The following is a 52,643-nucleotide window of genomic DNA, read 5'->3' as shown; positions in this document are numbered from 1 at the left end:
ACCTAGACAATCGGTATCTTCGCAGGTCAGCGGGCACTTCCCTCCTTCACGTCCAGACACCCCCATGAAATCTCCGGGCTAGTTAGCGCCGAGGTGATCGCGCTCGTACTGGCCGCGCTCCGGGTCTTCGGGGGGTGGGACGTAGACCTCGCAGGACTGATGGCGGCGATCATCGCGGCGGGTGGAGCGTGGGTGGCTGTGAAGCAGTTCTCACCGCTCGCAGCGGCTTACTCAATGGCCGCGATGGAACTCACAATCCAGGCAGACAAGTTGAGGACAATCCCCGAACACGACTGGCCGCTGGTCGCCGCTGATGCTGAGGAGGCGATCAGTCGGGAACACACGATGTGGCTCGCGTCCAGGACAGGAAAGCGCCCCAAGATCTAGGCGCCGGACTCTGCGATCTGGGGAGCGGCTACGGCTCGGCGGAGATCAGCACGCTCACCGAGACCGACGCCCGGGCGGCGCTCTTGCACCTCTACTCGCAGGCGATCTGAGCCCTGACGCGGCGAGAGCCGCTCTCCTGGGTGATGCCCGCCCGGAACGCCGGGGGAGCAGTCGCCAGTGGAGCGGCTCTCGCGCTGTCAGGATGCGCCCCGCTGCCCGCCGGGGGCAATAGTGAGAGGGGCGCCAGTTTGCTACGGAGTTTGGCAGGTGAATTTGCCGTTGAGCCGCATGCCCGCGACATCGATGGGGTCCGGCGTACTCAGAAACTCCATCTCCCCGGATGTCGCGCTGACCTCATCCGATTCGCCCGTTGCCTCGGTTCCATCAGAGCTGGTCACGGTGACCGTCGCGCCCTTGCCCCCAGACCCTGGCTGAATGACCGCCTTGTCCCCCTTCGGGCTCGCGAGGGTGACAGTGGGTGCGGAGGGATCGCCAGCACAAATCACCGTGACCTGGCCGGGCTGGCCATTCCACTGACCTACGTAGAAATCTTGGCCGGTGCCTTGGTACGGAAGGCTCTTACCCTGCCAGGTGTCTCCGCTGCCTCCGTCCGTCCCAGTCGCGTCGCTGGCGCCGGAGCATCCGGCCAGCGCTACCGCCAGCGCGACCCCAACCCCCGTGGCTGCTGTCCTTGTGATCCGCACGTGCCCCCCTTGGTCCTTGCTCGTCTAGGTGCTTCACTAGGATAGGGGGAAATATCCCACTGTGAAGTCTTTCCCACTACGTCAGCGTGGGGAGCGTGCCTGCTCCCGCTCCCGACCTCCGAGCCATGGGCGTCGAGATCGCGCGGCGACGCCGAGGGGCTGGGCTCTCCATAGAGCGCCTGGCCGAGGCTGCTGGTCTGGACCGGCGGACCATCATCGAGGTCGAGGCAGGGCGCGGCGGCGCCAGAGTCACGACGCTGCATGCGATCGCGCACGGCCTCGGCGTGCCGCTGGTTGAGATCATCGAGCCCCTCTGCGCGAGACACCCAAAATCCATGCATACGCCGATCAGAGTCGTGGACCTCTAGCGCTCCGCACCGCCGCTCCGTCATCCTGTTGCAACGCGAGAGGAGAAGGTTATGGCGGACGCACCTCGATTAGACAAGCCCGCAGAGTGGACCGGGCACTGGTGGCTCCCCGAAGACCCCCAGCGAGCGGTTCCCGGGGTGCTTCGGTATGAGCCGGGGGCCGGGCTCACGCTCTCATTGATCGGTGGCTTCGAGGACCGCATTCTCCAACCCCTGGAGGGCGGGTATGCAGTCATGGAGGGGAGCAGGTCCTGGCCGCTGGTGCTGGGGACTGCCGATAATAAGGAGATCACGCTGCTCGATTGCTACCCCCAGCACACGCAGTCCTACTGGCCCGGGCCGGATGGGCCGCATAAGCAGACCATCTCAGCCCTGACCGCACTCGTGGGAGTGCACCTGGAGGATGCCGAGCAGGAAGTCTTCACAGAGTCTCGCGTCTCGGTGGAGAACCTCACGCTGTGGGCCGCGTCCTCGGTCTTCACTCAGTCCCTCGGTCTCGATGGAGAGCGGCTGGACGGGCGGGGCACCCTCGCCGTAAAGCCCGTCGATGAGCCGTCCGTGGTCGTGGATGGAACAACAATCACGCTCGCCCACGAGCACACGCTGCCTCACTTCGATGACCAGCGCGGGGAGACCGTGGGGCGGATGCGAGACACCGTCTTTGTGCGCTTCAGGCCTGGGGCGCCTTACTCCCTCAGCGCGGCGAGGGAACAGGCGAAGGTGGTCCAGGACCTCGTGTCACTCGCCACTCATCGGGCCGCTGGGATGCTGTGGCTCCGGCTCCGGATGCCCCCTGAAGACCGCGACTATCCGGAGGGGTACCCCATCCAGGATCGCGATGTTGCCGTCTACTCCAATGTGACCGTGCTGGGCGATCCCGACGCAAAGGCCGTAGCGCACCACGAGGTGTTGTTCACCTGCCGAGACCTCCCGTTCGAGGAGGTCATGCCCCGCTGGATCGAGGTACGCCGGACTCACCAGGCCGCCGCGAACATGGTGCTCGGGCTTCGTTATGCCCCGGCACGCTATGTGGAGGGAAACCTGCTGACCGCAGTGGGGGCCGCCGAGGTGCTGCACCGGGCCCTACCCGTCGAGCAGATGCGCATGCCCAAGCAGGAGTTCGACGCCCTGCGGGCAACCCTGCTGGAGGCGGCACCGGAGGAGCATCGCTCATGGGTGAAGGGTGCCATCCGCAATGATCCGACGCTCCGTGAGCGCTTGCAGGCCCTCGCAGCGCTTCCTGACGGCGAGGCGATGGGGAGGCTGGTTCCTGACGTAGAGCAGTGGGCCAAGGTGGCTACTCAGGCTCGTAACGATCTCGCTCACACCGGCCAGACCTCGCGGCAGTCCATAGACGAGTTGATCGCGGTAGTGAAGGTGACCGCTGCGGTGGTGATGATGAACCTCCTTCACGCTCTCGGACTGCCTGGCGAGCGGCAGAAGGAGATCGTGAATGACCATCCCGAACTTCGCCAGACAGCCAAACAGGCTGGTGAGGTTCTCAACTCGCAACCAACAGACGACGGGGAGTCTGTCTGAGCCGGTCGGCAGCCTCCGCCGCTGTCTCTCGGAGAGGGAGGACTCAAACTCCAACATCCGCCTACACCCCGCAGACCTGCCTCAGTGGGGTTCCCGGAGCCCTCGGCAGACCCCCGCCAGCAGCCCTCCGCAGCCCTGACCCCGGCGGCAGCCACCCGGGTTCCTGGAGCCCAGGGACGACCTGGACTTCCTGGCCCGGCAGCAGCTTTGCTTGCCCTTGCGATGGCGGGGGTCTTGACTGCTTCATTTACCCTGGAGCCAGGGGCGGGCTGTAGCGAAGCGCTCGGAACGGGCTCCAGGGTAAATGCCTCTCAGTCGAATGCCCTCTCCGCTCGCACAGGGCTCGCAATGGCCGCCTCGGGCTCCAGGAACCCTTGGTATATGTCGTCTTCCTGGGGCTTCCCTGAACTCCCCGGTTTTGGGCTGCTCGCCCTTGGCCTTTTCGGGCTGGCTCTGGGGCCTCTGCTGGCGGGGTCTAGGCCGTCCTGGGGCTCTGGGGCTGCCCTGGATGACAGCAAGGCAGTCGGTGGGGTGGGGGCTACCCTCTACCCCGAAACCGGCTCAGTCATCCCCGAAGAAATCGAGCGGGTCAACTACGAATTCTGGCTCGGAGTCATCCTCGGTCTCGGGTTCGGATTCGTCCGGCTTCGGGGCTGGCTTCTCGCCGGGGTCCGGCTCGGGGACCTGATCGATTCCCGTTTCGGAATCATCGCGGGTCTGGCCTGGTCCCTTCACGGATTCGGCCTTCGGCTCCGACAACCTATCGGGCTTGGCCTTGCCACGACTCTCCGGCTCTTCCGTACGGTCAACTGGCGTCTGCTCGCGCGCGACCTTGGGCAGATAGCGGTCGAGGTCTGCGGCGTCGAGGTAGGCCACCTGCACCTCTGACTCCGGCCACGAATCGGTCATCATGACGGCTCGTCCGCGAGAGTTACCGCTCGGCGTTACGTCCGACATCCCGATCATGTTCCGAGCCGTCGCGCCTGCCGTGGCAGGCCTCATCAGCGCCCGGAACCGCAAGTTGTTCTGCAACGAACCCTTCACGACTTCCGCGTCCGCACGCTGGGCAAGAGGCAGGACATGTACGTCAGCGGCACGGGCGTACGCGGCGGTGTGCCGCGTTCCGGAACCGATGCCTGCGCGCAGCTCGTTCTCCGCCTTCGTCTCGTCGTCAAAGACGGGCTCCTTGCTCACCAACTCGAAGTACTCATCGATCACGGCGAGGATGGGACGGAACGGGTGGCGCAGTTCCGAATTCTTCTGCACGCCTTCGCGCTTCAGCGCCTCGTAGCGACGGTCCACCTCTGCACTCAGCGCTGCCATCGCCTGCGCCATTTCGGGGAGCGTGTCAGTCACTGACACGATGTTCTTGCGGCCCACAAATGGCGTCATCTCGACCCGCTTGGGATCGAGCAGCCACACCTCCCAGTTGGCCATGGCGAGGCTCGTCACGATTAGCCTGACGAGCACACTCTTGCCGCCGCCCGACGTTCCGACGATGATCCCCGAAGGGGTGTCGTCCAAGGACCAAACGAACGGCTGGACCTGGCCCAGCCGTCCTACGCCTGCGGCAGCAGCAGCGGGGCTGACACGGGCCAGCCCGAGGGTCACAAGGTGACCCTGTGCCGGGCGCCCGTCCCAGGGCAGGAAGTCGGGCAGCGGCTCGCCCTGCGTAGCCACAACGCGACGGCGGGAGTGATCCACTGCGGTGATCCATGGCGTCCCCCACTCGCTCAGCCGAGAGTTGACCTCGCTGCTCAGCGACTCTTCGCTCGCGCTCTTCCAGCCGGGAGGAAGAGGAGCGGTGATCCGCTGCGGAGTGACGTCCCCTTCGAAGTGCAATCGGATCGGAGCGCCCCGCTGCTCGGCTTCGTGGCCTTCCCATTCCACCCCGCCGGAGAGCACCCCGGCCATCGCCCGCTCGACTCCCGTACGGGTACGCTCCCGCCGGGCGCCCTGCGGCAGCCACCAGCGCGCTGGGGCGAGCACGAGCAAAGCGCCCAGGAGCCCCGCAGACGGTTCGCCTTGCCCTGCAAGCCATACGCCTAGCGCCAGGCCCGCAGCAGCGGCTAGGACACTCCAGGCTGCGCGTGCAGGCTGGCGCCACCCGAGATGGACAGCGCTCGTGACAACCTCCGCTGCGCTGGTCCATCCGATGGCCAGGCGACCGGCGCCCCGCAACAGGACCAGACCGACGATGATGACGAGGGCGAGGGTCACGGCGTAGGTGACCGGCGGCAGTGCCCTGGGCACCGTCGTCACTCCCAGCAGCATCCCGAGCCCGGCCATGGCCTGCCCGATGCTGACCAGCGGGCGCCTGGGCAGTCCATGCTCATCCCTGGTCTGCGCGACCATCCAGCCCCCGAGGGCCAGGACCGCGGCCACAGCGGGGCCAATGAGCGTATTGATCACGACGAAACTCCTTCACTTTCTGGTGCCCCCACCCGCTGCGGGGCGGGAGTGTGGTAGATGCGCCGCCAGAGCGAGGCTGGACCGATCCCTGTTCCCTCCAGCCGCTCCTCGCGGATCGACGCCCAGAGGGCCTTTCGGCGCGCGGGCTCGGACTTCCTCGTCTGGGCGCGGTGTGTGCGGTGGTCGTGCATGGCCTCGGCGCTCTCATGCCAGCGCTGGCCGGGGGTGACCCGCAGCGGCCACTCACGCGGCAGAACGCCACGCCGGATGGCACGCTGAAAGACCGACCGCTGGGCAGTCCGCCAGGCCAGCCGAAGCGGCCACAGCGACGCCCAGCCCCAGCGCAGCATGTTCGGACCCGCGAGCCACCAGAGGGCCACCGTCAGTGCCAGCCACCCCGTCACACCCCAGCCCCGCTCCCAGGGCCAGGAAGTGCCACCGGGAGCGCTCTGGGCGGGCTCCTGGGCCTCGACGGGCGCCGGAGCGGCGCTGGGCTTGGCAGGGGCTGCGCAGGGCGCCAGGCGCCCGCCCAGCACCTCGGTGACCTCGGCGGCGCTCGGGACCGCGCCGAGAGTGATCTTCACTGGGTCGCTGGAGCGACTGACGGAGGTAGTCGAGCCGGGGCTCCAGACGACTACGAGATCGCGACGCTCCTCGCCTCCCCAGCCGCCCTTAACGGGCTCGCGGCCTGCCTGGCGCAGGGCCTGCTCGACGGCCTCGCGCACTCCCTTGGGCGCGACCTGGGTGGAGACCGCCACGGCGACGGTGGCGGGCGGGCAGGGAAGCGCCGAGGGCGCCTGGTTGCTGTGCTGCGCCGTCCAAGCCGCGAATGCGAGGAAACCGCCGAGGGCGAGCCCGCCGAGTAGCACGATCATGAGACAGCCGGCTAAAAGTCGGCGGACGCCGCTTGGCCCGGCGGCAACGGCGGCGGTAGCGCCGACGATCTTGGGTGCGCGCTTCATGCTGCTTCTCCTTCGAGGTATGCGCTGACGGCCTCGCGCGCGAACTCTGCCGCCTCCCGGTCGCCGTGGGTCATCACGGCCACGCTGGCGGCGGCGAGGGCTGGGAGGCGGTCCAGCAGGTCCCAGGAGCCCGACTGCTGGATCGCGGCGCGAAGGGCGGGGACCAGCGCCTCCGGAGCCAGACCAGGGCTGAGGGCGGCGGCAGCGTTCGCGGCGGCCCTGACCTGCTCGGGCACGGGCGGGGCGGCAATGACGTGCGCGGCTCCGGCGATGGCCCAGGCCGAGCGTTGGTGCGAGCGATCCGAGCCGCCCGCGAGCCAGTTGGAAGGAGTGCGACCTCGCAGATTTTCGGGCGCCCCGGGCAGGGCATCCCAGCCACCTTCGCTGCCGCCGCGAGGCGGGACGAGGATGGTTTGAGGCCAAGTGCCAACCACCGCACCGAGCACCGTGGCGGCACCGGGCAAGTATTCGAGCACTCGCGGAGCCACCGCTGCCTGACGGCCTCGAACGGGGCGGGGGCTCGGAGGGACGAGGGTCTCGGCGGCATGGCGGAGACCACCGGGCGGGACGCCGCGCGCCTGGGCCTCGGCATTCAAGGCGTCACGGTTGCGGCGTGTGACTTCTCGACAGGTCTCGATGACAGCCATGGCGTAGCGGGACGGCTGCTCGTGCCCGTCCCCGCCGTAACGCACGTTGCGCTCGACGGTCACGGCCTCTAGCGCGTCGGTGCCGACACGGAGGCAGAGGCCGGTGCTTTGGCTGCCGGGATCGATGGCCAGGATTGGCGGCCAAGCCTGCGCGCTTGCAGCAGCCTGGGCCAGTTCAGGACTGGTGGTCATCCCGGCCTCCCCGCAGGTGCAAGGGCCCTTCGCCATTCCCCTAGCGGAATGGCGAAGGGGTCGACCTCACCGTCACTGGGACGGGCCTCAGGTAGCAGCCCGGCGGGTGAGGCGGGCGCGGGCCAGGCAAGGCCGAATCCCTGGATGCGGAAGAAGGGGTCGGCCTCTGCCGCCCCGCGCTCCTGGCGTGGCAGGAGCGCCATCTTGGCGCGGCAGCGACCCTCCTGGGCTGCCTCGGCGGGAGTCAGTGCGTTGGCGGGGTCGAGCAGGCAGCCGTGCTCGTACGCCATCGCCTCGCCCACCCGCTCGGCTGCATCCTCAGGCCATCGACCGCCCCGCTTCTCGTGCCAGTAGCCCAGTGCCATCAGCATCTCGTTTGGGCTGACGGTTGGCGCCACCTCGTCCAGGCTGCGAGCAAGTGCCTCGCGGGTTCGCTTGCTCAACGGGAGGCCAGTCTCGGCCACGAATCGAGCCACGGCCTGGGCGCCGGTTGCGGCCCCCACGCGGCGCGTGACTGGCTCGGGCGCTGGTCCGGTAGGGCAGACCTCCTCTAGCCAGTCGTTGAGGCTATCGAGGTCCCCGTCCCACTCTGGCTCCGGACCCCACTCCGGTTCAGGCTGTCTTTCACTCTGGTCCTCGACCCGCGCGGCAAGCACGAGCGCCGTAGATGGCGTTGAGGCTTGGGAATCACGCATGTGGGAATCACGCATGGGGGTGGGGGGCTCTTCTTCGCGCGCGATCTCAACGTGACCTACAAACTCAGCCACCCCCCGGATGTCCTCGCCCGTCTGTCCTCTCGCGGTCAAGCCCTCTTCGGTTGTCCTCTCCCAGTTACCCCTCTCGCCAGAGGGGTCGGTCCCCACTCGCGGGAGGGGAGGGGTCACCTCTGGCTGGAGGGGGGAGACCCCACTCACGGGAGGGGTCTCCCCCCACTCACGGGAGGGGTCCCCCTCACTCTCGTCGGTGGGGACCCCACTCACGGGAGGGGTCTCCTTGGGCAGAACGACCGCCACCCGTGAGTAGGCGTTGCGTCCCGCGCCCGGGTCTCCGAACCCAGCGGTGTAGCGGATGACCCCCGCCTCTTCTAGCGAGTTGAGTGCGCGCCGGACTGCTTCTCGGCCCACCCCTGCTTCGGTGGCAATGCGGCCATGGGTGAGCGCATCGCTGAGGCGCCCGTAACCGACCGTGTAGTTCGCGATCACTGTCCAGACTCGCAGCATCCCAATCGAGGGGTTGCTGGCCAGCACCGCCGCATCCAGCGCTCGGCGGGCCTGGAGTGCCGGGACAGGCGGGAGGTCCCGCTTGGCGGCGCTCATACTGCCCCGCCACCCCGGGCGGTCCGCTGAGCCTCGGCCTCGATCCATGCCATGAGGTCGGCTCGGTCGTAGTAGACCCGCCGTCCCAGGGTGAAGGATCGCGGCCCCTGGCCTGCGTGCCGCCACCACCTGAGCGTGCCGGGAGTACGTCGAAGGAGGGCGGCGGCTTCGTCCACAGTCAGGAGTGTGCGAGAGATGTGATCTGTGCTCATACAGCACACTCTATCATCGCGTGCTCTAACAGAACAGTGCTACGCTAACGAACATGAGCGTGTCGCATATCCCTCGTGTCAGCCGTGATCTCGCGCGGGAGTCAGCCCAGCGACTCCGCGAACTGGCGTCCGTCCTGGACGGACTGTTCGACGACGAGGAGACTGAGTGGGGCCTTCGCCTCGCGGACGTAGGGATCGAAGCGGTGGCTGCGGGGGAGGTCCTGGCGGACTCGGGGGTCGCCGTAGCGGCTCTCGAAGGGGCCTCACTACGCGCCATCGGCGACCGCCTTGGCATCGCGTTCTCGGCGCTCCCTAGGCGCATCGCAGGCACGCCTGAACTTGGTGACTACGCGGAGGCATCTGCATCCGGACACCCCCGAGTTACTCAGGGAGGCATCGAACGCGCGCGGTACGACCTGCGCCACGGCGCGTTCACAGTCGAGGGTGAGCCCGAGCGTGTACAGAAGCGCCGGAGGCGCGGCTGATGGCGAGCATCAAGAAGCGGCCCAACGGCTCTTGGAGGGCTCGCTACCGGGACGAGGCTGGCCGCCGCGAGCACGCGCGGCATTTTGAGCGAAAGGTGGACGCCCAGCGCTGGCTGGATGAAGTCACGGCCAGCGTGATTACGGGTCAATACGTGGACCCGCGCGCGGGCCGGATCACCTTTGATGCCTGGTGGAGGGTCTGGTCCGAGCGGCAGGTCTGGACGACCGGTACGAGGGAGTCTGCGGGTCAGGCAGCCGCCTCGGTCACCTTCGGTTCCGTGCCCCTGAAGGCCCTGCGGCCAAGCCACTTCCAGCACTGGGTCAAGGCCATGAGCCAACCGGGTGAGAAGCGGACAGGCGGGTTGGCCGCCAGCACCATCCGAACTCGCTGGAACTACGTGCACATGGCCGTGGTCGGCGCGATGCAAGATCGAATTATCGCAACCGACCCGACCCTCGGGGTGAGCCTGCCGCGAGGGCGAAGGTCCGAGGCCGCTATGACGATCCCGAGTGCAGAGCAGGTGCGCAAGGCGCTGGACGCTGCTCCCGAGCAGTTCCGCGTCTTCATCGCCCTTGCTGCCTTTGCTGGCCTCCGTCTGGGCGAGGCGTCGGGGCTCCAGGTCGGCGACATCGACTTCCTCCGGCGCACGGTCTCAGTGTGCCGCCAGGTGCAGGGGCAGACCAAGGCCACGATCGAGATCGTCCCGCCGAAGTACGGGAGCGAGCGCACCATCGCAGTTCCCGAGGCGCTGACCGACCTGCTGTCTTGGCACGTCCGGGAGGTTGGTGTCCACCGCGAGGAGCGGTGGCTTTTCGCCTCGGGCTCCGACCGCCTCAATCGCAACAGCGCGGGGAATCTGTGGCGCGCCACCCGGAAGGCCGCTGACATCCCCGAGCAGTACACGCTTCACGACCTCCGCCACTTTTACGCCTCGGCTCTGATCGCGGCGGGCTGCGATGTTGTCACCGTGCAGCGCGCCTTGGGTCATCAGTCCGCCCAGATCACCCTCGGCGTCTATGCCCATCTGTGGCCGACCGCCGAGGACCGCACCCGGTCCGCAGCAACAGACCTCATGCAGGAAGTTCTTGGCGGTTCTGCGGACTCTGTGCGGACCGGCACCCCCTGACAGGGCTCTGACCAGCCCAAACGCGGTTGACTACCGGTAGTTGGTGAACTGGACCGCGAAGTCGTAGTCCTGTGCCTTGACCAGCTGCTGCACGGCCTGCAGGTCATCGCGCTTCTTGGAGCTGACGCGCAGTTCCTCGCCCTGGATCTGGGTCTTGACGCCCTTGGGGCCCTCATCCCGGATCAGCTTGGAGATCTTCTTGGCGTTCTCCTGGCTGATGCCCTGCCTGGTGGTGCAGGTGATCTTCCAGACCTTGCCGCTCAGGCGCGGTTCGCCGGCGTCGAGCGCCTTGAGGTTGACGCCGCGCTTGACCAGCTTCGACTCGAAGACATCGAGCACGGCCTTGGCGCGCTCCTCGCCATTGCTCTCGATCTCGATGGCCTCGCCCGACCAGCGGATGGAGGAGTCGGTGTTCTTGAAGTCGAAGCGCTGGCTCACCTCTCGGGCGGCCTGGCCCAGTGCGTTGTCGACCTCTTGGCGATCCACCTTGCTGACGATGTCGAAGGAGCTGTCTGCTGCCATCTCTGCCTCCTGGGATGTGTGCTGCTCTGGTCTGGTGACCGAGTGACCCCATCCTGCCCCAGTTGCGCGGGGAACTCGATCCTGATGACTCATGTCAAGATGCCCGCGTAGTGCAGGTCGTTGACTCATCTCAAGATGCCCGCTTGTTGAGTTTGGTTCGTGACAGGTAGACGGCGTTGCGTTTGGCTTTGCGTTCGACTTGTCCGCGGCGTCTGGCCAGTTCGAGAAGGTTGGCCTGGATGAGTGCGATCTGTTGCCTGATCGCGACGGGATCGGCCGTGGTGAGGCGGTGCTCGAGGGCTCGTCTGTCGACCTCGTCGATGAGTGTCGGATGGTCTCGTAGCAGCCGCTGGTAGGGCGTAGTGGCGGTGTCGTAGCGTTTGGTGACCTTGGCGCCGACGCGGGTCTTGGACACCAGCTTTTGTTGGGGGATGAACATGTTGGTCATGGTGGATTCCAGTTCCCAGAGCTGGTTGAGCAGGGTGAGTTCCCGGGCGGTGTCGTAGCGGTGGTAGCCGACGCATCGTCGGACCATGGCCCAGTTCTTCTGCTCGACGTGGGCTTGGTCGTTGGAGCGGGCGGGTCTGCCTCGGGTGTAGGTGATCTGGTGCAGGGCGCACCACTTCTGCAGGTGGTGGTTGATGAACTCGCTGCCGTTATCGGAGTGGATGCCCATGATCGCGAAGGGGAAGCGGAGTTGGAGTTGTTCCAAACCGGCGCGGACGATGCGTTCGCCCTTGCTGTGGACGCTGATCGCTTCGGTCCAGCCGGTGGCGATGTCGGTCATGTCGAGGCTCCAGTGGAACTGGCCGTTGTTGTCGCCGCCTTCGTGGCCGACCAGGTCGATCTGGACGAAGCCGGGTTCAGTTTGGTCCCATTCGGCCCAGGTCTTCATCGGGATGCTGGCCTTGAGCATCGACCCGGGGCGGGTGTGGCTCATGCCCTTGGCGGCGACCAACCCGGCACGGTAGGGCTGCAGGCGGCGGTCGATGGTGGCCGGTGACATCCGCAGCAGCGCCTCGATGGTCTGCTCGGTGGCTTCGAGCCGGTTGTGGGCGCGCAGGGATTCCACCAGCTGTGGCAGGGCTGGCTGGAGGCGTTTGCCGGTGGGACCGTCCAACAGGACCCAGCAGCGCACCAGCACCTCGATCACTGCCTGGTCGTAGGTCAGGACTGGTTCACGTCTCTTGCGGGAGCCGGGCTGAACACCCGCGACCCGTTGACGGATCATCTTGCGGGCATGGTCACGGTGCCAGCCGGTGACGTGGCAGATCGCGTCCAGGATCTCGCTCTTCTCCTGCCGGGTCGCCTTGGGCCACCTGCTTACCTGCGACGCCAGGATCGCCTTACGCTGGGCCAACTCCAACTCCATCCACTCACCCTGAACCACGCGGGCACTTTGAGATGAGTCAACGAAGCACTCCACGCGGGCATCTTGGATGAGTCAACGCGTCGATTTGTCGGAGTCCCGCGAACGCTGCTAGGGTTTCTTTTCGCCGAGTGATCGGCATGGCAGATTGCCCGAGTGGCCAAAGGGAGCAGACTGTAAATCTGTCGGCGTACGCCTACCTAGGTTCGAACCCTAGATCTGCCACCAAGAGCCCCGAACTCAGGTTCGGGGCTCTCGTGCATTCCCGGGCCGTCTTGGGCCGGGCTGTCATGATGGGCACCGGTCCACCGTGCGAGCAAACCAGAGGAGGCAGACGTGGGGACGATTGGGGAGCCGCAGCAGTTGTTGCGTGAAGCGGGCCTGCGCGTCACCTCCATCCGGGTGGCCGCGCTCGAGGTGGTTGCGGCGCGGCCCCATGCCGATGCCGAGCGGATCCGTGCGGGCGTCGTCGAACGTCTCGGCTCGGTGTCGGTGCAGTCGGTCTACGACACCCTCAACGTGCTGCGCACGGCCGGTGTGCTGCGCAGGGTGGAGCCGGCGGGGCATCCAGCCCGCTACGAGCTCCACGAGCACGACAACCACCACCACCTGGCCTGCAGGCAGTGCGGCGCGATCGAGGACGTGCCCTGTCCCGTGGGCAGCCAGCCGTGCATGGACCCCGATGACACGCATGGCTTCATCATCGACGAGGCCGAGGTCATCTATTGGGGGCAGTGCCCCAACTGCGCCTGAGGTGTTCCACGGGTGTGCAGCGAAGTCGCTGCGAGGTGTCCCCGGCCACGGGGCGGGCGTCTTGCCTTCCGGGGGGCGGTCGCCTAGACTGAATCTAGAACGATTCCAGTGTTTGGAAAAGTTCCAAAGTTTGGTCACCGACGAAAGGATGCCCTCAATGTCCCTCATGAACACCAAGATCAAGCCCTTCACCACCCAGGCCTACAAGGACGGCCAGTTCGTCGAGGTCAGCGAGTCCGACGTCCTCGGCAAGTGGGGCGTGTTCTTCTTCTACCCGGCCGACTTCACCTTCGTCTGCCCGACCGAGCTGGGTGACATGGCCGACCACTACGAGGAGCTCCAGGGCCTCGACGTCGAGGTCTACGCGGTCTCCACCGACTCCCACTTCGTGCACAAGGCCTGGACCCAGGCTTCCGAGGAGGTCGGCAAGATCAAGTACTACATGCTTGGCGACACCACCTGGGAGATCACCAAGAACTTCGACAACCTGCGTGAGGACGAGGGCCGCGCCGACCGCGCCACCTTCCTCGTCGACCCGGACGGCGTGATCCAGTACATCGAGGTCACCGCCGAGGGCATCGGTCGTGAGGCCGGCCAGCTGATCCGCAAGATCAAGGCCGCCCAGTACGTGCGCAACCACCCGGGCGAGGTCTGCCCCGCCAAGTGGGAAGAGGGCGAGCAGACCCTGACCCCCGGAATCGACCTCGTGGGCAAGATCTGAGCCTGCCGGCCCGGATCCAATCTGTACGTGACAACCGAGAACTAAGTAGGAGCCATGGCTGTTCTTGATTCGAACCTCACCGCGCAGTTGTTGCAGGTGCTGACCAAGGTCGTCGAGCCGATCGAGCTGATCGCCAGCCTCGACGATCGCCCCAAGTCGACCGAGATGGTCGAACTGCTCAACGAGATCGCGGCGTTGTCGGACAAGATCAGCGTCCGCACCGATGGCGACGACGCGCGCAAGCCGTCGTTCGCCATCCTGCGGACCGGCACCGAGATCGGGGTGCGCTTCGCGGGTATCCCGATGGGTCACGAGTTCAGCTCGCTGGTCCTGGCCCTGGTGCAGGTCGGCGGCAACCCGGTCAAGGAGGATGCCGACCTGATCGGGCAGGTCAAGGATCTCGACGGGGACTACGAGTTCACCACCTACATGTCCCTGACCTGCCAGAACTGCCCCACCGTGGTCCAGGCGCTCAACGCGATGAGCGTGCTGAACCCCCGCATCAGGCACACCGCCGTCGAGGGGTCGCTCTTCCAGGACGAGGTCAAGGAGAAGAACATCCTGTCGGTGCCGCAGGTCTTCCTCAATGGGGAGCCCTTCGCGTCTGGCCGGATGGACATTGCCGACTTCGTTGCCAAGCTCGACTCCGGCGCCAGTAGCAGGGCCGCGAGCAAGCTCAACGAGCGCGATCCCTATGACGTGCTCGTCGTGGGCCAGGGGCCGGCTGGTGTCGCGGCCGCCATCTACACAGCCCGCAAGGGCTTCCGCACCGGTCTGGTGGGGGAGCGCTTCGGGGGCCAGGTGCTCGACACCATGTCCATCGAGAACTTCATCTCGGTCTCCCACACTGAGGGCCCCAAGTTCGCGGCTGCCCTTGAGCAGCACGTGGGCGACTACGAGATCGACGTGATCAAGAGCCAGTCGGCCACTGCGCTGGAGACCGCGACGAGCGAAGGTGGCTTCCACACCGTCAAGTTCGGGGACGAGGCCGGACTCAAGGCCCGCACCGTGATCGTCGCCACCGGCGCCAAGTGGCGATTGATGGGCGTGCCCGGCGAAGAGGAGTACCGCAACAAGGGCGTCACCTTCTGCCCCCACTGCGACGGCCCCCTGTTCAAGGGCAAGAGCATCGCCGTCGTGGGTGGCGGCAACTCCGGCGTCGAGGCGGCCATCGACCTGGCCGGCGTGGTGGACCACGTCACCGTCGTCGAGTTCCTCGACGAGATGAAGGCTGACGGAGTGCTGCAGGACAAGCTGCGTTCGATGCCCAATGTCGACATCGTCACCGGTGCGCAGACCACCGAGGTGGTCGGCGATGGCTCCCAGGTGACCGGACTGAAGTACAAGGTACGCGCCACCGGCGAGGAGAAGCAGCTCGACCTGGCGGGCGTCTTCGTCCAGATCGGCCTGCTGCCCACCACCCAGTGGCTGCAGGAGTCCGGCGTCGAGCTCACGGCGCGCGGCGAGGTCCAGGTGAACGAGCGTGGCGAGACCTCGGTGCCGGGCGTCTTCGCCGCGGGCGACTGCTCCACCGTGCCGTACAAGCAGATCGTGGTTGCCCAGGGCTCCGGCGCCACCGCGGCGCTGAGCGCCTTCGACCACATCATCCGCACCCAGCAGGGTGAGGCCGCCACGGCCTGATCCTGCCCCGCCATAGGCAGCTGCGGCCCGCCCTGTGAAGGGTGGGCCGCAGCTGCGCCGTGTTCCGGGGGTCAGGCCATGAGTCCTGCGACCGCGATCTCCAGGGCCGCTGCGAAGCGGGTCTCGCGCTCGGCGTGGTCCATGTCGCCGGCCCCGTTCTTGATGTGGTCGCTGACAGTCAGGACGCTGAGTGCCTCGGCACGCTCGGCCAGGGCGCAGGCGTAGAGTCCGGACGTCTCCATCTCCACGGCCAGGGTGCCCACTTTGTCGAGTCCCGCCGTCATCTCCGGCCGGTCCAGGTAGAAGAAGTCGCTGGAGTGGACGGCGCCCAGGTGCACGCGCGCCCCCTGTGGGGGAGTGCTGCGGGCCCGCTCAGCGGCGCCGCGCAGCATGTCGAAGCTCGCAGCCAAGGACAGGGTCACGTCGGGAACCGTGATCGTCGACACCGCAGAGTTGGTGTGGGCGGCCGTGGCGATGACGATGTCGCGCACGGCGACGTCGTCGCTGATCGCGCCGGCGGTGCCGACGCGGCAGATGCGGCGCACCCCGTAGAAGCGGTAGAGCTCCGTCGCGTAGAGGCTCATGGTGGGAATGCCCATGCCGGAGGCCATCACGCTCATCCTGTGTCCTTGGTGGGTGCCGGTGAAGACGGGATTACCCCGCACATCGCTCACCATGCGAGCGTCAGTGAGGAAGTCTTCGGCGATGCGGCGGGCTCGGTTCGGGTCGCCGGGCATGAGTACGAGCTCGGCGATCTCACCCTTGTCGGCGGAGATGTGGGGTGTGGCCATGGGATGTCCTTCAGGTCGACGAGCGTGTCTGCGTGAGCCAAGACTAGGCAGCTTGGGCTCGATTTGGAATTGGTGGCCGGTGTGTCCTAAGCTTCTGCGGGTCGCCTTCGAAGAGCAGAGTTGATCGAGGACGGCAGGCCGGGCAAGGATTTTGAAGAAGGCGAAACCTTCCGATAGAGTAAATCCTCGGCAAGCCCCTATAGCTCAGTAGGTAGAGCGTCTCCATGGTAAGGAGAAGGTCAGCAGTTCGATTCTGCTTGGGGGCTCTGATTGTTCACGGATGGCCGTTGACCCAGCGGCACGGGAGACCGAGCAGTCCGCGAGCATCTTGGCGGGGTAGCTCAGGGGTAGAGCAAGCGGCTCATAATCGCTGTGTCGCGGGTTCGATTCCCGCCTCCGCTACCAAGACAGACCACCTGCCAGACGGCAGTACCGCTCCCAGCACACGAAGGAATTACCATGGCCAAGAAGGGCGGGGACATTCGTCCCAAGATCACGCTTGCCTGCACCGAGTGCAAGGAGCGCAACTACATCACCAAGAAAAATCGTCGCAACAACCCCGATCGTCTTGAGCTGAAGAAGTTCTGCCCCAAGTGCACCTCTCACACCGCGCACCGCGAGACCCGCTGAGCGCAGCACAGCTTCACGATCCGGCCGTCACCTTCGGGTGGCGGCCGGTTCTGTCATGTCCAGGGATTCCCCCGGGGAATCGTCGTGACGACCGGGGGCGCGCGGTGAACGACCTCCGGGCGGCACCGGGCTAGCCTTGTGGGCATGCCGATCACCCCTGAACACGTCGGGCGCAACTACCCGCCCACCGAGCCCTACCGGATCAGTAGGGCCAAGATCGCCGAGTTCGCCGCTGCCCTGGGAGGATCCGAGGGCGGCGACCGGAACCCGGCCTATGCGGGGCAGGCGCCCGTCGCGCCGCCCACCTTTGCCATGGTGATCGGTGCCCGGGCCTGGCAGTCCCTGTTCGACGATCCCGAGCTCGACCTGGCCCTGATGCGCACCATGCACGCCGACCAGGCTTTCGAATGGTCTCGCCCGATGCGGGAGGGTGACGACGTGGTGGCACGGCTGTCCATCGAGAAGGTTCGCAATCGCGGCACCGTGGACATGGTGACCATCGCCGTCGAGATGACCACCATCGAGGGCGAACACCTGTGCACCGGCAGGAGTCAGTTGGTCCACACGCGCGCCGAGGAGGTCGCGGCATGAGCTTCGATCCCATCACCGTGGCCGTCGGCGACGAGCTGCCCAGGCTGGAGGTCCACGTCACGCGCGAGTCGGTCGTGCGCTACAGCGGCGCCTCGACCGACCTCAACCCGATCCACTTCAGTGATCGCCATGCGCAGCGCATCGGGCTCGACGGGGTCGTCGCCCACGGCATGTGGACCATGGGCACCGCGCTGCGCGTGGTCACCGACTGGTGCGAGGACCCCAGCAGGGTGCAGCACTACTTCGTCCGCTTCACTCGTCCCGTGCAAGTGCCTGACACCGACGAGGGGGTGCTGGTGAGCTTCGGGGGCCGGGTGACTGCCGTCGAGGACGGCATCGCGCAGGTGCAGCTCGAGGCCGCCTGCGGCCAGGACAAGGTGCTGGGCGCGGTCAAGGTGGAGGTGCGGCTGTGAACCTGCCCGAACTGCCCAACAGCTCCATCGTGGGGATCGGTTCCGACCTGGACCCCGGGTGCGAGGTGAACCACGTCGACTTCGGGGCGGTCTCCTCGCACGAGGCAAGTGCATCGCCCCGGCTGGCCGACCACACCACCTTCCGACTGGGGGGACCCGCCCGCAGGTTCGTGGAGGCCACCACTGACCGCGAACTCATCGACGCGGTCCTGGAGGCCGACCGGTCGGGGGAGAAGCTCCTGGTCCTGTCCGGTGGCTCCAACCTGGTGGTCGCCGACGAGGGCTTCGACGGCACGGTGGTCAAGGTGTCCACCAAGGGCATCAGTGCCGACGTCTCGGGCTGTGGCGGGGCCGTGGTGACCGTTGCTGCAGGCGAGGTCTGGGACGACTTCGTCGCCCACGCCATCTCCCAGGAGTGGCTCGGGATCGAGACCCTCTCGGGGATCCCGGGCCTGGTGGGCTCCACGCCCATCCAGAATGTCGGGGCCTACGGCAGTGATGTCTCCCAGACGATCTACCGGGTCCGCACCCTGGACCGGGCCACCGGCGAGTACCGGACCTTCTCGGCCGCGGAGTGCGAGTTCTCCTACCGTGACTCGGTCTTCAAGCGCACCCGGATGCCCGACGGCGGGCCGACGGGTCGCTATGTGGTGCTGGAGGTGACCTTCCAGCTGCTGCTGGGCACGCGTTCGGCCCCGGTGCGCTACCAGGAGCTGGCCAATCGCCTCGGGGTTGCCCTGGGCGAGCGGTCGTGGACGCCCCAGGTGCGAGAGGCCGTGCTGGAGCTGCGCCGCGGCAAGGGCATGGTCAGCGATCCCGAGGATTCCGACACCTGGAGTGCGGGCAGTTTCTTCACCAATCCGGTGCTCGACGAGTCCCTTGCCGAGCAGCTGCCGACCAATGCCCCGCGCTATCCGGCGGGTCATGGCCAGGTGAAGTCGTCGGCTGCGTGGCTGATCGACCATGCGGGTTTCGGAAAGGGCTTCAGCATCGGCGAGGGAGCCAGCCTGTCGACCAAGCACACGCTCGCGCTCACCAACCGGGGCACCGCCAGCACCGCTGACGTGATGCGGTTGGCGGCGACCGTCCGGGATGGTGTGGAGCAGCGCTTCGGGGTCCACCTGGTGCCCGAGCCGGTGCTGGTGGGGTGCTCCATTGGGTGAGGACCCGGCGCCGTGGCAGGGATAGTGACCGTCTCGCAGCATCGCAATCGAGCGTGCGAAGCGGATCCCAAGCCATGGATCTGCGGGGGCGGTTGCGGCGCACTCGACATGTCGACGGTGGGGCCGTCCGTGCCCAGTCGGTACTCCGGCAGGGGGAGCGCAGTGGCTGCAGCGTCAGGTCATGGAACCGTGCCAGCTGGATCGCCGCCATCGGGTGTATGACGCCCCCCGCGCCGTGCGCCTGCCGGCCGGACCGCGCTGGCCGGCATGTGCGGGGAGCTGTGATGGCTCGGTTCGACTCCAGCGGGGAAAGCGCCTATACTTTTCATCTTGGCGGGACCTTTACGGTGCCGTTGAAGGGCAATAGCTCAATTGGCAGAGCAGCGGTCTCCAAAACCGCAGGTTGGGGGTTCAAGTCCCTCTTGCCCTGCGAAGCAGGTTCCTCCTGCTGAACAGTCCAGGCTCGCAGGGGCGGGCATGCCGATCCGAAAGGGTCATAGCCATAGCCGAGAGGCGCCAACGCGAAGGAAGACCGTGACCGACGACCAGACGCGCAAGTCTTCAGAAGCCGCGGATGACCAGTCGGGCCTCTATCCCCGCATCGGTGAGGTGGCCGGGGAACGCTTGGCCCACCCGAACGGCACCGGAGACCAAACCACCATCGACGAGTCGCAGATCATCGACGACGAGGCCGAAGAGCTGAAGGGCGAGCCGGTTCCGGACGCCACGCCCGACAGGGCCGATCCCCAGGACATGGTGGTCGACGATCCCCAGCAGCTGGAGCAGGCCGAGCAGGTCGCTGCTCGTGCCCGTTCCTCTCGCCCCGTGCGTCGCTCGAAGCCCCAAGCCCAGCCCGGCGCGGCCTCCGCGTCCGAGGGCCATGAAGTGGCGGCTCGACCTGCGTTGGCACCGCGCCCGGTGCGTCGCCGGGCAGCGCCGAAGACCCCGGCCCAGGCCAACGCTCGGTCGGGTGCAGCGCAGAAGGGCTCCGGTCGGACGACGCCCGCGACCTTCGTCAGCCAGTCCGTCGACGAGCTCCGCAAGGTCATCTGGCCCACTGGTTCACAGCTCAGCCAGTACTTCGTCGTGGTCCTGCTCTTCGTCCTGTTCATCGTCGCCTATGTCGGCCTGCTCGATCCCGCCTTCGGCTGGGTCGTGCTCAAGCTGCTCGGCAACTGACCCAGTCCCAATCCACGGAGATCCTTGTGACCAACAATCCTGAGTTCGACGAACCCGCCGACGAGACCCCCGAGGTCGAGATCGACCTGGGCCAGTTCGACGACGCCGAGGAGGCGGATGCTCCCGAGCAGGAGCTGAACCTCGACTTCGGCGAGGACCTGGCCGAGGAGGCCGACGGCATCGAGCTGAATTTCGGCGACGATGAGCCTGAGGAGGACGAGTCCGAGGAGGGTGTACCCGTGGACGGCGACCCCGCCCTGGAGGCAGCCCTCGAGGAGCTGCGACAGGAGCTGCGCACCAAGTTCGGCGAGTGGTACGTCATCCACACCTACTCCGGCATGGAGAACCGTGTGAAGCAGAACCTCGATGCTCGCGTCCAGACGCTGAACATGGAGGACTACATCTTCGAGACGGTCGTGCCCACCGAGCAGGCCATCGAGATCCGCAATGGTGCCCGCAAGACCGTCACTCGCACGGTCCTGCCCGGCTACGTGCTGGTTCGCATGGACCTGACGGATGACTCCTGGGGCACCGTGCGCCACACCCCGTCGGTCACCGGTTTCGTCGGCAATGGCCAGACCCCGGTCCCGCTGAGCCTCGAAGAGGTCGAGCAGATGCTCACCCCGTCGGTGGCCGCGCGCGTGGCCTCCGAGCAGGCCACTCCGACTCCGAGCACCCGCAAGAAGATCGAGGTCGTCGACTTCTCCGTGGGTGACTCCGTCCAGGTGGTGGACGGCCCCTTCGCCGGGGTGCACGCCACCATCACCGAGATCAACGTGAACAGCCAGCGGCTGAAGGCCCTGGTCGAGATCCTGGGTCGTGAGACCCCGGTCGACCTGACCTTCCCGCAGATCGCCCGGATCTGATCCGCGGCCTTCGCGCGTTCACGTCAGGCCGATCCGCCAGGTCGGCCGTGCACCACCCGCGGTGACGCAAACCGCGTCACCCAGCCAAGAAAAGGACCCAAACATGCCTCCCAAGAAGAAGGTAGCGGCACTCGTCAAGGTCGCCCTGCAGGCGGGCGCTGCCACTCCTGCTCCTCCCGTCGGTACGGCCCTCGGCCCGCACGGCGTCAACATCATGGAGTTCTGCAAGGCGTACAACGCCAAGACGGAATCCCAGCGTGGCAACATCGTCCCCGTCGAGATCACCATCTACGAGGACCGCACGTTCACCTTCATCACGAAGACGCCGCCGGCTGCCGAGCTGATCAAGAAGGCCGCTGGCCTCAGCAAGGGCTCCGCCGTCCCGCACAAGGACAAGGTCGGCAAGCTCACCAAGGACCAGATCCGCGAGATCGCCACGACCAAGCTGCCCGACCTGAACGCGAATGATGTCGAGTCCGCGATGAAGATCGTGGAGGGCACCGCCCGTTCGATGGGCGTCGCGGTCGACTGACCGCCGATGCCCGCTTGCGGGCATCCCACTGGGAGGGCCGAGCGCGGCCCGTACCAGAACCTGGTGGACCGGCCCACGAGGCCGGCCGCACACGAGACACACGTTAGGAACCAGACAGATGAAGCGCAGCAAGGCCTACAGGGCCGCCGCCGAGAAGCGTGACGAGAACGAGCTGTACACGGCCGAGAAGGCCCTCGAGATCGTCAAGTCCGGAGCGTCGGCCAAGTTCGACGAGACCATCGATGTCGCCATGCGGCTGGGCGTCGATCCTCGCAAGGCGGACCAGATGGTCCGCGGTACCGTCAACCTCCCGCACGGCACCGGCAAGACGGCAAGGGTCCTTGTCTTCGCCAATGGCGCCAATGCCGAGGCTGCTCGTGCAGCTGGCGCGGACGAGGTTGGCTCGGACGAGCTGATCGAGAAGGTGGCTGGCGGCTACCTCGACTTCGACGCCGTCGTGGCAACCCCCGACCTGATGGGCAAGGTTGGTCGACTGGGTCGAGTGCTGGGCCCCCGCGGCCTGATGCCGAACCCGAAGACCGGCACCGTGACCATGGATGTCGCCAAGGCCGTCAATGACATCAAGGGTGGCAAGATCGAGTTCCGTGTGGACCGTCACGCCAACCTGCACTTCCTGATCGGCAAGGCGTCCTTCGACCAGGCCAAGCTCGACGAGAACTACTTCGCCGCGCTGGACGAGATCCTGCGACTGAAGCCGAATGCCTCGAAGGGCCGCTACATCCGCAAGATCACGGTCTCCTCGACGATGGGCCCCGGTGTCGCCATTGACCCGACCCAGACCAAGCCGACCGAGCAGGATTGATCCGCTCGCAGGCCTGAACTGCCCGCAGCCCCGCTCCTGGGACTGCGGGCAGTTTCTGCGTCCCGAGTGGGGCTGCAGTGCGCCGGGCGCATGCAGGTACGCATGAAGGGCCGCTCCCTGGTGGGGGAGCGGCCCTTCATGCATCTACCCGGTCACATCTACCCGGTCATTCGGGCCCGGACGGGGTGGTGGATCAGGCGGGACGCACGGCGCCGCGGTAGGGCATTGTGTTCATCTTGACCTTCTTGACCACGGAACGGGAGTTCGGCGCGTGGATGACGTCGCCATTGCCGACGTAGATGCCGACGTGGCCGCCGCCGTAGAAGGAGATGATGTCGCCGGGCTGCAGGTTGCTCTTGGAGACCTTGCGCAGGCCGTTGTACTGGGCGTAGGAGGTGCGCGGGATGCTCACACCAGCGGAGCGCCAGGCAGCGCCGGTCAGGCCGGAGCAGTCGAAGGCCCTGGGACCTGTGGCGCCGTAGACATAGGGCTTGCCCAGCTGGGCGTGGGCGAAGTTGACCGCGCGCTGCGCCTTGCTGGACGAGGCGGTGACGCTGCTGGTCACGGTGCGCTTCTTGGCTGCGGTCTTCTTGGCGCCAGCGCCCACGCGCAGGTAGCTCAGGGTTCGCTTGTCGAGGGTGCCGGTGGCGGCGATGCCGCGCGAGGCCTGGTAGGACTTCACGGCCGCGCGGGTCTGGGTGCCGAAGTAGCCGGTCGCCGGCACACGGAAGCCCACCTGGGTGAGGGCATTCTGCAGGGACTTGACCTGGCTTCCACGGGAGCCGTAGCCCAGGTTGCTCGAGATCTTCTTGGCGTGGCTCATCGAGCAGTACACATTGGCGCGGCTGCCGCACACGGCCGCCTCGGCGGGTGCGGCGGTGGCGAAGGTGCCGGCGCCCAGGGCGGCGGTGGCAGCGAAGGCGACGGCGGTGGTGCGAATCGTGGACATGGTTCCTCTTGTCTGGTCGGACAGGCGCGATTGGCTCAACGCCGCCGGTCGTTCATGTGGATGCCACCCCACGGGGCGACTCGGATCACAGTACGACCCTGAGTGTTCTTCACCAACTCTCAGATTCGGTTAAGGAATTTGTCGGAGCGTCACCGTCGCTCCTGCGCTGTGCTGAACCTCATGGTGGCTAGCGATTACGCGAAAGGTGAATACGTTGGTGTGATTTTTCCCACATCAGGAAGCACGGGCAGTGGCATGGTGGTTGGGTAGCGCATCGCGTCGCCGTAATGACCGCCGGAGGGCGCTGGCGGATCCAGCTGGAGCCGGAGGGCGCTGGCGGATCCAGCTGGAGCCGGAGGGCGCTGGCGGATCCAGCTGGAGCCGGAGGGCGCTGGCGGATCCAGCTGGAGCCGGAGGGCGCTGGCGGATCCAGCTGGAGGAGGATCACTTTCGATTTGGAGCCAGGCAGTTGATGGCCTAGAGTCAAAGGGCCGAAGACCGCTGGTGGTGACGAAAGACACATGGGCAACCGTGTGGCGCCCGCGCAGGTGACCGCTGTACAACGCTGGACAGTCACGCATCCTCTGAGGGTGCGTCGATCTCCAGGGTTGCCCCGCGCCACCAGAGGCGACGGGGCTTTTTTCATGTCACCGATCGGGATCCGGCACACGGCGAACCGCCCACGGGTGGTTCGCGCACTACAGGAAGTGGGAAGGAGACCCAATGGCTAGGCCAGACAAGGCAGCTGCGGTCGACGAGCTGAAGCAGAGCTTCACCAACGCCGACGCAGCCGTGCTGACCGAGTACCGCGGACTCACCGTGAGCAACCTGAAGGATCTGCGCAGGTCGCTCGGCGAGGACGCAACCTATGCCGTTGCGAAGAACACCCTGACCACGATCGCGGCCAAGGAAGCTGGCATTGAGGGGCTCGACGAGCAGCTCACCGGCCCCACCGCTATCGCCTTCATCAACGGTGACATCGCCACCGTTGCGAAGGGTCTGCGCGACTTCGCAAAGGCCAACCCCCTCCTGGTGATCAAGGGCGGCGTGATGGACGGAAAGGTCCTGAACGCCGACGAGGTCAAGAAGCTTGCCGATCTCGAATCGCGCGAGGTTCTGCTCGCCAAGATGGCCGGCGCAATGCAGGCCAGCCTGCAGCAGGCCGTCTACCTGTTCGCCGCTCCGCTCTCCCAGGCCGCTCGCGCCCTGGGTGCGCTGGAGACCAAGGCGCAGGCCGACCCCTCGGTCATTGCTGGAGCCGGCCAGGCTCCCGCTGCCCAGGAGACCGTCTCCGAGGATTCCTCGGAGGCCCCCGCCGCTGATGCGGCAGATGATGCAGCCCAGGCTGCTGACACCACCGACGCGGCCAACTGACGCTGCATCAGAACAGTAAGGAAAGGACCATCATGGCAAAGCTCAGCACCGAAGAGCTCCTTGACGCCTTCAAGGAGATGACCCTGATCGAGCTCAGCGAGTTCGTCAAGCAGTTCGAGGACGCCTTCGGCGTCACCGCCGCTGCCCCCGTCGCCGTTGCCGCCGCTCCCGCGGCCGGTGGTGGCGCGGGCGACGCCGCTGCCGAGGACGAGGGCTCCGACGAGGTCGATGTCATCCTCGAGTCGGCCGGCGACAAGAAGATCCAGGTCATCAAGGAGGTGCGCGCCCTCACCAGCCTCGGCCTGAAGGAGGCCAAGGACCTCGTCGAGGGTGCCCCGAAGCCCGTCCTGGAGAAGGTTGCCAAGGACGCCGCTGCCAAGGCCAAGGAGCAGCTCGAGGCTGCCGGCGCCACCGTCACCGTCAAGTGACAACGTCCCCTTCGGGGGAGCGCTGGAGGCCAGGGGCGGGTGCCACCATCACGGTGGCGCCCGCCCCTGCTGCATGCCCGGCCGGGTCGGAGTTGAGTCGGGGCGGGCGTGGGGTAGTGTGAAGGCTGCTCGGGAGGACGAGCCGCAGGGTCGCGGCCACGGGATGATCACCCGCCGCACCGCTGTGCGCGGAAGTTGAAATCGGGGCGCCCTTGTCGTAACGTGTGTTCTTGCCCCATCGCCACACTGATGACCCGGGACTTGACTCGGGCCGTTCAGCATGCACAAAGAACCCTTTCCGAGTTCTTGGAAGGACCAATATCTTGGCCGCCTCGCGCACTGCGTCGAAGAACACGAATGTCGTCTCCACCAGCGGACGAATCTCCTTCGCGAAGATCCATGAACCGCTCGAAGTCCCGAATCTCCTCGACCTCCAGACGAAGTCCTTCGACTGGCTGATCGGCAACGAGGCCTGGCGCACCAGCGTCGAGGAAGCCCTTGCTGCAGGTCGCACCGACATCAACACCAAGTCCGGACTGGAGGAGATCTTCGAGGAGATCTCCCCGATCGAGGACTTCTCCGAGACGATGTCGCTGAGCTTCCGCGACCACCGCTTCGAGAGCCCAAAGTACTCCGTGGAGGAGTGCAAGGACCGCGACGTCACCTATGCGGCACCCCTGTTCGTCACCGCCGAGTTCATGAACAACGACACCGGCGAGATCAAGAGCCAGACGGTCTTCATCGGCGACTTCCCGCTGATGACCGACAAGGGCACCTTCGTGATCAACGGCACCGAGCGCGTCGTGGTCTCCCAGCTGGTCCGTTCCCCCGGCGTCTACTTCGAACAGACCCCCGACAAGACCTCCGACAAGGACATCTTCACCTGCAAGGTGATCCCCTCGCGTGGTGCGTGGCTCGAGTTCGAGGTCGACAAGCGCGACCTGGTCGGCGTGCGCCTGGACCGCAAGCGCAAGCAGAACGTCACCGTCCTGCTCAAGGCGCTGGGCTGGAGCGAGGAGCGCATCCTCGAGGAGTTCAGCGAGTACGAGTCGATCCGCCAGACCCTGGAGAAGGACAACGTCTCCACCCAGGACGAGGCCCTGCTCGACATCTACCGCAAGCTGCGTCCCGGCGAGCCGCCGGCCCGCGATGCTGCCGAGGCGCTGCTGAAGAACTACTACTTCAACCCGAAGCGTTATGACCTGGCCAAGGTCGGTCGCTACAAGATCAACAAGAAGCTGGGCATGGGGCTGCCCTTCGACCAGCAGGTGCTGACCATCGACGACATCGTCGCGGCCATCCACTATGTCTGCGCGCTGCACGAGGGCAAGACCGAGCTGCAGCGTGATGACGTCACCGTCATCGTCGAAGAGGACGACATCGACCACTTCGGCAACCGTCGCCTGCGCACGGTCGGAGAGCTGATCCAGAACCAGCTGCGCACCGGCCTGGGCCGCATGGAGCGCGTGGTCCGCGACCGCATGACCACGCAGGACATCGAGGCCATCACGCCGCAGACCCTGATCAACATCCGTCCGGTGACCGCGGCGCTGAAGGAGTTCTTCGGTACCTCGCAGCTGTCGCAGTTCATGGACCAGAACAACCCGCTCACCGGCCTGACGCACAAGCGTCGTCTGTCCGCGCTGGGCCCCGGTGGTCTGTCCCGTGACCGCGCCGGCATGGAGGTTCGTGACGTCCACCCGTCGCACTACGGCCGCATGTGCCCCATCGAGACCCCTGAAGGCCCCAACATCGGCCTGATCGGCTCGCTGGCCTCCTTCGCCCGCGTGAACGCCTTCGGCTTCATCGAGACCCCCTACCGCAAGGTCGAGGACGGTGTGGTGACCAACCAGATCGACTACCTCACCGCGGATGAGGAGGACCGTTACGTCATCGCCCAGGCCAATGCCGAGATCGACGAGAACGGCCAGTTCGCCGAGGAGCGCGTCCTGGTGCGCATCAAGCACGGCGACGTGGACACCGTGCCGCGCAATGACGTGGAGTACATGGACGTCTCGCCGCGCCAGATGGTCTCGGTGGCCACCGCGCTGATCCCCTTCCTCGAGCACGATGACGCCTCGCGTGCCCTGATGGGTGCCAACATGCAGCGACAGGCTGTCCCGTTGCTGCGCAACGAGGCTCCCTTCGTCGGCACCGGCATGGAGTACCGCTCGGCCATCGACGTCGGCGACGTCACCGTGGCCAGCAAGGCCGGCGTGGTCATGGCCGTCTCGGCCGACATGATCGACGTCGCCTGTGACGACGGCACCTACCAGACCTACCAGCTTCAGAAGTTCAAGCGCTCCAATGCCGGCACCTGCATCAACCAGCGTCCGCTGGTCACCCAGGGCCAGCGTGTCGAGGTCGGCACCCCGCTGGCCGACGGCCCCTGCACCGACGGTGGCGAGATGGCCCTGGGCAAGAACCTGCTCGTGGCCTTCATGAGCTGGGAGGGCCACAACTACGAGGACGCGATCATCCTCTCGCAGCGCCTGGTCCAGGACGACGTCCTCACCTCGATCCACATCGAGGAGCACGAGGTCGACGCCCGCGACACCAAGCTGGGCCCCGAGGAGATCACCCGCGACATCCCCAATGTCTCGGAGGAGATGCTGGCCAACCTCGACGAGCGCGGCATCATCCGCATCGGCGCCGAGGTCGGCACCGGCGACATCCTGGTCGGCAAGGTGACGCCCAAGGGCGAGACCGAGCTCACCCCGGAGGAGCGCCTGCTGCGCGCCATCTTCGGTGAGAAGGCCCGTGAGGTGCGCGACACCTCCATGAAGGTGCCCCACGGCGAGACCGGTGTGGTCATCGGCGTGCGCGTCTTCGACCGCGACGAGGGTGACGAGCTGCCCCCCGGCGTCAACCAGCTGGTGCGGGTGTACGTGGCCCAGAAGCGCAAAATCCAGAATGGAGACAAGCTGGCCGGCCGTCACGGCAACAAGGGTGTCATCTCCAAGATCCTGCCCGTCGAGGACATGCCCTTCCTCGAGGACGGCACCCCCGTCGACATCGTGCTGAACCCGATGGGTGTTCCCTCGCGAATGAACGTGGGTCAGGTGCTGGAGAACCACCTCGGGTGGATCGCCAAGACCGGGTGGGACATCGAGAGTGTCGAGGGGGAGTGGGCCGATCGTCTGCGCGATGTCGGCCTGAGCCACGTCGACGGCAATTCCCGTCTGGCGACCCCGGTCTTCGACGGTGCCAACGAGGCCGAGATCTCCGGCCTGCTGGAGAACGGCATCCCGACCCGTGACGGCGACCACCTGGTCGACTCCGACGGCAAGGCACGCCTGTTCGACGGCCGTTCCGGCGAGCCGTACCCGGAGAAGGTCGGCGTGGGCTACATGTACATGCTCAAGCTGCACCACCTCGTGGATGACAAGATCCACGCCCGTTCGACCGGTCCGTACTCGATGATCACCCAGCAGCCCCTGGGCGGCAAGGCGCAGTTCGGTGGCCAGCGCTTCGGTGAGATGGAGGTGTGGGCCATGGAGGCCTATGGCGCCGCCTGGGCACTGCAGGAGCTGCTCACCATCAAGTCCGATGACGTCCCCGGCCGCGTGAAGGTCTACGAGGCCATCGTCAAGGGCGAGAACATCCCGGAGCCGGGTATCCCCGAGTCCTTCAAGGTTCTGGTCAAGGAGATGAAGTCGCTCTGCCTGAACGTCGAGGTCCTCTCCAGCGACGGCACCGTCGTCGAGCTGCGTGACAGCGAGGACGACTACCGCAGCGCGGAGGACTTCGGCATCGATCTCTCCCGTCGTCCCGGCAGCGAGTCCTTCGCGGCCGTCGACGAAGTCTGAGTTCCCACTCAGTCCCCTGACGGGCCCCCGGCGCTGGCCGGGGCCCGTCACTCGAACTCAGACATCCATGCAAGGCACCTGCCATGAGGCAGGGGAAAGTGAACCAACGTGCTGGACGTGAACTTCTACGACGAGCTGCGCATCGGTCTTGCCCAGGCCGACCAGATCCGCGAGTGGTCGCACGGCGAGGTCAAGAAGCCCGAAACCATCAACTACCGCACGCTCAAGCCCGAGCGTGACGGACTCTTCTGCGAGAAGATCTTCGGTCCCACCCGGGACTGGGAGTGCAACTGCGGCAAGTACAAGCGCGTGCGCTTCAAGGGCATCATCTGCGAGCGCTGTGGCGTTGAGGTGACGCGCTCCAATGTGCGTCGCGAGCGGATGGGCCACATCGAGCTGGCCGCCCCGGTCACCCACATCTGGTACTTCAAGGGCGTCCCGTCGCGCCTGGGCTACCTGCTGGACATCGCGCCCAAGGACCTCGAGAAGGTCATCTATTTCGCGGCCTACATGATCACGGCCGTGGACGAGGATGCCCGTCATCGCGATCTGCCCTCGCTGGAGGCCAAGGTCGAGACCGAGCGCAAGCGCATCGAGCAGCGTCGTGACGCCGACATCGAGGCGCGCATGACCAAGCTGGAGCAGGACTTGGGCCAGCTCGAGAGCGAGGGTGCCTCTGCCGACATCCAGAAGAAGGTCCGCACCGGCGGCGAGAAGGAGCTCAAGCAGCTTCGTGACCGCAGCCAGCGCGAGCTGGACCGTCTGGATGCGGTGTGGACCCGCTTCAAGAGCCTCAAGGTCCAGGACCTCGAGGGCGACGAGATCCTCTACCGCGAGATGACCAAGCGCTTCGGCAAGTACTTCGAGGGCTTCATGGGTGCGGAGGCGATCAAGCGTCGTCTGGCCACCTTCGACCTGACCGAGGAGGCCGAGAACCTCCGCAACACGATCCAGACCGGCAAGGGCCAGCGCAAGACCCGCGCCCTGAAGCGTCTCAAGGTCGTCTCTGCCTTCCTCGACGGCCGCAACTCGCCGGCCGGCATGGTCCTGGACGCCGTCCCGGTCATCCCGCCGGACCTGCGTCCCATGGTGCAGCTCGACGGTGGCCGTTTCGCGACCTCCGACCTGAACGACCTGTACCGCCGCGTGATCAACCGCAACAACCGCCTCAAGCGCCTGCTCGACCTCGGTGCCCCCGAGATCATCGTGAACAACGAGAAGCGCATGCTGCAGGAGTCGGTGGACTCGCTGTTCGACAACGGCCGTCGGGGACGCCCCGTCACCGGGCCGGGCAACCGTCCGCTGAAGTCCATCAGCGACATGCTGAAGGGCAAGCAGGGTCGTTTTCGCCAGAACCTGCTGGGCAAGCGCGTCGACTACTCGGGCCGTTCGGTCATCACCGTGGGCCCGCAGCTGAAGCTGCACCAGTGCGGCCTGCCCAAGGCCATGGCCCTGGAGCTGTTCAAGCCCTTCGTGATGAAGCGTCTGGATGACCTGAACTACGCCCAGAACATCAAGAGCGCCAAGCGCATGGTGGAGCGTCAGCGTCCCCAGGTGTGGGATGTCCTCGAAGAGGTCATCAAGGAGCACCCGGTGCTGCTGAACCGTGCACCAACCCTGCACCGCCTCGGCATCCAGGCCTTCGAGCCCCAGCTGATCGAGGGCAAGGCCATCCAGCTGCACCCGCTGGTCTGCACCGCCTTCAATGCCGACTTCGACGGCGACCAGATGGCCGTGCACCTGCCGTTGTCGGCCGAGGCACAGGCCGAGGCCCGCATCCTGATGCTGTCGACGAACAACATCCTCAAGCCGGCCGATGGTCGTCCCGTCACGCTGCCGACCCAGGACATGATCATCGGCATGTACTTCCTCACGCAGGAGCGTGAGGGTGCCGGCACCGGCAACAGCTATTCCTCGATCTCCGAGGCGATCATGGCCTTCGATCGCAAGGAGCTGATGATGGGTGCGCGCATCAAGCTGGTCCTTTCCGGCATCGTCAAGCCCGAGGGCGCCGTCGAGCGCACCGACGGCTCCTTCCTGGTGGAGACCACCCTGGGTCGTGCCCTGTTCAACGAGGCGCTTCCCGAGGACTACCCCTTCATCAACGAGACCGTGGGCAAGAAGCAGCTGGGCGCGATCGTCAACGACCTCGCCGAGCGCTACCAGAAGGTCAAGGTTGGCCAGACCCTGGACAACCTCAAGGACCTCGGCTTCCACTGGGCGACCCGATCCGGCGTGACCGTCTCGATCGGCGACGTGCAGACGCCTCCGAACAAGCCGGAGATCATTGCCAGCTACGACGCCAAGGCTGCCAAGATCGACAAGCTCTACGAGCGTGGTGCGGTGACCGAGGACGAGCGTCGTCAGGAGCTCATCCAGATCTGGACCGACGCCACCGCCGAGCTGACCGCGGCCATGGAGGGCAACTTCACCGAGACCAACCCCATCTTCATGATGGTGGCCTCGGGCGCGCGAGGAAACATGACCCAGATGCGCCAGATCGCCGCCATGCGTGGCCTGGTGGCCAACCCGAAGGGCGAGATCATCGCCCGCCCGATCAAGTCGAACTTCCGTGAGGGCCTGTCGGTCCTGGAGTACTTCATCTCCACCCACGGTGGTCGAAAGGGTCAGGCGGACACCGCCCTGCGTACCGCTGACTCGGGCTACCTGACCCGTCGCCTGGTCGACGTCAGCCAGGACGTCATCATCCGCGAGGAGGACTGTGGCACCGAGCGTGGCCTGAACAAGCCCATTGCCCAGGACGACGAGGCGGGCACCCTGCGCGCACTCGGCAATGTCGAGACCGCGGTCTACGCCCGTACCCTCGCCGTCGACGCCGTCGACGACAAGGGCGAGGTCATCGTGGCCGCCGGGACCGACCTGGGTGACGTGGAGATCGACGCCCTGGTGGCTGCCGGTGTCTCGAGCGTCAAGGTGCGCTCGGTGCTCACCTGTGAGGCGGCCACCGGCACCTGCGCCATGTGCTACGGCCGTTCGCTGGCCACCGGAAAGCTGGTCGACGTCGGCGAGGCCGTCGGTATCGTCGCTGCACAGTCGATCGGTGAGCCGGGAACCCAGCTGACCATGCGTACCTTCCACACCGGCGGTGTGGCTGGAGACGACATCACCCAGGGTCTGCCCCGAGTAGTGGAGCTCTTCGAGGCCCGCCAGCCCAAGGGCAAGGCCCCGATGGCCGAGGCCGCCGGTCGCGTCACCATCGAGGAGGGTGACCGTTCGCGCAAGATCATCATCAAGCGCGACGACGGCCAGGAGGACCTGGAGTACCCGGTGCCGCGTCGTGCGCGCCTGGACTTCGAGGACTCCACCGGTGTCAAGCGCTCGCTCAAGGATGGCGACCACGTGGAGGCGGGCCAGCAGCTGACCGCCGGCACGATGGATCCGCAGGACGTGCTGCGAGTGCGTGGTGTCCGCAAGGTGCAGGAGCACCTGGTGGAGGAGGTCCAGAAGGTCTACGGCACCCAGGGTGCCCCGATCCACGACAAGCACATCGAGATCATCATTCGCCAGATGCTTCGCCGCATCACCGTCATCGACTCCGGTGACACGACGATGATGCCCGGTGAGCTGGTGGACCGTCAGACCTACGAGAGCCAGAACCGCAAGGCGCTGGCCGAGGGTGGCAAGCCCGCCGAGGGCCGTCCGGTCCTGATGGGCATCACCAAGGCCTCGCTGGCCACGGAGTCCTGGCTGTCGGCGGCCTCCTTCCAGGAGACCACCAAGGTCCTGACCGATGCCGCCATCCACGGCAAGTCCGACTCGCTGGTCGGTCTGAAGGAGAACGTGATCCTCGGCAAGCTGATCCCGGCCGGCACCGGCCTGGAGCGCTACCGCAACATCCGCGTGGAGCCCACGGCGGAGGCCAAGGCAACGGCCTTCACCATGAGCTACGACCCCTTCGACTACGACTTCGGTACGGGTACGGGTGCGGCTGTTCCGCTGGAGGACCTCGACTTCGGCGACATGCGCTGAGTTCGTGGCTGATGGCATCGGGCGCCTCCCTTCGGGGAGGCGCCCGATGCCTCTTTGTCGACACCGTCGGCCGAGCAGCTCGCTACGGTGGGCCCATGGAGATCCTGTCGACCAACATTGGGCGTCCCCGCGAGGACATCGGCGGCTATGGCCGCCCGACGGGGCATGACAAGAGGCCTGTCGCCTCCATCACGCTCAGTGACCCCGGGCCCCGCCATCCACGGGCGGAGCGCGCCTCCGGGGTGGAGGGCGACTTCGTGGGGGACCGGGAGCACCACGGCGGCCGTGACAAGGCGGTCTATGCGGTGGGCTGGGAGGACCTCGAGCTGTGGTCCGAGCGTCTGGGGGTCGAGCTGCCGGCCGGTTGGATGGGGGAGAACCTCACCACCCTGGGCCGCGACCTGAATGCCGCGGTGGTGGGGGAGAAGTGGCGCATCGGTGACGCCCTGCTGCAGGTGTGTCAGCCCCGCATCCCGTGCCGGACCTTCCAGGTGGTGGCGGGCCGTCCGGGATGGATCAAGCAGTTCACGGCCGCGGGTGGGGCAGGAGCCTATCTCAGGGTGCTGGAGCCCGGCACGGTGCGTCCGGGCGACCGGGTGGAGGTGCTGGACGTGCCGGAGCATGGCGTCGGGGTCCGGCAGGTCTTTCGTGCCCGCACCACCCACCCCGAGACCGCAGGGGCGGTGTTGACGGCTCGGGAGCACCTGCCCGACGAGGTGGCGGCAAAGCTCCTGGCCCGGCAGGTGACGGACCTCGCCTGAGTCCCTGTTTTGACCCAGGGGCCTGCCTCGTCTAGATTTGGTACCTGTGCTCGATCAGATCGGGCCCGTGTGCGTGCCCTGGCAGTGGGGTCACCCTCCTAAACGTTGCGAGGAGGGGGACAACAGTGCGGAGGTCGCACTGCAGACAACTGCACCAGCTGGGGATAACGGTGGTCCACAACTGACGCGCGGGAGCTGCAAGCCAGGGTAAGACCATCCAGACAACGAAAGAGATACCAGCCGGTGCCTACAATCCAGCAGCTGGTCCGCAAGGGCCGCACTGACAAGGTCAGCAAGAACAGTACGCCTGCGCTCAAGGGTTCGCCCCAGCGTCGTGGTGTGTGTACTCGCGTGTACACCACCACCCCGAAGAAGCCGAACTCGGCACTCCGCAAGGTGGCTCGTGTGCGCCTCTCCTCCGGGATCGAGGTGACCGCCTACATTCCGGGCGTGGGCCACAACCTGCAGGAGCACTCGATGGTGCTGGTCCGCGGCGGTCGTGTCAAGGACCTGCCCGGCGTTCGCTACAAGATCATTCGTGGCTCGCTCGACACCCAGGGTGTCAAGGGTCGCAAGCAGGCTCGCAGCCGCTACGGCGCGAAGAAGGAGAAGTAATGCCTCGCAAGGGACCGGCGCCCAAGCGCCCCGTCATCGCCGATCCGGTCTTCGGATCCCCGCTGGTGTCGCAGCTCGTCAGCAAGATCCTGCTGGACGGCAAGAAGACCACCGCGCAGCAGATCGTCTACACCGCCCTCGAGGGCACCCGTGAGAAGACCGGTGTGGACCCCGTCCAGACCCTCAAGCGTGCACTTGACAACATCAAGCCGTCCCTTGAGGTCAAGAGCCGTCGCGTCGGTGGCGCCACCTACCAGGTGCCGATCGAGGTCAAGCCTGCTCGTGCCACCACGCTGAGCATGCGCTGGCTGGTCAGCTACTCTCGCGCCCGTCGGGAGAAGACGATGGCCGAGCGCCTGATGAATGAGATCCTGGATGCCTCGAACGGTCTGGGCGCCTCGGTCAAGAAGCGCGAGGACACCCACAAGATGGCCGAGGCCAACAAGGCCTTCGCCCACTACCGCTGGTGATCTGATGCCCCAACGTCGTGAGCGACGTTGGGGCGTCCTCACGTCCGGGGCGGGTAGAATCCTGTCCCGGGCGTGTTCTCTGTCCTACCCCATTGTTCGTAATCCATACATAGATTGAGGTTGAAGCCCTGTGGCCATCGACTTGAAGACTGACCTGGCCAAGGTCCGCAACATCGGCATCATGGCCCACATCGACGCCGGCAAGACCACCACGACCGAGCGCATCTTGTTCTACACGGGCATCACCCACAAGATCGGTGAGGTCCACGACGGCGCTGCCACCATGGACTGGATGGAGCAGGAGCAGGAGCGTGGCATCACGATCACCTCCGCCGCCACCACCTGCTTCTGGCACGACACCCAGATCAACATCATCGACACCCCCGGCCACGTGGACTTCACCGTCGAGGTGGAGCGCTCGCTGCGCGTGCTCGACGGGGCCGTGGCCGTCTTCGACGGTGTCGCCGGGGTCGAGCCGCAGTCGCAGACCGTGTGGCGCCAGGCCAGCAAGTACGGCGTTCCGCGCATCTGCTACATCAACAAGCTGGACCGTACCGGTGCGAGCTTCGACCACTGTGTCAAGACCATCCGCGAGCGCCTGATGGCCACCCCGGCCATCATCCAACTGCCGATCGGTGCCGAGGCCGACTTCCTGGGCGTCGTCGACCTGGTCGAGATGAACGCCAAGACCTACCGCGGTGAGACCACGATGGGTGAGATGTACGAGGTCGAGGAGATCCCGGCTGACATGCTGGAGCAGGCCAAGGCGGCCCGCGCCGAGCTGCTCGAGGTCGTGGCCGAGGCCGACGACGAGTTGATGGAGATGTTCCTGGAGGGCGAGGAGCCCTCGGTGGAGCGCCTGAAGGCTGGCATCCGCAAGGGTGTCCTGGAGAACAAGTTCAACGCCGTGGTCTGTGGCACCTCCTTCAAGAACAAGGGTGTGCAGCCGCTGCTCGACGCCATCGTCGACTACCTGCCCAGCCCGCTGGACGTTCCCGCCATCGCCGGCTTCAAGCCCGGCGACGAGGAGACCGTCCTGGAGCGTCACCCGAACAATGACGACCCGCTGTCGATCCTGGCCTTCAAGGTGGCCGCCGATCCGCACCTGGGCAAGCTCACCTTCATCCGCGTTTACTCCGGTGTCCTGCAGGCCGGCACCCAGGTGCTGAACGCCACCAAGGGCAAGAAGGAGCGCATCGGCAAGATCTACCAGATGCACGCCAACAAGCGTGAGGAGATCGACGCCATTGGTGCCGGCATGATCGTGGCCGTCATGGGCCTCAAGGACACCACCACCGGTGAGACCCTGTGCGACCCGGCCAACCCGATCATCCTGGAGTCGATGGAGTTCCCGGCCCCGGTGATCGAGCAGGCCATCGAGCCGAAGACCAAGTCGGACCAGGAGAAGCTGGGTGTCGCCATCCAGCGCCTGGCCGAGGAGGACCCCACCTTCCGCGTCCACACCGACGAGGAGACCGGCCAGACCATCATCGCCGGCATGGGCGAGCTGCACCTCGAGGTGCTGATCGACCGCATGAAGCGCGAGTTCAAGGTCGAGGCCAACATCGGCAAGCCGCAGGTGGCCTACCGGGAGACCCTGCGCCGCCCGGTGCAGAAGGTCGACTACACCCACAAGAAGCAGTCGGGTGGTTCGGGCCAGTACGCCAAGGTGATCGTGGACCTGGAGCCGCTGGAGCCGGGCTCGGGCTACGAGTTCGTCAACGCCGTCACCGGTGGCCGCATCCCCAAGGAGTACATCCCCGCCGTGGATGCCGGCATCAAGGACGCCATGCAGTTCGGCGTGCTGGCCGGTTACCCGGTCGAGGACATCCGTGTCACCCTGACCGATGGCGCCTACCACGATGTCGACTCCTCGGAGATGGCCTTCAAGCTGGCCGGTTCGATGGTCTTCAAGGAGGCTGCTCGCAAGGCCGACCCCGCCATCCTCGAGCCGCTGATGGCCGTCGAGGTGACCACCCCGGAGGACTACCTGGGTACCGTCATCGGTGACCTGAACTCTCGTCGTGGCCAGGTGCAGAGCATGGACGAGCTGCACGGCAACCGCGTCGTTCGTGCGCTGGTGCCGTTGAGCGAGATGTTCGGCTACGTGGGTGACCTGCGCTCGAAGACCTCGGGACAGGCCTCCTACTCGATGGAGTTCGACTCCTACGGCGAGACCCCGAAGAACATCGCCGACGAGATCGTCGCCAAGGCTCGCGGCGGCGAGTGACGGTGGCCGATTGGGTGGAGTTCCCGGTTCCGGCCAGGAACTCCACCCGATCCGCATCAGCAATGAGTTTGACTCTCGCCCGCTGGTGCACAAAACTTGGACGGTAGCTGTGCACTGCTTCGGCAGCCATGGCGCCAGCAAGAAGCAAGGACCCCCGGAGAGGGATTTCCCCACTCCGATTTCACACCAGTACGCCCCGCGGAGAGCGTGGCGGCAATCCAGAAGGAGCCCCAGTGGCAAAGGCCAAGTTCGAGCGGACTAAGCCGCACTGCAACATCGGCACCATCGGACACATCGACCACGGCAAGACCACCCTCACCGCGGCGATCTCCAAGGTGCTCCACGACCAGTACCCCGATCTGAACGAGGCTTCGCCCTTCGACCAGATCGACAAGGCTCCCGAGGAGCGTCAGCGCGGCATCACGATCTCGATCGCCCACATCGAGTACCAGACCGAGAAGCGCCACTACGCGCACGTTGACTGCCCCGGCCACGCCGACTACGTCAAGAACATGATCACCGGTGCTGCCCAGATGGACGGCGCCATCCTCGTGGTCGCCGCCACCGACGGCCCCATGCCCCAGACCCACGAGCACGTGCTGCTGGCTCGCCAGGTCGGCGTGCCCGCCATCGTCGTTGCCCTGAACAAGTGCGACATGGTGGACGACGAGGAGCTCATCGAGCTCGTCGAGATGGAGGTCCGTGAGCTGCTGAGCTCGCAGGACTTCGACGGCGACGGCTGCCCGGTCGTGCGCGTCTCCGCTTTCCAGGCCCTGCAGGGCGAGGAGAAGTGGGTCAAGAGCGTCCAGGACCTGATGACCGCTGTCGACGAGTACATCCCGCAGCCCGAGCGCGAGACGGACAAGCCCTTCCTGATGCCCGTTGAGGACGTCTTCACGATCACCGGTCGTGGCACCGTCATCACCGGTCGTATCGAGCGCGGCATCGTCAAGACCGGCGAGACCGTCGACATCATTGGCATCCGCGAGGAGAAGCAGACCAGCACCATCACCGGTGTCGAGATGTTCCGCAAGATCCTCGACGAGGGTCGCGCTGGCGAGAACGTCGGCCTGCTGCTGCGTGGCACCAAGAAGGAAGACGTCGAGCGTGGCATGTGTGTCATCAAGCCCGGCTCGACCACTCCCCACACGGACTTCGAGGGCTCGGTCTACATCCTGACCAAGGAGGAGGGTGGCCGTCACAAGCCCTTCTTCTCCAACTACTCGCCCCAGTTCTACTTCCGCACCACGGACGTGACTGGTGTCGTGCAGCTGCCCGAGGGCACCGAGATGGTGATGCCCGGTGACAACACCGACATGACCGTGCACCTCAACAAGCCTGTCGCCATGGAGGACGGCCTGAAGTTCGCCATCCGTGAGGGTGGCCGTACCGTCGGCGCCGGCCGCGTGACCAAGATCATCAAGTGACCACTGGTCACCAGATCTGAGTCAGGCACGGCCTGAAGCAGAACAGGGGCCCCGATCCGCGAGGATCGGGGCCCCTGTTCGTGTGCCCCCACGTCCTGATGCCCGCGCGTGCCGGCGTGGGATGGGTGTGTGGGCTGTCGGTCGCACTGGTGGCAGTGCAGACGACGATGGGCGGACCCCCATGGGGGGTCCGCCCATCGTCATGCAGGAGCAGGGTCTCAGTCCTGGCCATCCTCGCGCACCAACAGTGCGACGGGGGAGTGGGCCAGCAGGTCGGCCACGCGGACGACACCTTCGTGCGTGCGCGCGTCCAGCTGGTCGATCCAGCGACCGTCGAGGTTGATTGTGGTCTCGCCCCAGCCACCGTCGCGCTCGAGACCCACGGGGAGCCTGGTGGCGAAGGTCGCCACGCCGGAACGCTCGAAGGCCACCAGGTGGTCGGCGGCGGCTCCGGAGGCGACCAGGGGACGGTAGCCCTCGAAGAGCTCCGGACGCTCGCGGCGAAGCCGCAGGACGGTGCGCACCACGCGCAGCTTGTAGGCCGGGTCGGTCCAGTCGCTGGTCTGGGCGCTCATCAGTGCCGCGATCTCGTCGTGGTGCACGGCGCGGCGGTTGTCCGGGTCCACCAGCGAGTCGTCCCAGATCTCGGTGCCCTGGTAGACGTCGGGGATGCCGGGCATGGTCAGCTGCACGAGTTTTTGCGTGAGGCTGTTGGAATGCCCCGGGCGGGCGATCCTGGCCTGCAGCGCGTGCCAGGCCTCGGACAGCTCGGTGTCGTCGTAGGCCAGCTCGATCGCCCGGTGGACCGAGTCCTCGAAGTCCTGGTCGGGATTCATCCAGCTGGTCGCGAGCCCTGCCTCGCGCATCGCCTTGGTGGCGTAGTCGTGAATGCGTCGGGGCTCCACCGGGCCGATGCCGGCCAGCGTCTGGGCCAGCAGATGGGCGAAGGTCGGCTCGGCAATGTCGGTCCTGGCGGCGAAGATGTCGGCGAAGCGGGTCCAGTCCTGCTCGATCTCGCTGAGCACCGACAACCGGGCGCGCACGTCCTCGCCGCGCTTGGTGTCGTGGGTCGACAGCGAGGTCATGGAGTGGGGCAGTCGCTGTTCACGTCGCTGCATCGCCTGGTGGAAGCCATCCAGGGTGCAGCCGAAACTCGACGGGTGGCCGCCCACCTCGTTCAGGGCGACGAAGCGGTTGGCCCGGTACCAGGCGGTGTCCTCGACGCCCTTGGCCATCACGGCCCCGGTGAACTGCTGGAAGCGCCAGGCAGCCTCGCGGCCCGTGTTGCGCAGCTGGGGCTCCAGGTGGGCCAGCACGGGCTCCAGCTCCGGCATGTCGGAACGGGTCGCGGCCAGCGCATCCAGCAGGGCACGCTCGTCGTCCGGCAGGTAGCTGCGGTAGACGGCCATCCGGGCGGAGACCTGGTGCAAGCCCTGGGCGAGCTCTTCGTCGGAGAAGTCACCATGGTCGAGCAGGGAGAGCAGGCGACGGGTCTCGGCCCCGAACATCTCGGTGGCCATCCACTGCTTGCCCTGCAGGATGTGCTGCTCGACGGTGAGCTCGTCGCCGGTGCGGCGCTGGTAGTCGCTGGTGAAGGCGTCCTCTGCGGCCGGATCGACGAGCAGGAGACCGACCTCGGTCATGGCGTCGTAGCCGCTGGTGCCAGAGACCTTCCAGTCCGGGAGCTCCTCGCCGTGCTCGAGGATCTTCTCTGCGACGATCCAAGCCTCCGGGGCCAGCGCCGCCAGCTGGTCGAAGTAGCCCTTGGGGTCGCGCAGGCCGTCGGGATGGTCCACGCGGATCCCGTCGAGCTGACCATCGGCCACCATCTGGGCGACGCGGGAATGCGTGGCCTCGAAGACCTCGGGGTCCTCCATCCGCACACCGGCCAGCGTGGCCACCGCGAAGAAACGGCGGTAGGTGAGCAGGTCATTGCCCAGGGCTCCGGGGACCAGGCGGTAGTGCTGGCGGTCGTGCACCTCGCGCGGGCTGTCACCCGGCTGGGCGGTGCCCTCGGCCACCGGGAAGCGGTGCTCGTAGAAGGAGAGCTCCCGCAGGTCGTCCGACAGGCTCAGTCCGTCCAGGTCCTCCCACGCGCCCAGGACGGGGACGCTGATCGGTCCGGCCGACCAGTCGACGTCGAACCAGCGGGCGTAGGGGGAGTCCTCGCCCTCGGCCAGGACACTCCACCAGGCGGGGTTCTCCCAGGCCTTGGCGATGCCCAGGTGGTTGGGGACGATGTCCAGCACGATGCCCAAGCCCTTGGCGCGGGCCGCCTCCACCAGCTGGCGCCAGCCCCCCTCACCGCCGCGCTGCCGATCCAGCGAGGTGGGGTCGGTCACGTCATAGCCGTGCTGCGACCCGGTGGTGGAGGTGAGCAGAGGAGACAGGTACAGGGCACCGACGCCGAGCTCGTCGAGCTGGTCGACGAGCCCTGCGGCGTCGGTGAGGGTGAAGTCGGGAGTGATCTGCAGCCGATAGGTGGAGGTGGGTCGCATGGGCCCGAGCCTAGCGGCAGTTGCTCGTCAGCCCTTCTTCTTCTGCAGGCTGGCCCACTCGTCGCGCAGGCCCACGGTGCGGTGGAAGAGCATGGACTGGTCGGGGTCGCAGGCGAAGTATCCGGTGCGCTCGAACTGGACGACCTCGCCCGGCTCGGCCTCGGCCAGGATCGGCTCTGCCTTGCAGCCGGTGAGCACCTCCCGCGAGGCGGGGTTGAGGTCGTCGAGCGGTTCCCCGGTGGCTGCGCCCGGGTTGGGGGCGGTGAACAGGCGCTCGTAGAGCACGGCGCTGGCCTCGACGGCGTGCGGGGCCGAGACCCAGTGCATCGTGGACTTCACCTTGCGGCCGTCGGGGGCGTCGCCACCGCGCGTGGCGGGGTCATAGGTGGCCAGTACCTCGACGACGTTGCCGTCCTCGTCCTTGACCACGTCGTGGGCCTTGACGAAGTAGGCGCCGCGCAGGCGCACCTCACGGTCGATCGTGAGGCGGAAGTACTTGGGCGGGGGGACCTCGGCGAAGTCCTCCTGCTCGATGTAGAGGCTGCCCGAGAAGGGCACCTTGCGTAGCCCGTCCTCGGGGCACTCGGGATTGTTGGTCACCTCGAACCAGTCCACCACCGGCTCGCCCTGCTCGTCAGTGGGCCAGTTGGTGATGGTGAGCTTCAGCGGGCGCAGCACCACCATGCGGCGCTGGGCGGTCTGGTTGAGCTCGCGGCGCACGAAGGACTCGAACTCCTCGATGGCCTTGACCGAGTTGTTGCGGGTGGTGCCGATTGCGGTCATGAAGGCGCGGATGGCGCCGGCGGGGTAGCCACGCCGGCGCATTCCCCGCAGCGTCGGCATCCGGGCGTCGTCCCAGCCGTCCACCACTGCGTCGGTGACGAGCTTCTTCAGTCGGCGCTTGGAGGTGATGACGTGGGTGAGCTCCAGGCGGGCGAACTCGATCTGGCGCGGCTTGTCCTTGGGCAGCGGCAGGTGCTCCAGGAACCAGTCGTAGAGCGGGCGGTGGGAGTCGAACTCCAGGCTGCACAGCGAGTGCGTGACACCCTCGATGGCATCGGACTGGCCGTGGGCCCAGTCATAGGTGGGGTAGATGCACCAGGTGGTGCCGGTGTTGTGGTGCTCGGCGTGGCGGATGCGGTACATGACCGGATCACGCAGCCACATGTTCTCCGAGGCCATGTCGATCTTGGCGCGCAGGCAGCGCGAGCCGTCGGGGAACTCGCCGTCCTTCATCCTGCGCAGCAGGTCGAGGCTCTCGGCAGCCGGGCGATCGCGGAAGGGCGAGTTGGTGCCGGGGACCCCGAAGCCGCCCTTCTGTGCACTGATCGTCTCGCCGTCCTGGTCGTCGACATAGGCCAGTCCCTGCTCGACCAGGTACTCGGCCCAGCTGTAGAGCTGGTCGAAGTAGTCCGAGGCGTGCACCGTGATGCCGGGTTCATATCCCAGCCAGGCGATGTCCTCCTTGATGGAGTCGACGAACTCGCCCTCCTCGGTGCCCGGGTTGGTGTCGTCCAGGCGCAGGTTGCACACGCCACCGAACTCCTCGGCCACCGAGAAGTTCTGCACGATCGCCTTGGCATGGCCGATGTGCAGGAAGCCATTGGGCTCCGGGGGGAAGCGGGTCTGGACCCGTTCGCCATAGGTTCCCTGCTCGTTGTCACGACGCACGGCATCGCGGATGAAGTCATTGCTGGCGGGCACGGGAGCAGGCGCGGTCATGGCGACGAAACTAGCATGGGCAGCGCGCCCGTGGCGGTGCGTGGGTGGCCGTGCGGCCAGCCCCGGACGATAGGCTCGGGGCATCATGTCTGAACTGCGCTCCAGCGGCACCGCCGCCCCCCAGAATCCTGCCGAGAAGCCCGCCCGTCTGCGCGTGGCGCCCTCACCGACCGGGGATCCCCACGTCGGCACCGCCTACATGGCCCTGTTCGACAAGACCTGGGCCGTGCGCACCGGGGGCTCCTTCGTGCTGCGCATCGAGGACACCGACCAGGCGCGTCTGGTGGAGGGCTCCGAGGAGCAGATCTACCAGACGCTGGCCTGGCTCGGCCTGGCCCCCGACGAGGGCCCGCAGCAGGGAGGCGAGCGCGGCCCCTACCGTCAGTCGGAGCGCCTGGAGACCTACAAGCCCTTTGTCGACCAGCTGATCGCCGACGGCCACGCCTACCAGTGCTGGTGCAGCCCCGAGCGTCTCAAGCAGATGCGCGAGCAGCAGCAGGCCGAGAAGCGCGAGGTGATCGGCTATGACCGCCTGTGCCTGGGCCTGACCCAGGAGGAGCGGGCCAAGCTGCCCGGCTACCAGGAGACCCCGGTGGTGCGCATGCTGGTGCCCGACGACGTGGAACTCACCTTCGACGACCTGGTGGCCGGACCGACCAGGGCGCCTCGCCCCGACGACCAGGTCATCCTCAAGACCGACGGCTTCCCCACCTACCACCTTGCCGTGGTGGTCGACGACCACCTGATGGGCATCACCCACGTGGTGCGTGGGCAGGAGTGGATCAGCTCCACCCCGAAGCACCTGCTGCTGTACAAGTGGCTCGGTCTCGAGGCTCCGCGCTTCGCCCACATGCCCCTGCTGCGCAACACGGACAAGTCCAAGATCAGCAAGCGCAAGAACCCTGCTGCGCGCCTGACCTGGTTCCGGGAGCAGGGCTACCTGCCCGAGGCCCTGCTGAACTTCCTGATGCTGCTGGGCTACCCGCCGGTCCATGAGGCGGCGGAGGGCGTCAAGGACGTCGAGGTGCAGACCTTCGACGAGTTCGTGGCCGCCTTCGACTGGCACAAGGTCAACGCGTCCGGCCCGATCTTCGACCTCGACAAACTGAACTGGCTCAACGGTGCGTGGATCCGCAGGATGGACGCCGAGGAGCTGGCTGGGCGCATCGAGCAGTTCTGGGCCGAGCAGGAGCTGCCCGCGCTCGACGAGGCCGGCCGTCGCCTGCTCGTGGGTGCCACGCCGCTGATCCAGGAGCGGCTGGTGCTGCTCTCGGAGGCCCGTGCGAAGCTCGCCTTCCTCTTCGCCGAGGACCGCGACATCAAGGCTCCGGTCGAGGTCATCGGCAAGCTCCGTGAGGACGCCGCCGAGGTGCTGGACGCGTCCATCGCCGCCCTGGAGGGCCTGGAGGCCTTCGAGTCCGACGCCATCCAGGCCGTCCTGCGCGCCCGGCTGGTCGACGAGATGGGCATCAAGCCCAAGTTCGCCTTCGCCCCGGTGCGCGTCGGGATCACCGGCTCGAATGTCTCGCCGCCGCTGTTCGAGTCCATGGAGCTGCTGGGCCGTGACTCCTCACTGGCCAGGCTCAGGGCCTTTCGCGAGAGCCTCTGAGCAGTCGGGTGGCAGCGCCCCCTCAGCGTAGTTTCTTGAGCGGTGTCTGCCACCCCAGCTGGGCGACCTGGGCGAGGTAGAGCTCGGCGCAGGCCAGCGCGTCGGTGAGGGCGTCGTGGGCCCGGTAGCGGGGCAGGCCGAACTGGTCGCGCGCAGCGTGCAGCCGCAGGGCCCCCTGGGCCGGCTCGTCGTCGAAGCCTTGGCACAACAGCCGGTACTGCAGTTGCAGGGTGTCGACGCTCACGAACTCAGGGGCGGCGCCCCAGGTGCGCCGGCAGGCTGCAGCCAGGAAGCCGCTCTCGATACCGGCGTGGTGGGCCAGCATCACGCGGCCCTGCAGGGCCCGCAGCAACAGCGTCAGGGCCACCTCCAGGGAGCGGCCGTCGGCCAGCTGGTCATCGGTCAGGTGGTGGAAGGTCGCGCTTTGGCCAACCGCCACCTCCGGGCGCACCAAGACCTGTCCGGCGCCTCCAAGGATGATGCTGTCCCCGTCGACGGGGACGAAGCCGATGCTGAGCAGGTGGTCCTTCGCCGGGTCCAGGCCGGTGGTCTCGATGTCGACGGCCAGCAACCGGAGCGTGGCCGCGGTCTGCTGGGGCGGGTCCGGCGCGTGGGCGGCGAACTCGGCCAGCGGCCCTGCTGGCGGCCGGGCGGGTGAGCGGCGGAACAGTCCCATGCCAGGCTCCTCAGCGCATCAGGTGGGTCTGGTGGCCGTACTCGAGGGCCTGCTGGGCATCCTGTACGGCGGAGAAGACGTCCTTGAGGTGGCGACGCTCCGAGGGGCTCAGCTCCTCGACGGTGACGATGTTGTCCGTCGGATGGCCGGCCTCCACCTGGCGTGCCTGGTGCACCAGGCGGACGTGGCTGAGGAAGCGGAAGGCATCGGCCAGCTCCTGCAGGCTGTCCATCCCCATCCGCTGGCAGGCCTCGAGTCGCTCCAGAGTGCCAACTGCCTCGACCCGGCGCGACAGGGCATGGACGCGCGCGGTCTCGATGATGGCATGAAGACCCTCGGCCTTGACGTCGAAGTGGTCGCGCTCGCCACGCGCCGCCAGCACCAGGCCCCGGAAGAAGCCCGTCGGGGGGCGGCGCCCCACCGCCTGGGCGGCCAGGTGCCCGAGGAAGCGGGGGGACTGGGAGGCCTCTGACAGGGCGCGGCGCCGTACCGTCTCGAACAGTTCCGCAGGCCCGACCACGGTGCGGGCATCGAAGGAGATCTGGCTGTTGAGGACATTGTCCGGATCGGGCTGGCCGGTCCACTGCTCGAACTGGCGCAGCCATCCCTCCTGGTCCAGCCTCCACCGGGGGTTGGTGGCCATCACGTCACCGGGACACAGTGGCTGTCCGCACCGTTCGAGGCCCTGCGTGACCCAGGTGGCCATCTGATCGAACCAGTCCCGGGCCCCGGGCAGGTCCAGGACCCCATCGGCCACGACGATCGCCGTGTCCTGGTCGGAGTGGACGCTGATCTCGCGCCGCCCTTGGGATCCCAGCGCCAGCCACGCCCACGGCCCCGGCTCCGGACCCAGGCGCGCCCGGCCCAGGTCCACCAGTCGTCGGGTGACGGCATCGGCGACCGAGGTGAGCAGACGGTGGACATCCTCGGCGGAGGCGCCCTGGTCGAGCAACTGACCGGCGAGCTGCTGGCTGCGGACACTGGTGCGCGAGAGCCCCTCCACGTCGTCCTGCTTCATGATCCTGGTGACCAGGAAGACGGGGTTGGTCTGTTGCAGTCGCACCAGGTCGCCCGCGGTCACCATGCGCACGGCCCGGCTTCCGTCGACCACCGGCAGGTGGTGGATGCCGTGGGCCGTCATGGTCACCAGGGCATCGACGGCGGTCGTGCCGGGCTCCACCTGGACGGGGGAGCGGGTCATCACCTGCGAGACCGGAGCACTGGTGTCGAGCCCGGAGGCGACCACCTTGGAGCGGATGTCCCGGTCGGTGAGGATGCCCGCCATCTGGCCTCCTTGGGTCACCAGCAGCGCGGAGATGCGCCGTTCGGTCATCAGCTGCGCGGCCGAGCGGATGTTGGCCTCCGCATCGATGCTGACGGGATCGGGGGTGCCCACCTGCTCGACGCGCAGGCGCAGCCAGCTCGTCGCACCCTCGCCGTCGGTCGACTGGCTCTCCACCGCCCGGCTCAAACGACGGGCCGACTGTTGGTCGAAGAAGTCGCGGAAGCTGTCGACATGGTCCACCAGGTGCCGGAAGACCGGGGCGTCCATCACCAGCACGAGGCTGTCCTCGATGGTGGTGATGTCGAAGCGCGAGGGCCCCTGTGAGGACAGCGACGAACTCCCGAAGCTGGCCCCGGGCTCGCAGCGCTCGACCAGCTCGCCGTCGGCATCGCGCACGTCCACGGCACCGGAGCGCAGGATGTAGAGGTGGTTGTTGGCCACCCCCACCTGCAGCAGGGGAGTGCCGCGGCGGTGGTAGCGCACCTGGAGCCTGCCCGAGAGCTGGGAGAGCAGCTCGGGCGGGAGGTCCCCAAAGGGGTGGTGTTCGGCGAGGAAGTCCCTGACCTCCGCAACTTCGACGTCCATGTCGGCTCCTTGCCCGTCGTCTCTGGGGGCTGGCCGCCAAGCCTGCCACTCCCAGGGCAGGGGCGGAAGGGACTTGGTGGCCAATTTGTGTTCGATGGTGTGGACATGCCAGAATCGTCAAGTTGCTCCGATGGAGATGGCGCGTCACATGAGGTGCGTCCTGATCCTGGGCAGTCGCCGTGTGATCGGAACTGAAGTGGGCACCAACAACGGAAAAGAGCGTTTGTAGGTGCCACACAGTTGCGACACGCCCGACCGCGGGGGTCGGGGATCGAGGGAAATGCATGGCCGTGGAGGCCACTTCCCGAAGGTCAAGACCTCCCATCGAGCAGAGGGGAGGACCCATCCGGGTCCTCCGACGCGAAAGCCGGAATCCTCCGGACCAAGCTTGGACGAGTAGAAGGAACAACTGTGGCGGGACAAAAGATCCGCATCAGGCTCCGTGCCTATGACCATGAGGTCATCGACTCGTCGGCGCGCAAGATCGTCGACACGGTGACCCGTACGGGTGCCAAGGTTGCCGGCCCGGTGCCGCTTCCGACCGAGAAGAACGTGTTCTGTGTGATCCGTTCGCCCCACAAGGACAAGGACAGCCGCGAGCACTTCGAGATGCGCACCCACAAGCGGCTCATCGACATCCTCGATCCCACCCCGAAGACGGTCGACTCGCTGATGCGACTCGACCTGCCGGCCGGTGTGGACATCGAGATCAAGCTCCCGTGAGGTCTGAGAACATGACTGCAACCGAACGCAAGGTGAAGGGTCTGCTGGGCACCAAGCTCGGCATGACCCAGCTGTGGGACGAGAACAACCGCGTCGTCCCCGTGACCGTGATCCAGGCCGGCCCCTGTGTCGTCACCCAGGTGCGCACCCCCGAGGTCGACGGCTACAACGCCGTCCAGCTCGGCTTTGGCGCCATCAAGACCAAGAAGGTCACCAAGCCCGTGGGCGGCCACTTCGAGAAGGCTGGCGTGAACCCGCGCAAGCACCTCGTCGAGCTGCGCACCTCCGATGCCTCGGAGTACACCCTGGGCCAGGAGATCACCGCCGAGACCTTCGCCTCCGCCGACGTCGTCGACGTCACCGGCGTGAGCAAGGGCAAGGGCACCGCCGGTGTCATGAAGCGCCACGGCTTCAAGGGTCTGCGCGCCACCCACGGTGTGCACCGCAAGCACCGCTCGCCGGGCTCCATCGGTGGCTGCTCGACCCCCGGTCGCGTCTTCAAGGGAATGCGCATGGCCGGTCGCATGGGTGTCGACAAGGTCACCGTCCAGAACCTGACCATCCACGCTGTCGACGCCGAGCGCGGCCTCATCCTGGTCCGCGGCGCGATCCCGGGCAACAAGGGTTCGCTGGTCGTCGTTCGCAGCGCTGCCAAGAAGGGTGATGTCGCATGAGCGAGTCGCTGAAGGTCGACGTCCTCGGCGTCGACGGCAACAAGGCCGGCACCGTCGATCTCCCCGCGGAGATCTTCGACGTGCAGACCAACATCCCGCTGATCCACCAGGTCGTCGTGGCCCAGCAGGCCGCGGCCCGCCAGGGCACGCACGCCACCAAGACCCGCGGCCAGGTCCGCGGCGGTGGCATCAAGCCCTGGCGCCAGAAGGGCACCGGTCGTGCCCGTCACGGCTCGCGTCGTTCGCCCATCTGGGTCGGCGGTGGCACCGTTCACGGTCCCCAGCCCCACGGCTACAGCCAGCGCACCCCCAAGAAGATGATCGCCGCCGCGATCAAGGGTGCCCTGTCCGATCGCGCTCGTGACGGCAAGGTCTTCGTCCTGGACCAGATCGTGTCCAGTGAGACCCCCAACACCAAGGCTGCCCTCAAGACCCTCTCGGCCGTCGGTGACGTCAGCAAGCTGCTGGTGGTCCTCGATCGCACCGACGAGGTCACCTGGATGAGCCTGCGCAATGTCGCCACCGTGCATGTCATCGCCGTTGACCAGCTCAACGCCTATGACGTCCTGGTCAACGACGGCGTGGTCTTCACCAAGGCCGCCCTGGACACCTACACCGCTGGTCCCGCCAAGGGCAAGAGCGTCAAGGCCGTGGCCACCGAGTCCGAGGCCGCTGCAGAGGAGACCCAGAAGTGACCGAATCTGTGAAGATCCGCGACCACCGCGACATCCTGCTCGCGCCGGTCGTGAGCGAGAAGAGCTATGGGCTGCTCGACGAGAACAAGTACACCTTCCTCGTCGCCCCGCACGCGAACAAGACCGAGATCAAGATCGCCGTCGAGGCCATCTTCAACGTCAAGGTCACCGGTGTGAACACCATCAACCGCCCCGGCAAGACGCGCCGCACCCGCTTCGGCATGGGCAAGCGTCCTGACACCAAGCGCGCGATCGTGTCCGTGGCCGAAGGCCAGCGCATCGACATCTTTGGAGGTCCGGTCGCCTGACCGGACGGACGCTGAGACAAGGAAACTGAGACCTCATGGGTATCCGTAAGTACAAGCCGACTACGCCGGGCCGTCGCGGCTCGAGCGTGGCCGACTTCGTCGAACTGACTCGTTCCACGCCGGAGAAGTCGCTGCTGGCCCCCAAGTCGAAGACCGGTGGCCGCAACAACTCTGGCCGTATCACCACCCGTCACATCGGTGGTGGCCACAAGCAGGCCTACCGCATCATCGACTTCAAGCGCTACGACAAGGACGGCGTGCCGGCCAGGGTCGCTCACATCGAGTACGACCCCAACCGCACCGCCCGCATCGCGCTGCTGCACTACGCCGATGGTGAGAAGCGCTACATCATCGCTCCCCAGGGCCTGGCCCAGGGTGCGACGGTCAGCGCCGGTGAAGGTGCCGACATCAAGCCCGGCAACAACCTGGCCCTCAAGAACATCCCGGTCGGCACCACCGTGCACGCCGTGGAGATGCGTCCCGGTGGCGGCGCGAAGCTCGGCCGTAGCGCCGGCGCGTCGATCCAGCTGGTCGCTCGCGAGGGCAAGCACGCCACGCTGCGCATGCCTTCGGGCGAGATGCGCATGGTGGACGTGCGCTGCCGCGCCACCGTTGGAGCCGTCGGCAATGCCGAGCAGTCCAACATCAACTGGGGCAAGGCTGGCCGCAGCCGCTGGAAGGGCGTCCGCCCGACCGTGCGTGGTGTGGTCATGAACCCGATCGACCACCCGCACGGTGGTGGCGAGGGCCGTACCTCGGGTGGTCGTCACCCGGTGTCGCCCTGGGGCAAGCCTGAGGGTCGCACCCGCGACAAGAACAAGGCGAGCAGCCGCCTCATCATCCGTCGCCGCAAGTCCGGCAAGAAGCGCTGATTGGGAGCCTGAGAAAACATGCCTCGTAGTTTGAAGAAGGGTCCCTTCGTCGACGAGCACCTGGCCAAGAAGGTCGATGCCCAGAACGAAAAGGGAACCAAGAACGTCATCAAGACCTGGTCGCGCCGATCCATGATCGTGCCCGACATGCTGGGTCACACCATCGCCGTGCACGACGGCCGCAAGCATGTCCCGGTCTTCGTGACCGAGGCCATGATCGGCCACAAGCTGGGCGAGTTCGCTCCCACGCGTACCTTCAAGGGTCACGTGAAGGACGACAAGAAGGCGCGCCGCCGCTGAGCGGGCGAGACAAGGAACAGATCAAGCAATGAGCAACAACGAAAGCCGGCCCAGCCGTCGCGCTGCCCTGCTCGGGGATCGTCCTGGCTCGTACGCCATCGCGCGTCACGTCCGGATGAGCCCGATGAAGGTGCGTCGCGTCGTCGACCTCGTGCGTGGAATGGGCGTCAACGATGCCCTGGTCACGCTGAAGTTCGCCCCGCAGGCCGCATCCGATCCCGTCTACAAGGTGCTGGCCTCGGCCGTCGCCAACGCGGAGAACACCGAGAACCTGCGTGCCGACGACCTGTTCGTCTCGCAGATCTTCGTCGACGAGGGCGTGACCATGCGTCGCATCCGTCCCCGCGCGAAGGGCTCCGCGAGCCGCATCCTCAAGCGCGCCAGCCACATCACCGTGGTTGTCGAGCCCAAGACCAACAAGACCGCCACTGAGAGCAAGAAGGGAGCCTGAGCATGGGCCAGAAGATCAACCCGCATGGCTTCCGCCTCGGCATCACCACCGACCACAAGACCCGCTGGTACGCCGAGAAGCAGTACGCGGCCTTCGTTGGTGAAGACGTCAAGATCCGCCAGTACCTGCTCAAGAACCTCGAGCGTGCCGGCATCTCCTCGATCGAGATCGAGCGTCGTTCCGAGCGCGTGACCATCTTCCTGTACGCCGCTCGTCCGGGCATCGTCATCGGCCGCAATGGCGCCGAGGCGGAGCGCATCCGCGGTGCACTGGAGAAGCTCACCGGCAAGCAGATCCAGCTGAACATCCTCGAGGTCAAGAACCCCGAGATCGATGCCCAGCTGGTTGCCCAGGGTGTGGCCGAGCAGCTCGGCGCCCGCGTGGCCTTCCGCCGCGCGATGCGCAAGGCTCAGCAGACTGCGATGCGTTCGGGTGCCCAGGGCATCCGCATCAAGTGCTCCGGCCGTCTGGGCGGAGCCGAGATGAGCCGCTCCGAGGGCTACCGCGAAGGCCGTGTGCCTCTGCACACCCTGCGTGCCGACATCGACTACGGCTTCTACGAGGCCCGGACCACCTACGGCCGCATCGGCGTGAAGGTCTGGATCTACAAGGGCGACGTCACCGGCACCCGCGCCGAGCGCGCTGCCCAGAAGGCCGCCCGCGCCGCCGCCCCCGGTGGCCGCCAGCGTCCCGGCCGTGGCCGTGGCCGTGGCGACCGTCCGGAGCGCGGTGGACGCCGTCGTGCCGACCAGGCGCGCAATGACAATCCCGCCGAGGCCCAGCAGAGCCAGGCACCGGCGGCCGAGAACGCAGGAGCCTGAGCATGCTGATTCCTCGTCGTGTGAAGTACCGCAAGCAGCACCACCCCAAGCGTGACGGCATGGCCAAGGGTGGCACCAAGCTCGCCTTCGGTGAGTACGGCATCCAGGCCCTGGAGAGCTCCTACCTGACCAACCGTCAGATCGAGGCTGCTCGTATCGCCATGACCCGTCACATCAAGCGTGGTGGCAAGGTGTGGATCAACGTCTACCCCGACCGCCCGCTGACCAAGCACCCTGCCGAGTCCCGAATGGGCTCCGGCAAGGGTTCGCCCGAGTTCTGGGTCGCCAACATCAAGCCCGGCCGTGTGCTCTTCGAGCTCTCCGGTGTTGATGAGGAGACCGCTCGCGAGGCCATGCGCCTGGCGATCCACAAGCTGCCCTTCAAGGCTCGCTTCATCAAGCGCGAAGCAGGTGAAATCTGATGGCAAAGACCACTGCCACCGCCGCCGAACTGCGCGGCCTCAGCCGTGACGACCTGAATGCCAAGGTCCTCGAGCTGAAGGAAGAGCTGTTCACGCTGCGCTTCCAGGCCGCCACCGGCCAGCTGGAGTCCCATGGACGTCTGCGTGAGGTTCGCAAGGACATCGCCCGCATCTACACCGTGCTCCAGGAGCGCAACCTGGGCATCGTCGACGACCCTGAGAAGAAGGCCTGACATGAGCGAGAACACCACTGTCGAGACCGAGGGCCGTACCTCGAGCCGCAAGGTTCGCGAGGGTCTGGTCGTGTCGGACAAGATGGACAAGACGATCGTCGTGTCCGTCGAGGACCGCGTGAAGCACCCCCTCTACGGCAAGGTCATGACCAAGACCGTGCGCCTCAAGGCCCACGACGAGACCAACGACGCCGGCACCGGTGACCGGGTCCGCATCATGGAGACCCGTCCCACCTCCGCCACCAAGCGTTGGCGCCTGATCGAGGTCATCGAACGCGCCAAGTGATCGATGTTGCCTCTGCAACACGCTGACGAGGGGCCCGTCCACCAGGACGGGCCCCTCGTCATGTCGGCGGATGGGGGAGCGCACC

Annotated in this window: 50 protein-coding genes and 4 tRNA genes; 41 read left to right on the top strand and 13 right to left on the bottom strand. The window is 66.6% G+C overall.

Annotated features, from left to right (window positions below):
• Positions 1 to 9: 9 nt before the first annotated feature.
• The 3 genes from ACYVKA_RS02600 to ACYVKA_RS02590 all read left to right on the top strand — a co-directional run bounded on the left by ACYVKA_RS02600 (position 10) and on the right by ACYVKA_RS02590 (position 2,998).
• Entirely contained in the window at positions 10 to 387 is a 378-nt protein-coding gene (locus ACYVKA_RS02600; RefSeq protein WP_460702728.1) for an SLATT domain-containing protein, read from the top strand.
• A gap of 829 nt (positions 388 to 1,216) precedes the next feature.
• On the top strand, positions 1,217 to 1,459 hold the full coding sequence (locus ACYVKA_RS02595; protein WP_460702708.1) for a helix-turn-helix transcriptional regulator: 243 nt from the start codon (positions 1,217 to 1,219) through the stop codon (positions 1,457 to 1,459).
• Positions 1,460 to 1,510: 51 nt separating this feature from the next.
• On the top strand, positions 1,511 to 2,998 hold the full coding sequence (locus ACYVKA_RS02590; RefSeq protein WP_460702706.1) for an ApeA N-terminal domain 1-containing protein: 1,488 nt from the start codon (positions 1,511 to 1,513) through the stop codon (positions 2,996 to 2,998).
• 561 nt (positions 2,999 to 3,559) lie between these two features.
• Here ACYVKA_RS02590 and ACYVKA_RS02585 read toward each other — a convergent pair.
• The 5 genes from ACYVKA_RS02585 to ACYVKA_RS02565 form a co-directional block, all read right to left on the bottom strand.
• Positions 3,560 to 5,410 carry an FtsK/SpoIIIE domain-containing protein gene (locus tag ACYVKA_RS02585; RefSeq protein ID WP_460702704.1) on the bottom strand — a complete coding sequence of 617 codons (1,851 nt, stop codon included), beginning with the start codon at positions 5,408 to 5,410 and terminating at the stop codon, positions 3,560 to 3,562.
• The gene (locus ACYVKA_RS02580) at positions 5,407 to 6,372 is read right to left on the bottom strand and encodes a hypothetical protein (RefSeq protein ID WP_460702702.1); all 966 of its coding nucleotides are present in this window, start codon (positions 6,370 to 6,372) and stop codon (positions 5,407 to 5,409) included. Before ACYVKA_RS02580 ends, ACYVKA_RS02585 begins: the two co-directional genes overlap by 4 nt.
• Positions 6,369 to 7,211: a hypothetical protein gene (locus ACYVKA_RS02575; protein ID WP_460702700.1), complete on the bottom strand. Its 843-nt coding sequence runs from the start codon at positions 7,209 to 7,211 to the stop codon at positions 6,369 to 6,371. Before ACYVKA_RS02575 ends, ACYVKA_RS02580 begins: the two co-directional genes overlap by 4 nt.
• Positions 7,208 to 7,675 carry a hypothetical protein gene (locus ACYVKA_RS02570; protein WP_460702698.1) on the bottom strand — a complete coding sequence of 156 codons (468 nt, stop codon included), beginning with the start codon at positions 7,673 to 7,675 and terminating at the stop codon, positions 7,208 to 7,210. The genes ACYVKA_RS02575 and ACYVKA_RS02570 overlap by 4 nt, the downstream gene beginning before the upstream one ends.
• 848 nt (positions 7,676 to 8,523) lie before the next feature.
• Positions 8,524 to 8,739, bottom strand: a complete 216-nt coding sequence (locus tag ACYVKA_RS02565) for a helix-turn-helix domain-containing protein (RefSeq protein ID WP_460702696.1) — start codon at positions 8,737 to 8,739, stop codon at positions 8,524 to 8,526.
• 53 nt (positions 8,740 to 8,792) lie between these two features.
• On the opposite strand from ACYVKA_RS02565, the gene ACYVKA_RS02560 reads away from it, so the two are divergent.
• Together ACYVKA_RS02560 and ACYVKA_RS02555 are read left to right on the top strand one after the other, a co-directional pair.
• A complete protein-coding gene (locus ACYVKA_RS02560; RefSeq protein ID WP_460702694.1) occupies positions 8,793 to 9,224 on the top strand; it encodes a hypothetical protein in 432 nt (143 codons plus the stop codon).
• Complete coding sequence (locus tag ACYVKA_RS02555) at positions 9,224 to 10,351, top strand: tyrosine-type recombinase/integrase (protein ID WP_460702692.1); 1,128 nt, start codon at positions 9,224 to 9,226, stop codon at positions 10,349 to 10,351. The genes ACYVKA_RS02560 and ACYVKA_RS02555 overlap by 1 nt, the downstream gene beginning before the upstream one ends.
• 30 nt (positions 10,352 to 10,381) lie before the next feature.
• Here ACYVKA_RS02555 and ACYVKA_RS02550 read toward each other — a convergent pair whose 3' ends face one another.
• Positions 10,382 to 10,873 carry a YajQ family cyclic di-GMP-binding protein gene (locus ACYVKA_RS02550; protein WP_394274875.1) on the bottom strand — a complete coding sequence of 164 codons (492 nt, stop codon included), beginning with the start codon at positions 10,871 to 10,873 and terminating at the stop codon, positions 10,382 to 10,384.
• Between the two features lie 130 nt (positions 10,874 to 11,003).
• Positions 11,004 to 12,233 (bottom strand): DDE-type integrase/transposase/recombinase, encoded by a 1,230-nt coding sequence (locus tag ACYVKA_RS02545; protein WP_460702690.1) that lies wholly within the window; start codon positions 12,231 to 12,233, stop codon positions 11,004 to 11,006.
• A gap of 151 nt (positions 12,234 to 12,384) precedes the next feature.
• Between ACYVKA_RS02545 and ACYVKA_RS02540 the strand changes: the two genes are divergently transcribed.
• The 4 genes from ACYVKA_RS02540 to ahpF all read left to right on the top strand — a co-directional run bounded on the left by ACYVKA_RS02540 (position 12,385) and on the right by ahpF (position 15,357).
• Positions 12,385 to 12,470: transfer RNA gene (locus ACYVKA_RS02540), tRNA-Tyr, on the top strand.
• Positions 12,471 to 12,578: 108 nt separating this feature from the next.
• Positions 12,579 to 12,995 carry a Fur family transcriptional regulator gene (locus ACYVKA_RS02535; protein WP_394274876.1) on the top strand — a complete coding sequence of 139 codons (417 nt, stop codon included), beginning with the start codon at positions 12,579 to 12,581 and terminating at the stop codon, positions 12,993 to 12,995.
• A gap of 157 nt (positions 12,996 to 13,152) precedes the next feature.
• Positions 13,153 to 13,716, top strand: coding sequence for an alkyl hydroperoxide reductase subunit C (gene ahpC, locus ACYVKA_RS02530; protein WP_394274877.1), 564 nt, complete (start codon positions 13,153 to 13,155; stop codon positions 13,714 to 13,716).
• 54 nt (positions 13,717 to 13,770) lie between these two features.
• Entirely contained in the window at positions 13,771 to 15,357 is a 1,587-nt protein-coding gene (ahpF, locus tag ACYVKA_RS02525) for an alkyl hydroperoxide reductase subunit F (protein ID WP_460702688.1), read from the top strand.
• Between the two features lie 71 nt (positions 15,358 to 15,428).
• Here ahpF and ACYVKA_RS02520 read toward each other — a convergent pair whose 3' ends face one another.
• Positions 15,429 to 16,148 (bottom strand): purine-nucleoside phosphorylase, encoded by a 720-nt coding sequence (locus ACYVKA_RS02520; RefSeq protein ID WP_460702686.1) that lies wholly within the window; start codon positions 16,146 to 16,148, stop codon positions 15,429 to 15,431.
• Positions 16,149 to 16,341: 193 nt separating this feature from the next.
• Between ACYVKA_RS02520 and ACYVKA_RS02515 the strand changes: the two genes are divergently transcribed.
• From ACYVKA_RS02515 to rplA, 11 genes are all read left to right on the top strand, one after another.
• Positions 16,342 to 16,414 (top strand) — tRNA-Thr (locus ACYVKA_RS02515).
• Between the two features lie 64 nt (positions 16,415 to 16,478).
• A tRNA-Met gene (locus ACYVKA_RS02510) sits at positions 16,479 to 16,553 on the top strand.
• Between the two features lie 54 nt (positions 16,554 to 16,607).
• Complete coding sequence (rpmG, locus tag ACYVKA_RS02505; RefSeq protein ID WP_342091969.1) at positions 16,608 to 16,778, top strand: 50S ribosomal protein L33; 171 nt, start codon at positions 16,608 to 16,610, stop codon at positions 16,776 to 16,778.
• A 144-nt stretch (positions 16,779 to 16,922) separates the two neighbouring features.
• Complete coding sequence (locus tag ACYVKA_RS02500; protein WP_460702684.1) at positions 16,923 to 17,369, top strand: FAS1-like dehydratase domain-containing protein; 447 nt, start codon at positions 16,923 to 16,925, stop codon at positions 17,367 to 17,369.
• Positions 17,366 to 17,782 (top strand): MaoC/PaaZ C-terminal domain-containing protein, encoded by a 417-nt coding sequence (locus ACYVKA_RS02495; protein ID WP_460702682.1) that lies wholly within the window; start codon positions 17,366 to 17,368, stop codon positions 17,780 to 17,782. The genes ACYVKA_RS02500 and ACYVKA_RS02495 overlap by 4 nt, the downstream gene beginning before the upstream one ends.
• A 2-nt stretch (positions 17,783 to 17,784) precedes the next feature.
• Entirely contained in the window at positions 17,785 to 18,945 is a 1,161-nt protein-coding gene (locus ACYVKA_RS02490) for a UDP-N-acetylmuramate dehydrogenase (RefSeq protein WP_460702726.1), read from the top strand.
• 357 nt (positions 18,946 to 19,302) lie between these two features.
• Positions 19,303 to 19,375: transfer RNA gene (locus tag ACYVKA_RS02485), tRNA-Trp, on the top strand.
• A gap of 104 nt (positions 19,376 to 19,479) precedes the next feature.
• Positions 19,480 to 20,124, top strand: a complete 645-nt coding sequence (secE, locus tag ACYVKA_RS02480; RefSeq protein ID WP_460702680.1) for a preprotein translocase subunit SecE — start codon at positions 19,480 to 19,482, stop codon at positions 20,122 to 20,124.
• A gap of 26 nt (positions 20,125 to 20,150) precedes the next feature.
• Complete coding sequence (nusG, locus tag ACYVKA_RS02475; protein WP_394274883.1) at positions 20,151 to 20,990, top strand: transcription termination/antitermination protein NusG; 840 nt, start codon at positions 20,151 to 20,153, stop codon at positions 20,988 to 20,990.
• A gap of 103 nt (positions 20,991 to 21,093) precedes the next feature.
• Positions 21,094 to 21,522: a 50S ribosomal protein L11 gene (rplK, locus tag ACYVKA_RS02470; RefSeq protein ID WP_394274884.1), complete on the top strand. Its 429-nt coding sequence runs from the start codon at positions 21,094 to 21,096 to the stop codon at positions 21,520 to 21,522.
• 118 nt (positions 21,523 to 21,640) lie between these two features.
• Positions 21,641 to 22,345, top strand: coding sequence for a 50S ribosomal protein L1 (gene rplA / locus ACYVKA_RS02465; RefSeq protein WP_394274885.1), 705 nt, complete (start codon positions 21,641 to 21,643; stop codon positions 22,343 to 22,345).
• Positions 22,346 to 22,538: 193 nt separating this feature from the next.
• Here the strand turns inward: rplA and ACYVKA_RS02460 are convergent, their stop codons facing one another.
• Positions 22,539 to 23,294 carry a C40 family peptidase gene (locus ACYVKA_RS02460; RefSeq protein WP_460702678.1) on the bottom strand — a complete coding sequence of 252 codons (756 nt, stop codon included), beginning with the start codon at positions 23,292 to 23,294 and terminating at the stop codon, positions 22,539 to 22,541.
• 723 nt (positions 23,295 to 24,017) lie between these two features.
• Here ACYVKA_RS02460 and rplJ point away from each other — a divergent pair.
• The 9 genes from rplJ to tuf all read left to right on the top strand — a co-directional run bounded on the left by rplJ (position 24,018) and on the right by tuf (position 38,398).
• The gene (rplJ, locus tag ACYVKA_RS02455; RefSeq protein ID WP_394274887.1) at positions 24,018 to 24,668 is read left to right on the top strand and encodes a 50S ribosomal protein L10; all 651 of its coding nucleotides are present in this window, start codon (positions 24,018 to 24,020) and stop codon (positions 24,666 to 24,668) included.
• Positions 24,669 to 24,700: 32 nt separating this feature from the next.
• Complete coding sequence (gene rplL / locus ACYVKA_RS02450; RefSeq protein WP_394274888.1) at positions 24,701 to 25,096, top strand: 50S ribosomal protein L7/L12; 396 nt, start codon at positions 24,701 to 24,703, stop codon at positions 25,094 to 25,096.
• A 323-nt stretch (positions 25,097 to 25,419) separates the two neighbouring features.
• Positions 25,420 to 28,905 (top strand): DNA-directed RNA polymerase subunit beta, encoded by a 3,486-nt coding sequence (rpoB, locus tag ACYVKA_RS02445; RefSeq protein ID WP_460702676.1) that lies wholly within the window; start codon positions 25,420 to 25,422, stop codon positions 28,903 to 28,905.
• A 108-nt stretch (positions 28,906 to 29,013) separates the two neighbouring features.
• On the top strand, positions 29,014 to 32,895 hold the full coding sequence (locus ACYVKA_RS02440) for a DNA-directed RNA polymerase subunit beta' (protein WP_460702674.1): 3,882 nt from the start codon (positions 29,014 to 29,016) through the stop codon (positions 32,893 to 32,895).
• A gap of 95 nt (positions 32,896 to 32,990) precedes the next feature.
• Positions 32,991 to 33,656, top strand: coding sequence for an MOSC domain-containing protein (locus tag ACYVKA_RS02435; RefSeq protein WP_460702672.1), 666 nt, complete (start codon positions 32,991 to 32,993; stop codon positions 33,654 to 33,656).
• Positions 33,657 to 33,899: 243 nt separating this feature from the next.
• Positions 33,900 to 34,271 (top strand): 30S ribosomal protein S12, encoded by a 372-nt coding sequence (gene rpsL, locus ACYVKA_RS02430; protein WP_441826462.1) that lies wholly within the window; start codon positions 33,900 to 33,902, stop codon positions 34,269 to 34,271.
• Positions 34,271 to 34,741, top strand: coding sequence for a 30S ribosomal protein S7 (rpsG, locus tag ACYVKA_RS02425; protein ID WP_394274893.1), 471 nt, complete (start codon positions 34,271 to 34,273; stop codon positions 34,739 to 34,741). Before rpsL ends, rpsG begins: the two co-directional genes overlap by 1 nt.
• Positions 34,742 to 34,922: 181 nt before the next feature.
• Entirely contained in the window at positions 34,923 to 36,971 is a 2,049-nt protein-coding gene (fusA, locus tag ACYVKA_RS02420; protein WP_394274896.1) for an elongation factor G, read from the top strand.
• A 233-nt stretch (positions 36,972 to 37,204) separates the two neighbouring features.
• Entirely contained in the window at positions 37,205 to 38,398 is a 1,194-nt protein-coding gene (gene tuf / locus ACYVKA_RS02415; protein ID WP_460702670.1) for an elongation factor Tu, read from the top strand.
• 218 nt (positions 38,399 to 38,616) lie between these two features.
• Here tuf and treY read toward each other — a convergent pair whose 3' ends face one another.
• Both treY and ACYVKA_RS02405 read right to left on the bottom strand, forming a co-directional pair.
• Positions 38,617 to 40,896, bottom strand: coding sequence for a malto-oligosyltrehalose synthase (gene treY, locus ACYVKA_RS02410; RefSeq protein ID WP_460702668.1), 2,280 nt, complete (start codon positions 40,894 to 40,896; stop codon positions 38,617 to 38,619).
• 27 nt (positions 40,897 to 40,923) lie between these two features.
• On the bottom strand, positions 40,924 to 42,618 hold the full coding sequence (locus ACYVKA_RS02405; RefSeq protein WP_394274829.1) for a glutamine--tRNA ligase/YqeY domain fusion protein: 1,695 nt from the start codon (positions 42,616 to 42,618) through the stop codon (positions 40,924 to 40,926).
• Between the two features lie 199 nt (positions 42,619 to 42,817).
• On the opposite strand from ACYVKA_RS02405, the gene gltX reads away from it, so the two are divergent.
• Complete coding sequence (gene gltX / locus ACYVKA_RS02400; RefSeq protein ID WP_460702724.1) at positions 42,818 to 44,227, top strand: glutamate--tRNA ligase; 1,410 nt, start codon at positions 42,818 to 42,820, stop codon at positions 44,225 to 44,227.
• 22 nt (positions 44,228 to 44,249) lie between these two features.
• Here the strand turns inward: gltX and ACYVKA_RS02395 are convergent, their stop codons facing one another.
• Positions 44,250 to 44,903 (bottom strand): 3'-5' exonuclease, encoded by a 654-nt coding sequence (locus ACYVKA_RS02395; protein WP_394274828.1) that lies wholly within the window; start codon positions 44,901 to 44,903, stop codon positions 44,250 to 44,252.
• Positions 44,904 to 44,913: 10 nt separating this feature from the next.
• Positions 44,914 to 46,773 carry a DUF294 nucleotidyltransferase-like domain-containing protein gene (locus ACYVKA_RS02390; protein ID WP_460702666.1) on the bottom strand — a complete coding sequence of 620 codons (1,860 nt, stop codon included), beginning with the start codon at positions 46,771 to 46,773 and terminating at the stop codon, positions 44,914 to 44,916.
• Between the two features lie 411 nt (positions 46,774 to 47,184).
• Between ACYVKA_RS02390 and rpsJ the strand changes: the two genes are divergently transcribed.
• The 11 genes from rpsJ to rpsQ are packed head-to-tail and all read left to right on the top strand — an operon-like array spanning position 47,185 to position 52,558.
• A complete protein-coding gene (rpsJ, locus tag ACYVKA_RS02385; RefSeq protein WP_130866077.1) occupies positions 47,185 to 47,496 on the top strand; it encodes a 30S ribosomal protein S10 in 312 nt (103 codons plus the stop codon).
• A gap of 11 nt (positions 47,497 to 47,507) precedes the next feature.
• Complete coding sequence (gene rplC, locus ACYVKA_RS02380; RefSeq protein ID WP_394277677.1) at positions 47,508 to 48,170, top strand: 50S ribosomal protein L3; 663 nt, start codon at positions 47,508 to 47,510, stop codon at positions 48,168 to 48,170.
• Positions 48,167 to 48,865, top strand: a complete 699-nt coding sequence (gene rplD / locus ACYVKA_RS02375) for a 50S ribosomal protein L4 (protein ID WP_394277678.1) — start codon at positions 48,167 to 48,169, stop codon at positions 48,863 to 48,865. The genes rplC and rplD overlap by 4 nt, the downstream gene beginning before the upstream one ends.
• Entirely contained in the window at positions 48,862 to 49,173 is a 312-nt protein-coding gene (gene rplW / locus ACYVKA_RS02370; protein ID WP_394277679.1) for a 50S ribosomal protein L23, read from the top strand. The genes rplD and rplW overlap by 4 nt, the downstream gene beginning before the upstream one ends.
• A 35-nt stretch (positions 49,174 to 49,208) precedes the next feature.
• A complete protein-coding gene (gene rplB, locus ACYVKA_RS02365; protein ID WP_394277680.1) occupies positions 49,209 to 50,045 on the top strand; it encodes a 50S ribosomal protein L2 in 837 nt (278 codons plus the stop codon).
• A gap of 18 nt (positions 50,046 to 50,063) precedes the next feature.
• The gene (gene rpsS, locus ACYVKA_RS02360; protein WP_460702664.1) at positions 50,064 to 50,345 is read left to right on the top strand and encodes a 30S ribosomal protein S19; all 282 of its coding nucleotides are present in this window, start codon (positions 50,064 to 50,066) and stop codon (positions 50,343 to 50,345) included.
• Positions 50,346 to 50,373: 28 nt separating this feature from the next.
• The gene (gene rplV, locus ACYVKA_RS02355; protein ID WP_460702662.1) at positions 50,374 to 50,796 is read left to right on the top strand and encodes a 50S ribosomal protein L22; all 423 of its coding nucleotides are present in this window, start codon (positions 50,374 to 50,376) and stop codon (positions 50,794 to 50,796) included.
• Positions 50,797 to 50,798: 2 nt separating this feature from the next.
• Complete coding sequence (rpsC, locus tag ACYVKA_RS02350) at positions 50,799 to 51,617, top strand: 30S ribosomal protein S3 (RefSeq protein ID WP_394277683.1); 819 nt, start codon at positions 50,799 to 50,801, stop codon at positions 51,615 to 51,617.
• A 2-nt stretch (positions 51,618 to 51,619) separates the two neighbouring features.
• Positions 51,620 to 52,039, top strand: a complete 420-nt coding sequence (gene rplP / locus ACYVKA_RS02345; protein WP_394277684.1) for a 50S ribosomal protein L16 — start codon at positions 51,620 to 51,622, stop codon at positions 52,037 to 52,039.
• On the top strand, positions 52,039 to 52,272 hold the full coding sequence (gene rpmC, locus ACYVKA_RS02340; protein WP_394277685.1) for a 50S ribosomal protein L29: 234 nt from the start codon (positions 52,039 to 52,041) through the stop codon (positions 52,270 to 52,272). Before rplP ends, rpmC begins: the two co-directional genes overlap by 1 nt.
• A 1-nt stretch (position 52,273) precedes the next feature.
• Complete coding sequence (gene rpsQ, locus ACYVKA_RS02335) at positions 52,274 to 52,558, top strand: 30S ribosomal protein S17 (RefSeq protein WP_394277686.1); 285 nt, start codon at positions 52,274 to 52,276, stop codon at positions 52,556 to 52,558.
• Positions 52,559 to 52,643 lie beyond the last annotated feature (85 nt).

It is taken from the genome of Luteococcus sediminum, from assembly GCF_054783495.1.
Note: the sequence above shows the minus strand (reverse complement) of the source record. Positions and strands in the feature narration are given on the sequence as shown.

What these genes read in the sequence shown, in the direction of transcription:
- ACYVKA_RS02595 (WP_460702708.1), top strand. Translation starts at nt 1,217, where the DNA reads ATGGGCGTCGAGATCGCGCGGCGACGCCGAGGGGCTGGGCTCTCCATA.
- ACYVKA_RS02590 (WP_460702706.1), top strand. Translation starts at nt 1,511, where the DNA reads ATGGCGGACGCACCTCGATTAGACAAGCCCGCAGAGTGGACCGGGCAC.
- ACYVKA_RS02580 (WP_460702702.1), bottom strand. Translation starts at nt 6,372, where the DNA reads ATGAAGCGCGCACCCAAGATCGTCGGCGCTACCGCCGCCGTTGCCGCC.
- ACYVKA_RS02575 (WP_460702700.1), bottom strand. Translation starts at nt 7,211, where the DNA reads ATGACCACCAGTCCTGAACTGGCCCAGGCTGCTGCAAGCGCGCAGGCT.
- ACYVKA_RS02565 (WP_460702696.1), bottom strand. Translation starts at nt 8,739, where the DNA reads ATGAGCACAGATCACATCTCTCGCACACTCCTGACTGTGGACGAAGCC.
- ACYVKA_RS02560 (WP_460702694.1), top strand. Translation starts at nt 8,793, where the DNA reads ATGAGCGTGTCGCATATCCCTCGTGTCAGCCGTGATCTCGCGCGGGAG.
- ACYVKA_RS02555 (WP_460702692.1), top strand. Translation starts at nt 9,224, where the DNA reads ATGGCGAGCATCAAGAAGCGGCCCAACGGCTCTTGGAGGGCTCGCTAC.
- ACYVKA_RS02550 (WP_394274875.1), bottom strand. Translation starts at nt 10,873, where the DNA reads ATGGCAGCAGACAGCTCCTTCGACATCGTCAGCAAGGTGGATCGCCAA.
- ahpC (WP_394274877.1), top strand. Translation starts at nt 13,153, where the DNA reads ATGTCCCTCATGAACACCAAGATCAAGCCCTTCACCACCCAGGCCTAC.
- ahpF (WP_460702688.1), top strand. Translation starts at nt 13,771, where the DNA reads ATGGCTGTTCTTGATTCGAACCTCACCGCGCAGTTGTTGCAGGTGCTG.
- ACYVKA_RS02520 (WP_460702686.1), bottom strand. Translation starts at nt 16,148, where the DNA reads ATGGCCACACCCCACATCTCCGCCGACAAGGGTGAGATCGCCGAGCTC.
- rpmG (WP_342091969.1), top strand. Translation starts at nt 16,608, where the DNA reads ATGGCCAAGAAGGGCGGGGACATTCGTCCCAAGATCACGCTTGCCTGC.
- ACYVKA_RS02500 (WP_460702684.1), top strand. Translation starts at nt 16,923, where the DNA reads ATGCCGATCACCCCTGAACACGTCGGGCGCAACTACCCGCCCACCGAG.
- ACYVKA_RS02495 (WP_460702682.1), top strand. Translation starts at nt 17,366, where the DNA reads ATGAGCTTCGATCCCATCACCGTGGCCGTCGGCGACGAGCTGCCCAGG.
- rplK (WP_394274884.1), top strand. Translation starts at nt 21,094, where the DNA reads ATGCCTCCCAAGAAGAAGGTAGCGGCACTCGTCAAGGTCGCCCTGCAG.
- rplA (WP_394274885.1), top strand. Translation starts at nt 21,641, where the DNA reads ATGAAGCGCAGCAAGGCCTACAGGGCCGCCGCCGAGAAGCGTGACGAG.
- ACYVKA_RS02460 (WP_460702678.1), bottom strand. Translation starts at nt 23,294, where the DNA reads ATGTCCACGATTCGCACCACCGCCGTCGCCTTCGCTGCCACCGCCGCC.
- rplJ (WP_394274887.1), top strand. Translation starts at nt 24,018, where the DNA reads ATGGCTAGGCCAGACAAGGCAGCTGCGGTCGACGAGCTGAAGCAGAGC.
- rplL (WP_394274888.1), top strand. Translation starts at nt 24,701, where the DNA reads ATGGCAAAGCTCAGCACCGAAGAGCTCCTTGACGCCTTCAAGGAGATG.
- ACYVKA_RS02435 (WP_460702672.1), top strand. Translation starts at nt 32,991, where the DNA reads ATGGAGATCCTGTCGACCAACATTGGGCGTCCCCGCGAGGACATCGGC.
- rpsG (WP_394274893.1), top strand. Translation starts at nt 34,271, where the DNA reads ATGCCTCGCAAGGGACCGGCGCCCAAGCGCCCCGTCATCGCCGATCCG.
- fusA (WP_394274896.1), top strand. Translation starts at nt 34,923, where the DNA reads ATGGCCCACATCGACGCCGGCAAGACCACCACGACCGAGCGCATCTTG.
- treY (WP_460702668.1), bottom strand. Translation starts at nt 40,896, where the DNA reads ATGCGACCCACCTCCACCTATCGGCTGCAGATCACTCCCGACTTCACC.
- ACYVKA_RS02405 (WP_394274829.1), bottom strand. Translation starts at nt 42,618, where the DNA reads ATGACCGCGCCTGCTCCCGTGCCCGCCAGCAATGACTTCATCCGCGAT.
- gltX (WP_460702724.1), top strand. Translation starts at nt 42,818, where the DNA reads ATGGCCCTGTTCGACAAGACCTGGGCCGTGCGCACCGGGGGCTCCTTC.
- ACYVKA_RS02395 (WP_394274828.1), bottom strand. Translation starts at nt 44,903, where the DNA reads ATGGGACTGTTCCGCCGCTCACCCGCCCGGCCGCCAGCAGGGCCGCTG.
- ACYVKA_RS02390 (WP_460702666.1), bottom strand. Translation starts at nt 46,773, where the DNA reads ATGGACGTCGAAGTTGCGGAGGTCAGGGACTTCCTCGCCGAACACCAC.
- rplC (WP_394277677.1), top strand. Translation starts at nt 47,508, where the DNA reads ATGACTGCAACCGAACGCAAGGTGAAGGGTCTGCTGGGCACCAAGCTC.
- rplD (WP_394277678.1), top strand. Translation starts at nt 48,167, where the DNA reads ATGAGCGAGTCGCTGAAGGTCGACGTCCTCGGCGTCGACGGCAACAAG.
- rplB (WP_394277680.1), top strand. Translation starts at nt 49,209, where the DNA reads ATGGGTATCCGTAAGTACAAGCCGACTACGCCGGGCCGTCGCGGCTCG.
- rpsS (WP_460702664.1), top strand. Translation starts at nt 50,064, where the DNA reads ATGCCTCGTAGTTTGAAGAAGGGTCCCTTCGTCGACGAGCACCTGGCC.
- rplV (WP_460702662.1), top strand. Translation starts at nt 50,374, where the DNA reads ATGAGCAACAACGAAAGCCGGCCCAGCCGTCGCGCTGCCCTGCTCGGG.
- rpsC (WP_394277683.1), top strand. Translation starts at nt 50,799, where the DNA reads ATGGGCCAGAAGATCAACCCGCATGGCTTCCGCCTCGGCATCACCACC.
- rplP (WP_394277684.1), top strand. Translation starts at nt 51,620, where the DNA reads ATGCTGATTCCTCGTCGTGTGAAGTACCGCAAGCAGCACCACCCCAAG.
- rpmC (WP_394277685.1), top strand. Translation starts at nt 52,039, where the DNA reads ATGGCAAAGACCACTGCCACCGCCGCCGAACTGCGCGGCCTCAGCCGT.
- rpsQ (WP_394277686.1), top strand. Translation starts at nt 52,274, where the DNA reads ATGAGCGAGAACACCACTGTCGAGACCGAGGGCCGTACCTCGAGCCGC.